Genomic DNA, 57,671 nt, shown 5'->3' with positions numbered 1-57,671 from the left:
AAATAACTTTTATTTTACAAGTTATCGATAAAGGATTGATGGCTCACGCCTTATTTATCAGTGTATTGAGTCGGTGAATGCTCAATGTAATCCATGATTTTCTGTTGCTTCTCGGTGCTGTATTTCAGTGCTTCGGCGGTGATCTGGATGGATTGTGCCATCGAAGAGATATTGTTGGTCGCTTTTACCAAGGTTTGCTGCATGGGTTTCAGGATAAGCAGATAGATAGCGGTCAAAGCGATAATAATGACGGCGATAACGGCCGCTAACGCAATGATGATCTTGGTCTGAACATCATCCAACAGCATTTGACTGGTTTGTTTAAAGGCGAGTCGAGATTGGTCTAAGGCTTGTGGTAGTTGATTGAGTGATGTCTTGGTGGAGCTCGCAAGCTTATTGATACTTTCAACGGTTTGATTGAGGGCTTGTTGCTGGTCGTCGCTTAGGTTGGGGTTGTTGACTATCGCCTGCAAAGATTGCGATATCACCTCAAGAGACTCACTCGCATCTTGGGCGTACTTTTCCATGCCATCGAGGTCTAAGGTCATATCGACATTGATCAGTGGGGCTTGTTCTTGTTCTGCTTCAGAGGCAAACCCTGTCAGTGAGACCAACATAAGTGCAATGATGGCCAATGGTATTTTCCACATGAGTATTCCTTTCTCATTGTTCTGATTATTTAGATGTGTCTTTTAGTATGGTTCACTTCTATTGGTTTTAGTGGCTAAATCCGATTTTTAACACTAAAAACTTAGGCTTAACTCACTCATTTTTGGGCAAAAAAATACCCCACCTATATAAGGAGGGGCATTGATAAGGCTAAATCACGTGTTGTAAGTGCTCTAACCTATAGCGATAAGTAGAGGAACTACTCTGAGTCGTTGTGCTCTTCGTCTGCTAACTCATCAATGATTTGATCAGCAAGCGCAGGCGCAAACCACTCATCCATCTTGGCACGCAGTTGGTCAACGCCGATGCCCTTCATTGAAGAGAAGACATCAACCGCAACATCACCACCGAAAGATTTTGCATCGTTACGGATTTTCAGTAGCTGTGCTTTACGCGCACCACTTTTCAGTTTGTCTGCTTTTGTTAACAAAACCTGTACTGGGATGCGGCTATCGATAGCCCAGTAGATCATTTGTTGGTCAAGGTCTTTCATTGGGTGACGGATATCCATCAATACCACTAAACCTTTCAGGCTTTCACGTCGTTGTAGGTATTCACCTAGCGACTTCTGCCATTTTTTCTTCATCTCAAGTGGTACTTGAGCAAAGCCATATCCAGGTAAATCGACGATATGACAACCGTCCGTTACCTTAAATAGGTTGATTAGCTGAGTTCGACCGGGTGTTTTACTGGTTTTCGCCAAGCTTTTTTGGTTTGTAACGCGATTTAGCGCGCTAGATTTACCAGCATTGGAGCGTCCTGCAAACGCAATTTCGATCCCTTCGTCTTCTGGTAAATGACGAATATCAGGTGCACTGGTAATGAAATGCGTGTTTTGATAATGAATTTTTACGCTCACTGTTAACTCCATCTCGACTTTGTGTAGTCGATTGATTACTTTTTTGTGAATTTGTGTAAAATAACCGTGCTCGGCATAAGGTCGCCTATTGTACCATGAGTGGCAACATAGAGTGGTACTGGAAGCTTGATAATTATAATGGAATGTCATGAAGAAATTAGCGCTAATTTTGAGTCTTTTAGCCAGCTGCTCAGTATGGGCTCAAGGTAGTATTGAAGCTGGTAAAGCCAAATCACAAACATGTGTTGCCTGCCACGGTGCTGACGGCAACAGCCTGATCACTCAGTACCCTAAGCTGGCTGGTCAACATGAGAAGTATCTAGAGAAGCAGTTAAAAGAGCTTAAGCTAGGTATGACAAGTGGTGGTAAGCAAGGTCGTTACGAACCTGTAATGGGTGCAATGGCGATGCCTTTATCTGAAGAAGATATGGCTGACCTAGCGGCATACTACGCCTCTCTACCTATCTCTAGTAACTCTACTCCTGAAAATGTAGTAGATGAAGGTAAGGTTCTTTACACAGCGGGTAACGCAGAACGCGGCGTAACGGCGTGTATTGCTTGTCATGGTCCTCGTGGTAATGGTACCGAACTTTCTGGTTTCCCTAAGATTTCAGGTCAGCACGCAGATTACATCAAGGCTCAACTTGAAAAATTCCGCGATGGTGACCGTAATAACGACATGAATGCGATGATGCGTGATGTAGCTAAAAAGTTAACAGACGCTGATATTGATACCTTATCGAAGTACGTTGGTGGTTTACACTAATTTGTCGGTTTCTTGCTCTTAGCCAGAGTAAAGGAATGTACGTTCGAGCGAGATTGAAGAGACGCCCCGATCAGTAATGGTCGGGGCGTTTTCTTTTGTATTGGTTTTATTAATGCGTTTTGTGTTTATGTCTGATTTATCAATGTGTGATCGATTTGTGTACAAAAGTGTGAAGTCGCACTCTTGTAGTCTTTTTGTAACACGGTAAAGTAACCGCCATCAGCTAGGAGCTGACTTAGATATGGATGATCATCTAGTCTAACGGTATAGACAGAAATGGATCAGGCTAGGACAGCCCAGCAACAAGGTGTTAGAAAAGGATAGCCAAAACTCATCAGGACGATGAACAACAAACAAATTTGGCATGGAAAGCACCAATAACAAATGGAGATTTGTGTACCAAGTTGAGTATGCAAATTTTGGCCGATATAGGCAGATTTAGAGAGCGATAGGTTTTCCTATCGCTTTTTTTATTGATTTGATGAAAAAACACCCAATACCTCTCCACTATAAACTCAGTTTCTGGTATGTTTCGCATCCCTGTTTAAGGATGTGCTATGTATACTTGTCCCTTATGCCATCACCAAGGCGTGAATCACTATTTTGAAGACAAACGCAGAGCCTATCTGCAGTGTCAGCAATGTGAACTGGTATTTGTTAAACCTGAACAAAGGTTAGAAGCAAAAGAAGAAAAAGCACACTATGATCTCCATGAGAACGATCCTAGTGATGCAGGCTATCGCCGCTTTTTATCTCGCATCGCGGATCCACTAACAGACAAAATTTCATCTAACTCACAAGGGTTGGATTTTGGTTGTGGCCCAGGCCCTACGCTATCTATTATGTTAGAAGAAGCCGGACACACCATGGAGTTGTACGATATCTATTACCACCCAGAACCCTCTGTGTTGGAAAAAACGTATGACTTTATGACTGCCACGGAGGTGATAGAGCATCTTTATCACCCAGACAAAGTATGGCAGCAATGGTTGAATTTAGTTAAACCCAAGGGCTGGATTGGTCTTATGACTAAACTAGTAATAGACGTAGACGCGTTTGCTGGTTGGCACTACAAGAATGACCCGACACATGTCGTCTTCTTTAGTCGTCAAACATTCCAGTTTTTGGCAGAGCGGGATAAGCTCGAACTAGAATTTTTTGGAAATGATGTAATTTTACTGAGGAAAGTGCAGTAATGGGTCGTAGTAAGAAATCAAGAAAGCCGGGAGCACTTGGCGCTCCGGAGCCTATGGTTACTCGTAACCGTAGTGAATCTGATGTTGAAGGTCGTGAACGTAAGCGTGTTAAAAAGCGTAAAGGCCTGAAGTCTGGCAGCCGTCATTCAGATGGTAGCGAAGCAAAACAGCGTAAAGCTGCACAAGCTCGTGACCCTCGTTTAGGCAGCAAGAAAAAAATTCCGCTGATCGTTGAACCAGCGAAGAAGCCGACTAAACAAGAGCGCAAGCTATCTAACGAACAAGAGTTAGAGATGCTTGAGAATGATGCTCAACTGAACACACTGCTAGATCGTATCGAAAATGGTGAAAACCTAGGTGCTGGTCTACAGAAGTTTGTTGATGAGAAACTTGATCGTATCGAACACCTAATGGGCCGCTTAGGTCTACTAGAGCCAGAAGACGATGAAGAAGAGATCTTCGAAGAAGCACCGGTTGCATCTAAGAAGAAAGCGAGCTCTGACGAAGACTTGCTATCTCAATTCGAAGATTTCGATTTAGACAGCTTTAAAGGTTAATAGCCAATGAACGTAACCTTATTAGCAATTGCTGGTGGAATTATCATTCTCGGCTTGGGCTCTTACGCAGGTTACCTTCTACTTCAAGTGAAGAAGCAGGCGGAGTTGCAAAAGCAGCATCAAGCACTAGCCATTGAAAAACGTAACGCGACGATTTACGAAAACGTAAATACTTTGTGCTTAGCGGGTATTCAAGGGCAATGTGACTTACCTGAGATCAGTATCCGAGTGTGTATCATTATGGATAATGTTCAGGGTGATGAGCGTGTCGATTTTGATTCTGAGTATCCTGCTCTTTCTGAGCTGTACCATATCGTAAAAGATATGGCGCGCGGAGAGGCAAGACAGGAACTGACGAAGAAAGAACGCATGCAGCAGAATCTCACGCGCCATAAGGCAGAGACTCGCTTGAATGATGCGGTCATTGAAGATCTGAAAAGGTTGCAAGAGAAGGTTAAACCTCTCAACAACCAAATCAACATTCAGATGATCTAGTCGCTAAGACTATTTAAAATAGAGGCTTGTTTAATACAGGGTGTTCTTGAGACACCTTATCTTTATAGATAGTGTTAAATGAGCCGTCTTACCTTTTGCGTCTCGTTAATCCCGACGCTTTGTTAGTGATCAAGCTAGCAGTTCTGAGTTTTTGTCTAAAAAATTGATTTTGTCTTGGAACGACCTTACAGGTCGTGTGGCAAAATAACCCGTCTATATTTTAATGTATGTAAAATGATTTGAGAGACCTTAGGTTCTCGCGGATCTAAATTGGAAATACCGCTATGTCGAGCAAGCCAGTAACAACGAATCAGCAAATCGTTTGGGATCAAGAGATCTTAAACAAGTACAACTATTCGGGACCTCGTTACACCTCATACCCAACTGCGTTGGAGTTTCATGAAGCGTTTACCGTCGCTGATTACGACATGGCGTGTACTCAATATCCTGAGCGTCCACTCTCTCTTTACGTGCATATCCCGTTCTGCCACAAGCTTTGTTACTACTGTGGTTGTAATAAAGTCATTACTCGTCACTCGCATAAAGCGGATGAGTACCTTGATGTGATTGAACATGAAATCCGCCAACGCGCCTCTTTATTGAATGGCCGTGAAGTGACGCAATTGCACTTCGGTGGTGGTACGCCAACGTTCTTGACCAAAACACAAATCACTCGTTTGATGAGTATTTTGCGTGAAGAGTTTAACTTCACCGCTGACGCTGAAATCAGTATTGAAGTTGACCCGCGTGAGATTGAGCTAGACGTACTTGACCACCTGCGTAACGAAGGCTTCAACCGCCTGAGCATTGGCGTGCAAGACTTCAATAAAGAAGTGCAGAAACTGGTTAACCGTGAGCAAGATGAAGAGTTCATCATTGCGATGGTTAAACGAGCGAAAGAGCTAGGCTTCCGTTCAACTAACCTGGATTTGATTTACGGCCTACCAAAGCAGACTCAAGCTTTGTTCGCTGAAACATTGAAACAAGTGCTAGAGATGAAACCAGGTCGTTTATCGGTATTTAACTACGCACACATGCCTCAGCTGTTTGCGGCGCAGCGTAAGATTAAAGACGAAGACCTACCTGAAGCGAAAGAGAAAATGGCGATCTTGCAAGATACCATCGAGACGCTAACGGGGGCGGGTTACCAGTTCATCGGTATGGACCACTTCGCTCAACCTGAAGATGAACTAGCGGTTGCACAGCGTGAAGGTATTCTGCATCGTAACTTCCAAGGTTACACTACCCAAGGTGAAGCTGACCTAATTGGCTTCGGTGTTTCTGCTATCTCTATGGTCGGTGATGCTTACGCTCAAAACCAGAAAGAGCTGAAGAAGTACTACGCTCAGGTGAATGACCTGCGCCATGCACTTTGGAAAGGCGTGGCACTAGACAGTGACGACCTTCTACGTCGTGAAGTGATCAAGCAGCTTATCTGTAACTTTAAGCTTGATAAAACGATGATCGAATCTGAGTTCTCGGTTAACTTTAATCGCTACTTCAAAGAAGATTTAGAGCTTCTACAAACCTTCATCAACGATGATTTGGTTGAAGTCGATGACAAAGAAATCCGTGTTACTCTGCGTGGCCGCTTGCTGATCCGTAACATTTGTATGTGTTTTGATAAATACCTACGTGCAAAGGCTCGCCAGCAGCAGTTCTCTCGCGTTATCTAATCGCTCGACAGAGAATAGAACAATAAAAAATGCCAGCATTATGCTGGCATTTTTGTATCTGACTCATTCGATTTCTGCCTGACTTAGGTGAGACTCTCAGTAGTATTTTGTTTGACCTTGGCACTTTGCTTGGAGTTGATGAGGTCGGTAGGCCATTGGTCAAACGGAACTGGGCGACTGTATAAGAAGCCTTGAGCAAGCGGGCACTGCAGCTGCTTGAGAAGTTCAGCCTGTTGCTGTGTTTCAACGCCCTCTGCCACCAAGCTTACTTTGAAGCCCTTAGTGATGTTAACGATGGCCGCGACGATGGAGCTATCTAGGTTCTCTTTATCAAGTTTGCTGACAAAGCTGCGATCGATCTTTAAGCAATCAAATGGCAGTTTGTGTAAATAAGCCAGTGACGAATAGCCGGTACCAAAGTCATCAATCGCAATTGATATCCCTAGTGCTTTTAGAGTCAGCATGTTATCGATGATGGTCGGGTCGTTGTCGACGATGCGTGATTCGGTGATCTCTAGTGTCAGGTTGCTTGCTGGCAGATTTGTGTCTCGCAACGTGCCTTTTACTTGTTCCACAAAGCCACTTTCGCTTAGCTGAACGACCGACAGGTTGACGTGAATCGAGAAGTCCTTGCTCCATTTTCCTGACTCAATCGCGATGGCTGTATCTCGACACGACTTATGCAGAATTTGTTTTCCGATATCGTCAATGAGCCCGCTCTCTTCCGCGAGAGGAATGAACTCGAGTGGCGAGATCACCCCTTCATCCGTTATCCAGCGAGCTAAAGCTTCTGCTCCTATGGTCGAGCCAGATTCCAGATCAATAATAGGCTGATAAAACGGTTCGAACTGTTGAAGCTCAATCGCTCGGTTCATCCGCGCTAACATCTTGGTGCGATGTCTCGATGCTTTGCCCATTTCAAGGCTATAAATACAGACACTGGTTTTGTCTTGTTTCGCATTGCTCAATGCAATGCTGCTGCTGCGTAGCAGGAGTGTAATGTCGTGAAGATTCGAGACATTCACTATCCCCATCGATACCTTAATCACCACGCTTTCCGATTCCATTGAAAATGGGGAAGCGAAGGTTTGAAGTAAGCGGTTAGTCAGCAGCTGAACATCATCGCTTTGCGTTACGTTTGGCGCGTAGATGGCAAACTCATCACCACCAGTGCGAGCTAGTAGGTATTCGGATGGCAGTGTGCCTCTTAAACGAGCAGCCGCAATGATAAGTAGCTGGTCGCCATTGTAATGACCTAGGCTGTCATTGATGTCTCGGAAGCGATCAATACCAATCAAATACAGTGTGCCTTTTTCGTTGTCGGGGTGTTTCTTGGCAGCGTCAATAAAGCCTTCACGGCTGTATAGCTTGGTTAATGAGTCATAGGTAAGTTGAGACTGTAATGCATGAAACGAAGCCTTTAAGTTGTTGGTCATTTCATTGAATGACTCGACCAACATGCTGGTTTCATATATATGCCCTGTTTTTGGCATGCTCGCGTCCCAATCGCCCTTAGCAAGGCGTTTTGCCGCATCCGCTGTCGAGGTGATGGGTTGGGTTGCGCGATTAAAGGCAATTAATCCTGCAATGACCCCAATGCAGCTCAGTGCTAGCCCAAGCAACCAACTGTTTCTTTGATTTTCTGGCAATTCACCGAGCAGATTGCTTTCAGGGATCGACACCCCAATAAACCACGTGAGCCCGTGCTCATCTTCGTATGGGGTGATTTGGTTGAAGTAGCGTTCGTTGTCTAGGCTAAAACTAAAGCGCTGCTCGCCCAAATTCTCGATTAGGTGGAATTGCTCTACGTAGCTAGCACTCTCACGTATGACTGGATTAGCACTCTCTGTTGCTAGTTTGCGTTGCCCTTTGTTGGTTTGTCCTGTGCCCCATGAAACGACACTGCCTCCGCCTGAGTGCGCGACCAAGCGTTGCTGCTTATCGATGATGTAAACAGAGGCATCCGTTCTATCTTTGAGCTTTCTGAGAAACGCATTGAAGGTATTGATTTTGATGTCGCTGACTACGACGGCTTTGAATTCATTATCATCATAGATAGGCGCTAGAGCAGATAAGGTGATTTCTTGACGTTCGTCAGCATTGGCATAAATTGGTGACCATAACGGTTTTTTCTGTGTCGCAATGGGTGTGTACCAAGGACGGATTCTAGGATCGTAACCTGAAATCACCGATCGAATGTCTTCACTAATTTTGCTGCCACGGTAAATGACCAGCTGATCATTGGTGCGTTCGTCTTGCACCATCAAGGTGTAGCCTTTGTTGGCTTCTTTGCGGAAACCGACGTAGTTACCATCTTCAGAACCAAAGCCGATCGCATCGAGTTGAGGTACAGCAGTGTAATGGTCTGAAAACGTATAAAAAATATAGTCTTGGACCTTACTAAGATTGCCTGCTTGATAAAGATGGTGGTAGCCGATGTTATGGCTGAGTGAGAGGTTGGCGTGAAATGGCTTTTCTAAAAAATTAGACAGGCTTTGATGAACATTGTCAGTCAGTGATGTCAGCTGGCGTGCACTAACATCACTCACCATCTCTTTGTAGCTTAGCTTTTGAGTGAAAACCATTACACCCATAGTGAACAGAAAAATCATCACGAATGGCAGAACCACTGCGGTTCTCAAAGTAATTTGTGTTTTCAAAGACATCTTTAGCTACAACTTTGGTGAATAGCGCACTGTAATTGTACCGACACTATTCAAACCAAGCGACACTTTTTTGGTTAAAAAGTAGCTGCATCGAGAATCATATAAGGTCTAGTACAGTTCTTTGAGTTTACGAGTTAGGGTGTTTCTTCCCCATCCCAAAACCTTAGCTGCATCCTGTTTATGACCATTAGTGTGGTGGAGTGCAGCTTCTAGCAGTATACGTTCAAATTCTGGCAGAGCATAAGTTAGCAGCTCTTTTTCTCCTGAATCAAGCGCACACTTTGCCCAATTAGCGAGCAGTTGTTGCCAGTTATCTCCAGAACCTGAAGTGGTCACGACTTTTTCTTCCAACAATTCCGGTGGTAGATCGGAAGGCAGTATCTCGCTGCCGCTAGCCATCACCGTTAACCAGCGACAAATATTCTCAAGCTGACGTACGTTACCAGGCCAATTGAGCTGGTTGAGCTTCAAAATGGTCTCAGGATGCAGTGTCTTCACTTCAACACCGAGCTCTTCGGCGGCGGATGCTAGGAAGTGATGAGTCAGCTTTTCAATGTCTTGTTTACGTTCGCGAAGTGCCGGGATATGGATTCGGATAACGTTGAGTCGGTGGAAAAGGTCTTCACGGAAGTCGCCTTCATGCACTAAGCGCTCAAGATCTTGGTGGGTTGCGGCAACGATACGAACGTCTACCTTAACTGCAGAGTGACCGCCGACACGATAGAACTGACCATCAGAAAGTACACGCAACAAGCGAGTTTGGATATCGAGTGGCATGTCACCGATCTCATCCAGAAATAGGGTGCCGCCGTTGGCTTGTTCAAAGCGTCCTTGGCGAACGCTGTTAGCACCGGTAAAGGCACCTTTTTCGTGGCCAAACAGTTCAGACTCGATCAGATCTTTGGGGATTGCTGCCATGTTCAAGGCAATGAAGGGCTTCTTAGCTCTTGGGCTGTGACGATGCAGAGCGTGAGCGACCAATTCTTTACCGGTACCCGATTCACCATTGATCAGCACGGATATGGATGAGCGAGACAAACGGCCAATCGCTCGGAAAACCTCCTGCATTGCCGGTGCTTCACCGATGATTTCTGGCGCGTTGGTGTCTTCAGCGACCTCACTGGCTTGTTCGCGTTTCTGCTCTTGGCTGTGCGCGATCGCTCGTTCGACTAGAGTCAGTGTTTCATCAATATCGAACGGCTTTGGAAGATATTCAAAGGCGCCTTTTTGATAAGCATTCACCGCCGCATCAAGGTCTGAGTGCGCGGTCATAATGATCACGGGCAGGTCGGGAGAGCGTTGATGAACCTGATGCAACAGCTCAATCCCGTCAATGCCGGGCATGCGAATGTCAGACACCAATACGTCCGGTGTCTCGCGCTCAAGCGCAAGCAACACGCTCTCAGCATCAGCAAATGTTTCACACTTAATATCCGCAGATGAAAGTGTTTTCTCTACTACCCAGCGGATAGAGCTGTCGTCATCGACGACCCAAACGTATCCCTTACTCATAATTCAATTCCTTTGCAGCCAAATCTATTGTGATAATCATTGTTGTTTTTATGATGTCTTAATCTTTGTGTTACCGAGCTAAGCCTTTCATCTCGCTGTCCAATAGCGAGGTTCTTATGACCTAAATCGGTAGATAAATCGTGAATGTGGTGTTGCCTGGCCAGCTTTCAACATCAATTTTCCCATTGTGTTGATCGATCAGGTTTTGAGAAATCGATAGCCCCAGCCCTGTTCCACCTTCTCGTCCGCTGACCATTGGGTAAAACAGCGTGTCTTTTAAATCATCGGGGATGCCCGGACCGTTATCGCTGATCTCAATACGAGCTGCGAGTTTGTGTCGCTGCCCGTGAATATTTGCTTGATGCACCGTTCTGGTGCGAATGGTGATTTTGCCAGAATCTTGAGTCTTTAGAATCTGCGCTGCATTGCTCACGATATTGAGCATCGCTTGTTCAACCTGTGCCGAATCCATCAAGATGTCCGGTAGGCTCGGGTCGTAATCCCTTTCGATGGCGAGCGTTGAACCCGATTCGAGCTCTACGAGCTGCCTGACTTTCTCAAGTATCTGGTGAAGGTTCTCTTCTGATTTAGTCCCCGGCTTCTGTGGGCCAAGCAGACGGTCGACTAATGCTCTTAAGCGGTCGGCTTGCTCAATAATGATCTGCGTATATTCATTAAGAGACTGATCAGGAAGCATTTTCCCAAGTAACTGCGCCGCACCTCTTAAGCCACCTAGTGGATTTTTGATCTCATGTGCTAACCCGCGTACCAGCAACTTAGCCGCTTGTTGTTGTGCATGTTGGTTGAGCTCTTGGCTAAGGCGTCTTTGCTGGTCTATCTTGCGCATCTCAACCAATAACAGCGTCTCTCGTTGCCAAGAGATTGGGCTAACCGTGACTTCAAGCATCAGTGGGCGGTTATCAACAACGAAGGTAACGTCACTGTCGGTAATGCTCTGGCCACTTTGTAGCGGTTGCGTCAACAGTGCCAAATCAAGTGAAGCGTGTTGGATAAGTTGGCTCAGTGGATGATCAACGATGCGTCGTGCGCTCTGTGAAAAGAGCTGCTCAGCGGCCGGATTGGCGTATCGGACATACAATTGCTCATCGAGCATCAATGTCGAAGTCACCATATTGTCGAGAATGGCGCTGGAAAGATGATGTGTATCTATGCTGTCGCTTTTGGCTGATCGATTCACTATTTCGTCCTTGAACTGGTGTTTTTCTCACTGCACCAAATTGGTGCGTGGCTAAGTTCAAGTATGGCGCATATCAACCAGAAGCTAAAGATAATTCATTAGAGTCGCTGAAAGCTGCTTCGATTAGGTGAAAAGTAGAGGTTATTTGGCCTCTTTTAACACATTGGCCTACTTGAGCGTCGCTCGATGTAAATACACGGTGACTGGACTAGTAGATGCAATAAGCTTGCCGCTTCTATGTGCTTGAATTGCAATGGTGTGAGTACCTCGATCGATACCTTTTAATTCCCAAATAGGTTGGGTCTGTGGGGCGCCATATCGACGGCCATCGAGCATCAATTGTAATTGCTCACCTATACCAAGCTTTCGGTTGAGTTCTATCTGAATCGGGATTAAGCCGCGGTTGTTGCGAATGGTTTGATCATGAACTGGAGTCAGCATGGTGAGAGTTAATTGAGTGGGAACCTCGCGCTCTGTGGTTTCGGTTTCTGCCTGGGTTTTAGCTGGCGTTGCCGTTTTAGTTGTAGAGGAAGCTGCGGCGTCAACCGGAGTCGAGGCCTCAAATTTAGGGGCGGGTGCTGAAGCTTGCACATCTGGCAGGCGAAGAGCCTCGGCATCTTGAGCGCTAGGGTTATCACTAAAGTGGAGCACGCCATCTTCATCTACCCAGGTATACACCGTTTGAGCAGAGCACGAGAGCGCGACTGTTAACCCGATTATGAACAGTATGTTTTTCATATCTTTAGCCTCTTTTCACCGCTAGGTGATTTCACGTTTGGCGTTGGTTTTATTGTATTTAGCGCGACAGCCTCTGAGGGCTTTTGTTAAATGCCAATCACAGTAAGTTAATGCTCAGAAATAGCGCAGGAAAAAGGCTTGAGAACGAGGCAGCCCTGCTCGGCAAAAATAGTTTCGATAAGTAGTTATTCTACAATCAAAAAACCTAACGATGTTATCGAGTGTTTTAACAAGCTAGGCTGAGTAGTTATTTCCTACGATTGGTATCTAGTATGGTACGAGGAAGCGGGGGGAGGGAGAATATAAAAAAGGCCCGCCTGCGAGGCGAGCCTAATATTTAGTCAGCGATTCTTACAAGGTTGCAGTAAGAAATGGCTTATCTCTACAGGAGATTAAACTGAGTAGTACAGTTCAAACTCAAGTGGGTGTGTAGCCATGTTCACGCGTTGTACGTCGTCAGATTTCAGAGTGATGTAAGAATCGATGAAATCGTCAGAGAATACGCCGCCAGCTGTTAGGAACTCACGGTCTTCGCTAAGCGCTGCTAGAGCTTCTTGTAGAGATTCTGCAACTGTTGGGATTTCAGCTGCTTCTTCTGCAGGAAGGTCGTATAGATCTTTATCCATAGCTTCGCCTGGGTGAATCTTGTTCTTGATGCCGTCAAGGCCAGCCATAAGCATTGCTGAGTAGCATAGGTATGGGTTAGCTGCTGGGTCACCAAAACGTAGCTCGATACGACGTGCTTTAGGGCTTGGTACTACTGGGATACGGATAGAAGCAGAACGGTTACGTGCTGAGTAAGCAAGCATTACAGGTGCTTCGAAACCAGGTACAAGACGCTTGTACGAGTTAGTTGATGGGTTAGCAAACGCGTTGATTGCACGAGCGTGCTTGATTACCCCACCGATGTAGTAAAGAGCCATTTCAGATAGGCCGCCGTACTTATCACCAGCAAACAGGTTAACGCCGTCTTTTGCTAGAGATTGGTGAACGTGCATACCAGAACCGTTGTCACCAACTAGTGGCTTAGGCATGAATGTCGCTGTTTTACCAAATGCGTGAGCAACGTTGTGTACAACGTACTTGTAGATTTGAGTTTCATCAGCTTTCGCTGTTAGCGTGTTGAAGCGAGTAGCGATTTCGTTTTGACCCGCAGTTGCTACTTCATGGTGGTGAGCTTCAACAACTAGGCCCATCTCTTCCATTACTAGACACATTGCTGAACGGATGTCTTGAGATGAATCTACTGGAGCTACTGGGAAGTAACCGCCTTTAACGCCAGGACGGTGACCTTTGTTACCGCCTTCGAAGTCAGAACCTGTGTTCCAAGCTGCTTCTACGTCATCGATCTTGAAGAAAGAACCAGACATGTCGTTTGAGAACTTAACGTCGTCAAATAGGAAGAATTCTGGCTCTGGACCAACTAGAACTGTGTCTGCGATACCTGTAGAACGTAGGTACTCTTCAGAACGTTTAGCGATAGAGCGTGGGTCACGGTCGTAGCCTTGCATTGTTGCAGGCTCAAGGATGTCACAACGGATGTTTAGTGTTGCGTCTTCTGTGAATGGGTCCAGTACAGCAGATGCTGCGTCTGGCATCATTACCATGTCAGATTCGTTAATGCCTTTCCAACCAGCTACTGAAGAGCCGTCAAACATTTTGCCTTCTTCGAAGAAGTCTGCATCAACTTGGTGAGAAGGAATAGAGATATGCTGCTCTTTACCTTTTGTATCAGTAAAACGTAAGTCGATAAATTTAACTTCGTTCTCTTGGATCAGGGATAGTACATTTTCTACTGACATCTTGGATAACCTCCAGTGTTATTAATTCGGTATTAGCTCGATTCGGTTGAAACTAGCATTGATTAATGTCTATAAGTGCATTAATCGATGCTGATTTATCTACTGCCAAAAACGTGCCAAAAAAATTATTCCATTAATTTCAATGATTTACTTGTTTTGCGATTTTTCTTAATCTGGTTTTTGCACCAAAATGATCTCTAGTTGCACTTTATTGGTGCAGCTGTTTGTCTGTGCACCAATATGAGACATAAGCGAGCACCATTCAGCAATGAATTGCCTAAGTTGTCAATCCACTTTTGTTATTTTGCGGGAGATTTGGCTCGCCACTCGTAGGTGATACTTTTTTAGAGTCCTACGAATTTGGCTGCTCAACACTGTACTGAATCAAAGTTAAGCGGATATGAATCGCTAATAAAGAAAAAAGCCTTGGTTCAGATCACATATTTCTGGGTTTTTGTCTAGAATCTGGTATATTATTGACCGTTTTTTAAATCAAGCTAGCGGTTATTATCCAAACTTTTGAGATAAGTGACGGCTACTTTTATGAGTGAATCGAGAATCCATGTCTACTCCACAGATTGATAAGTTAAGAAATATCGCGATCATCGCGCACGTTGACCACGGTAAAACGACTTTGGTTGATAAACTGCTACAACAGTCAGGCACTCTTGAGTCTCGTGGTGAAGCTGAAGAGCGTGTCATGGATTCGAATGACATCGAAAAAGAGCGTGGCATTACAATCCTTGCTAAGAACACAGCAATCAACTGGAATGATTACCGCATCAACATCGTAGATACTCCGGGACACGCGGACTTCGGTGGTGAAGTTGAGCGTATCATGTCTATGGTTGACTCTGTTCTGCTTATCGTTGACGCAGTTGATGGCCCAATGCCTCAAACTCGTTTCGTAACGCAAAAAGCCTTCGCACACGGTCTTAAGCCAATCGTTGTAATCAACAAGATTGACCGCCCAGGCGCTCGTCCTGATTGGGTTATGGATCAAGTATTCGACCTTTTCGACAACCTAGGTGCTACTGATGAGCAACTAGACTTCACCGTTGTTTACGCTTCAGCTCTAAACGGTTGGGCAACGATGGAAGAAGGCGAAACTGGTACAGACATGGAACCATTGTTCCAAGCTGTTGTTGATACAGTAGACGCGCCTGCAGTTGACCTTGACGGTCCACTACAAATGCAAATTTCGCAACTTGATTACAGCTCTTACGTAGGTGTTATCGGTGTTGCTCGTGTTACTCGTGGTTCTGTTAAACCAAACCAACAAGTAACTATCGTAAATGCAGAAGGCAAAAAACGTAACGGTAAAGTAGGTACAGTTCTTGGTTACCTAGGTCTTGACCGTCACGAAGTTGAGCAAGCTAACGCTGGCGACATCATTGCAATCACTGGTCTTGGTGAGCTGAAGATTTCAGACACTATCTGTGACCAAAACAATGTTGAAGCAATGACTCCGCTTTCTGTTGACGAACCAACAGTAACAATGACGTTCCAAGTAAACACTTCTCCGTTCGCGGGTAAAGAAGGTAAGTTCGTTACTTCACGTAACATCCTTGAGCGTCTAGAAAAAGAACTAGTACACAACGTTGCACTACGTGTTGAAGAAACTGATAACCCGGATCGCTTCCGTGTTTCAGGTCGTGGTGAACTTCACCTGTCTATCCTGATTGAAAACATGCGTCGTGAAGGCTTCGAACTAGCTGTATCTCGTCCAGAAGTTATCATCAAGAAAGACGAAGATGGCAACCTAACTGAACCGTTTGAAACTGTGACTATCGACGTGCTTGAAGAGCACCAAGGTGGCATCATGGAAAACATCGGTCTACGTAAAGGTGAGCTAACTGATATGTCTCCAGATGGCAAAGGCCGTGTTCGCATGGACTTCATGATGCCTTCTCGTGGTCTTATCGGTTTCCAAACTGAGTTCCTAACTCTAACGTCTGGTTCTGGTCTTCTTTACCACTCATTTGATCACTACGGCCCTCACAAAGGCGGCGTAATCGGTCAACGTAACAACGGTGTTCTAATCTCGAACGCAACTGGTAAAGCTCTGACTTACGCACTATTCAACCTACAAGAACGTGGTCGTCTATTTGCTGAGCACGCGGATGAAGTATACGAAGGTCAAATCATCGGTATTCATAACCGTTCAAACGACCTAACAGTAAACTGTCTGAAAGGTAAGCAGCTAACGAACGTTCGTGCATCAGGTACTGATGAAGCACAGGTTCTTTCGCCACCTATCCGTCACACTCTAGAGCAAGCTCTTGAGTTCATCGACGAAGACGAACTAGTAGAAGTAACGCCAGTAAGCATTCGTATCCGTAAGAAGCTTCTTACTGAAAACGAACGTAAGCGTGCAGCACGTCCAGCTAAGGCTTAATTGCCAGCTGACGAGCTTCTAGCTAAGTAAATAAGAAAGCCCTGAGTAGCCAAGCTGCTCAGGGCTTTTGTTTTTTAGTTAGCTAAGATACGAGTAAACGAGATGCGGGATACGAAGAGTGTGTTCGATATCTACTTAGCGAATCGTCCTTCCAGAATTGAGGAGCGAAATATCTGGAATCTAGCTTTTGATTCCTAGGTGACTTTCAACGAACTGAACTCGCTCAGCGACCGACATAAAGGGCACTTCAACTACCTTATAACCTAGCTCTCGATAGACTTTGACCAGCGAGTGGTGAATCTCTAATGCTTCTTCAAATGGGTAAGGGCGCACTTCATCTTGAACATAGATGGAAGCCTCAGGGCAACAGAACAACACTTGAGGGTGATAGCCTTGGCTCGCTTCTCGGTAGTTCTCAGTAACCTCAAGGTTGGCCTGGGACAAGTAACCGCAGATGTCGGGAATAGCGCGATCGAGAAACGCAATCGGACGTTGATTGGCTTGGTCTTTTTGTTCGCTCATGACGGTTAAACATAGGCGAGCAAAGCCCGGAAGGTTTAACCAAGGTAAGATACCGTTCTCAAGTTGGCTCTGCTGTTCGATTAACTGGCGAGAGGACTCAGCGAAGGTTGGGTAACCCGCATCTCCCAAGGCATTAATTAGTGTGGTCTTTCCGGCGCCAGGGCCGCCAGTAATAATGATTGGGTTCATACGGGCTTATCTTTATTTGTGTCTACGGGCGTTATTTCTGGTTCAGTTGAGCTAGGAACTTATCCGATTCTGCTATTGCAGCATTCATCTGTTTGATCGCGTAGGCGATGTCTTTTTCTAAGCTCATAAATTCACCCTGCAGTGAACCCACAGCACTCGCATTGAGGTTGTGCTTCAAGTAAAGCGTGTTATCGCGAAGGGTATTGAGCACGGGATCCATTTTCTTCTCGGCGCGCTTCATTGCTGACAGCATCTTTTGGTAAGACGATTTAGTTTCACGAAGCTTTTGCTCGCTCGAGCGGCGCAGTGAATCACTGGTGTAGAGATCTAACTCACTCTGCCACTCTTCAAACAGCGCATCCGACACATCTTCAATCGCAGCAATGCGGTCACTGACATTTTGCGCGGCTTTCTCGCTGTCTTGGTATTTATCGTTGATTTGGTTGTACATGTCTTCAAGGTCGCCGCCACTGAAATTAGTCAGGCTACTCAAGGCTTCAAGTGCGTTGGTAAACTCTTCCTAGGCATCCTGCTGCGACTCTTTAGCGTCTTCCACTCTATCGACCATAATGTCACGCTTGTGATAGCCCACTTGCTCCATTGCGGAGTAATAAGCTGATTGGCATCCAGTAAGAGTAAAAATAGAGAGGACTATAACTATTAAATAAGGCATCCTAGTTTCCTATAGTTAAATAATATCAATCGTAGTAAATAACCGCTCAACCTAGCTTGTTAAAATGCTCGATAACGGCGTTAGAATTTTTGATTGTAGAATAACTACTTGTCAAAAAACTCTGCCTTGTTCTCAAGCCTTTTTCCTACGCTATTTTTGAACACTTATTCACTGTGATTGATATATCGGAATAATAATTAGGACTATGAACGAGTTACAAGGGAGTTACAAGTTGAAGATAAAAAAGGTCGCCACACTCAGTATTCAGTTTTCTCGCTATCTTTTGGCGCGAATGACGCACGATAGAGTCAACGTGAATGCGGGCTACTTGGCGTACATTACTTTGCTCTCGATCGTACCGATGTTGACGGTTCTGCTCTCTATCTTGTCATCATTTTCCATCTTTGCTGATGTTGGTATCGTGATTCAAAACTTCGTTATTACCAACTTTGTTCCCGCGTCTGGGGATGCGGTGCACGGTGCCTTGCTCGAGTTTGTTGCCAATACCGGAAAAATGACGGCGGTGGGCAGTGTGTTCTTATTCATTGCAGCTCTGATGCTGATCTCAAATATTGATAAGAACTTAAACTACATCTGGCGTGCCGACGAGAAGCGACGTGCGGTGCTGTCGTTCTCAATGTACTGGATGGTGCTAACACTTGGACCGATCTTGGTTGGGGCGAGTATTGCTGCCACTTCGTATGTGACATCGCTCAGTCTGCTACAAAATGAAGTCGTATCTGGCGCCTTTAACACCGTGATTCGCAAACTTCCTTTGATTCTCTCTTTCTTTGCGTTTTTCGGTCTGTACCTGTTGGTTCCCAACAAAAAGATACACTTTTCTCATGCGGCTGCAGGTTCTCTAGTGGCGGCTCTGTTGTTCGAACTCAGTAAGAAAGGCTTCGCGGCCTACATTACTCAATTCCCTTCTTACCAGTTGATTTATGGCGCATTGGCGGCAATACCAATTCTTTTTGTCTGGGTTTATTTGTGCTGGTTGATTGTGCTGGTGGGTGCTGAGGTGACCGCTGCATTGGGTGAGCAGGAACAGTGGAGTGACTCGAAAGAAATGGTACACTCGTCGGATAAAGACAAAATCACAGAGCAAGGAAACAACAGTGATAGCACTGATCCAGAGAGTAAGTGAAGCTGCCGTCCGTGTTGATGGCGAAGTAGTTGGTGAGATTGAACAAGGCTTATTAGTTTTGTTAGGCGTAGAAAAAGGTGACGACGAAGCCAAAGCCAAACGTTTGATGGAACGAGTGACCACTTATCGTGTCTTTGGAGATGAAGACGATAAAATGAACCTCAACGTGAAGCAGGTAGAAGGTAAGGTATTAGTGGTGTCTCAATTCACTCTGCCGGCCGATACCAAGAAAGGGACTCGAGCAGGGTTCTCTCGTGGTGCTCACCCAGAAGATGCTGAGCGTCTTTATAACTATTTCTCTGACCAGTGTGAATCAGTGTTACCAACGGAACGTGGCCGATTCGCAGCCGACATGAAAGTGTCTTTGGTTAATGATGGCCCAGTGACATTCTGGCTGCAGGTTTAGGCTTAAAGGAATAAGCATGTTTAAACTCATAACACCAACCACCGAAAATCAGCTAAACAAGTATTACCATTTTCGTTGGCAGATGCTCCGTGAACCTTGGCGAATGCCGGTAGGTTCTGAGCGCGATGAATATGACCCAATGAGTCACCATCGCATGATTGTTGATGGTCGTGGTCGCCCGATGGCGATTGGTCGTCTCTATATCACCCCAGATCTGGAAGGTCAGATCCGCTATATGGCGGTGAAGAAATCTCGCCAAAGTAAAGGCATGGGTTCGTTGATTCTAGTCGCACTTGAGTCATTGGCTCGCCAAGAGGGTGCTAAGCGCTTGGTGTGTAATGCACGTGAAGATGCGATCTCATTCTATGAGAAGAATGAATTTGAACGTCGCGGTGAGATTAACGATCAACGTGGCCCTGTGCGTCACCAACAGATGGTTAAGCATCTTGACCCAATGGCAGATGTTCTGCGTAAGCCTGAGTGGTGTAATGAGCTTCAGCAGCGCTGGGAACATCAGATCCCGATCAGTGACAAGATGGGCATCAAGATCAACCAATACACGGGTTACCAATTTGAGTGTAGTGCTCAGCTGAATCCCAACTTGAACCCGCATAATACCATGTTTGCAGGCTCTGCCTTTACCTTAGCGACCTTAACTGGTTGGGGGATGACTTGGTTATTGATGAAAGAACGCGGGCTGACCGGTGATATCGTGCTGGCAGACAGTAATATTCGTTATCGTCACCCGGTTGAGCAAAACCCTGTTGCCTCTACTTCATTGGATGGGATCAGTGGTGACTTGGACCGCCTTGCGTCAGGAAGAAAGGCACGTATCATCATTCACGTGACCATTCATAGCGGCGATGTGGAAGCGGTAGAGTTTACGGGAACCTATATGCTGATCCCTGATTATAAGAAAATACTATCGACGGATAGCAAGGCGAGTGAATAACTTCACGCTCGCTTGATGATAGATAGAATTATTGATTGAAAGCGCTACTCCTGAGGAGTGGCGTTTTTTTGTTGGCAGTCGTTAATCTCCGAATACTCAGCTTGGGTGAGCTTTCCTGAGATTTGATGGCATGGGTCCGATAGGGTAATCGAGAGGGTGTGTTGCTCAGCTTTAAGCAAGTCGAGTTCTCCAGAAGCCTCGCCATTGAGCGTTTGAACCCTTTGTTCGCCTTGCTCTGCTGATGATGCACCAATAATATGCATCGGTTCGAGAGTGAAGCGCCCACGGTCAAAATGCGCATTAAGCTCTGGAATTTCAAACACGTTATCAGTCGATGTTTCAGAAAGCTTGTCATTAAAGGTCATCACACCCTGGCGAACGCTGCCAGTGAGTTGCCCTGTGGTTGAGTAACCGAGCATCAGTGAGTCGCCATATAAACCTGCGGCTTGAAGTTCAAACTCGCCATAGCCGGTTGCATCGAGTGGTAATTCAAGTCGCTGCAGCATAGGCGCAATGGGTAACCCATCGGCAGAAATATCTAAGCTCCATGGCTTGCTGATTTGGTTAAAATCGAGCGTTGCATTGGCTTCAATGTAGCCATTCCTGAGTGGTGCAAACAGACGAGTCAGCGTCCATTTTCCTTGTTCGCTATTCATCTCAACCACAGGCTGTGCGCTGAGAATATTTTGGTAGCTGGCATCATTGGCGCTCGCCATCAGCTTCCCTTGCCATAAGCCCAGTTTTCTATCTTGCAGCAGTTGAACTTGATGCCCCTCGACATGTAATCCAGAGACCTGCCAGTAAGGCGTTTGTGCTAGTTGGATAAGTTGGCTGCGTTCTATATTAAGTCGGTTAATCTCGACGTTCTGGAGCTGTGTGAGCCAAGGCAATAGGCGAGCGGCCGGTAGAGGGCTATCTTGGTTTTCGGTAATCCACTTGATGCCTTGCAGGTCGAGCTGCGCCAATTGAATGCTGCTAGGGGCGACTTCGCCATTGAGCTGAACAGTGCCCTGCAGGAATTGAGTATAGAAATCCTCAATCAGAATCCGGTTTGCTTCTAGGTTGAGCTTGAGGCTTGGCTCGATGAACATGTCATCATCAATGGTCACTCCTTCAGCTTGCAGAGAAAAAATGGCTTTCTGTTGTTTCCAGATTTCAAAAGGCAGTTGGATATTTTCTAGTGAGGCATCAAAGGCAGCGAGGTGCCCATCTTGCCACTCTACGTCGCTGCGTAGAATATCTAAGCTATTGATGTGATTGATCTGAATACCTGCCACATCCCATTCTTTGCTTAGTAGGTTTTGGGTCTGCTTCTGATTGAGTCGTAATCCATCGACGGTCACGTTCACCAACGACCAATCTTGTTGATACTGCTCTGCTTGACCGGAAATCTTGGCGCCACGCCAGTCAAATGAAGCACCATAAAGCGTGCTATCGCTAGGTTTTAAGTCTAGGTCAATCAACAGATTATCGAATGCTTCACCTTGCCAATACAGTTGTGAGGCAGAGAGTTGGGTTTTTCCATAAGGTAGCAGCGAGTTATCGTTGTTCCACGTTGGGGCGGAGATCTGCAGGTCGATGCCTCGCGCATTAAACTCTGGCGTCGAAAAGTCGAGATTGTTGATGGCCAGCTGGTGGAGCTTGATGTTTGGTTGGGTAAATAAAGAAGTCAGTGTTTTTAGATCGTCTGCCTCTAATTGTAGGCCGCTGATCAAAACAGATTCAAAGACCAGTTTGGCCTCTGTCATCGAGCTGGGGCTGAACCAAAGATCGATCTTGTCGATATACAGAGGTGTTTGCTTTTCTGGTTGGCTTTGGGTAATGCCCATTAAGGTGATGTGATAAGGCGCCTGATACTCAACATCTTCAATGAATACAGGTTGTTCAATCGTATGTTTGATAAAAAAGTTGGCAACATCCGCACGGTATTGGGTCTGCAGGCTTAATAGCAGCGCTGCGATAGTTGCAACGGCGATAGCCAACACAATGCCGAACACCATGAATACCTTTTTCATTCCCTGAAAGCCTTAAATTTCAATAGTCTTAAAACAGAGTGGAACAAAAAGGGTCAAGCATCAACAAAAAAGCCCCTCAAAAGAGGGGCTTGCTACAAAAATATCATTTTAAATTGGGCGTTTGCTTTTGGCTAAGCCCGAGCAGATGGTTGGATTAGTCCAGTTGAGGACCAGCTGCAACCAGTGACTTACCTTCAGCGTTGTCTGTGTACTTATCAAAGTTGTTGATGAAGCGCTCGGCTAGATCTTTCGCTTTGCTTTCCCATTGTAGAGGGTCAGTGTACGTATCGCGTGGGTCAAGGATCGCTGGGTCAACATCGTGCAGCGCTAGTGGCACTTCTAGGTTAAACATAGGGATAACCTTAGTTTCAGCGTTGTCGATTGAGCCATCTAGGATAGCGTCGATGATGCCTCGCGTATCTTGGATAGAGATACGTTTACCAGTACCGTTCCAACCTGTGTTCACTAGGTAAGCTTCAGCGCCAGCTGCTTCCATACGCTTCACAAGCACTTCAGCGTACTGAGTTGGGTGGAGAGTTAAGAATGCCGCACCAAATGCAGCAGAGAACGTTGGCGTTGGCTCAGTAATACCACGCTCAGTGCCCGCTAGTTTTGCAGTGAAGCCAGATAGGAAGTGGTACTTCGTTTGCTCTGGAGTCAGTTTAGAAACGGGTGGCAGTACACCGAATGCATCAGCAGTCAGGAAGATAACCTTTTGAGCGTGACCGGCTTTTGATACTGGTTTAACGATGTTATCGATGTGGTGAATCGGGTAAGAAACACGAGTGTTCTCAGTTTTTGAACCGTCATCAAAATCGATAGAACCATCACCACGAACTGTTACGTTTTCTAGTAGTGCATCACGACGGATTGCATTGTAGATTTCAGGTTCTGCTTCTTTAGATAGACGAATCGTCTTCGCGTAACAACCACCTTCGAAGTTGAAGATACCATCGTCATCCCAACCGTGCTCATCATCACCGATTAGCTCACGCTTAGGATCGGTTGAAAGCGTAGTTTTACCTGTACCAGATAGACCGAAGAAGATGGCTACATCGCCTTTCTCGCCGACGTTTGCACTACAGTGCATTGAAGCAATGCCTTGCAGAGGAAGCAGGTAGTTCATCATTGCGAACATGCCTTTCTTCATCTCACCGCCGTACCAAGTACCACCGATGATTTGAACGCGCTCTGTTAGGTTGAAAGCAACGAAGTTTTCAGAGTTTAGACCCTGCTTTTCCCAGTTAGGGTTAGTTGTTTTAGCACCGTTCATTACCACGAAATCAGGTTCGAACGTTGCTAGCTCTTCGTCAGTTGGACGAATGAACATGTTCTTAACGAAGTGCGCTTGCCACGCTACTTCAGTGATAATACGCACGCTTAAGCGCGTATCAGGGTTAGCACCACAATAACCGTCGATGACAAACAGGCGCTTGCCAGATAGCTGAGTTGTCACAAGCTCTTTCAGCTCATTCCATACTTCAGTTGTAATCGGTTTGTTGTCATTTTTGCCTTGATCTGACCACCACATGGTATCGCGGGTCGTGTCATCTTTAACAATGTACTTATCTTTTGGTGAGCGGCCAGTAAAGATACCAGTGTCTACCGCAACAGAGCCTAGTTCCGTTACTACGCCTTTTTCGTAGCCTTCCAAACCAGGCAGTGTTTCTTCAACGAATAACTGCTCGTAGCTAGGATTACGAAGAACTTCAGTAACGCCAGTCAGTCCGTGCTTAGTTAGATCAATTTGTGCAGCCTTAGTATGTTCCATAACGGTCATAGGTGCTCCTTGTAGGATATTTTGTAGGGATTTTGTAATAATTTTTTATTGTTATCTGCTCACCATGCTAGCAACGAGGCTCGGGGGAAACAGGGATACAGCTCAAAAAATATCCATATTAACCTTGGGGTTTTAAGCGCCTCGTCACATATTGGCCCAACTAGTCTATCCTGTACGCAAACCTTTGCGCTAGGGGCGAGAACATTATTAATTGATTAAAATTAAGCGGTGATTTTATTACGAGATGTTACGGAGTTTGCGCTATTTTGATCACAAAAAAGGCCAGCTGAGTGCTGACCTTTTTGGGGTAAATTACGTGTTTTTGGTACGCCGTAAATTAATGAACCGTATTGCTGCCTTTATCTGCCGCTTCTGCGTAAAGAGCATCTACATCATTTTTGTCGAACGAGTAGTTTGTGCCACAGTAATCGCAGTGTAGTCCCACACTACCTTCCGTGCTTAGAATGTCGTAAATCTCTTCTTGAGCAACAGTAATGATAGCCGCAGCGCTTCGATCGCGTGAACAGCCACAGAAGAACTCAACCGGTTGAGGTGTAAATACCTGAACCTTCTCTTGGTTGTATAGACGGTAAAGCAGTTCGTTAGCTTCTAAAGAGAACAACTCTTCGTTTTTAACGGTGTCGGTTAGTTGCTCTAGATGCTCGAAATCATCTGGCGTACCTGTGCCGTCAGGCATAACTTGTAAAAGCATACCTGCAGCGTGAGCTTTGCCTTCATGTTCTCCAGTGCGCAGCCATAGACGAGTCTTAAGCTGTTCTGAGTTAGCAAAGTAACCTTCAAGAACGTCAGCAAGCGTGTCACCTTCAAGACCAACGATACCTTGGTAACGCTCACCTTTCTTAGGATCGATAGTGATCACTAGGTGACCTTTACCCATTAGGGCGTGTAGACCTGCGTCGTCTGCGATATCGCCTTCAAAGCGAGCAACACCACGGATCTTCTGATCGTGATCGCCATTGATAACTGCTAGAGATACTGGGCCGTCACCTTGCAGCTGCATCGTGATAGAACCTTCAAACTTTAGGGTCGCCGTTAGTAGCGTCGTTGAAACCAGTAGCTCACCCAACAGCTTTTGTACTGGAGCTGGGTATTCCTTGCTAGAAATAATCTGTTGGTACGCTTCGTCCATCTGTACCAATTCACCACGTACTGATAGGTCTTCAAATAGGTAGCGATTTAAAACATTACTTGTAGACATTGGGTCTGCCATTTGGCTATTCCTTCTAGCTTATTGAGTCTTGAACTTGATGATGTCACGACGTTGCTTTTTATCTGGGCGACGTTCTGGTGCTGGGCTATGAGCATTTAGCTTGCGCTGTTGTGCAAACTCTTCTCTTTTTGCCAAGCTTTCGGTGGTTTCTTCATAGAGGGTTTGAGCGATCGGGGCTCCACCACGATGGGCTGAGATTTTCTCGATCGTTACCGTCTTTTCTTCATTACCTTGGCGCAGTGTAATCACAGCCCCAAGTTCGACAATTTTACTTGGCTTGCTGCGCTGACCATTATAGTGGACTTTGCCACCATCGACCATGTTGCGAGCAATAGACCGGGTTTTGTAAAAACGAGCTGCCCACAACCATTTATCGAGTCTGACAGCTTCATTAGCAGTTTTCATATAGGGCTGTGCCTTATTAAGTGAGAAATGAATGCGGTTTAACTGTAACGAACAGTGCGCAACATGTTTTTGATGATGCTTATCACATTAAGTAGAAGCTTAAAGTGGAGGCGGTTGGCATTTTTTTCAAGTCATAATACAAAATAGCCATGTTATGCCGATTTATCGATTTGCTATGATATAGTTCAGGATCTTATTGCTTAAATAAGCTTGGTATCGAACGAATGAATAAAAAAGCTGAAAGTTTAATGATTTGCAGCGTTTGTCGTCATGAAAAGGGACTAGGAAAGTGAACTTTTTAGAGCTCAAAAATCGCGTAGGGAATTCTCCTATGTTGAGCCGCTTATTAGAGAATGGATTTGTACTTCAGCAGAAACTAAGCTTAGCGACCTGTTGTGTATTGATTGCAGCTTCCGCATGGATCTTAGGGCAGCTTGCATGGTTTATCGAACCTACTGAGCAAACTATCGCGCCTTGGACAGCAACGGCTTCATCGTCTTCAGCACCTCAATCGACCCTTGATATCTCTTCTTTGCAGCAGAGCAACATGTTTGGTGCTTACAACCCAAGCACGCCCGCTGTGGTTGAACAGCAAGTTATCCAAGATGCGCCTAAGACGCGATTAAACCTCGTTTTAGTGGGTGCAGTCGCGAGCTCGAATCCAAAACTGAGCTTAGCGGTGATCGCCAATCGCGGCACGCAAGCGACCTACGGAATTAATGAAGAGATTGAAGGCACTCGAGCCAAGTTAAAAGCGGTATTAATCGACCGCGTTATCATTGATAACTCAGGACGAGACGAAACCTTGATGCTTGAAGGTATTGAGTACAAGCGTTTGGCTGTATCAGCGCCTGCGCCACCTCGTAGCTCTTCTTCGGTTCGTGGTAATAATCCGGCTTCAGCAGAAGAGAAGCTTGATGAAATTAAAGCGAAGATAATGAAAGATCCGCAACAAATCTTCCAATATGTTCGACTGTCTCAGGTGAAGCGTGACGATAAAGTGATCGGTTATCGTGTGAGCCCTGGCAAAGATTCAGAACTTTTTAACTCTGTTGGGCTCCAAAACGGAGATATTGCCACTCAGTTAAATGGACAAGACCTGACAGACCCTGCTGCTATGGGCAACATATTCCGTTCCATCTCAGAACTAACAGAGCTAAATCTGGTGGTCGAGAGAGATGGTCAACAACATGAAGTGTTTATTGAATTTTAAAACTTTGCGTCTAACGAAGGACGAAAGTGTAGGAGAAGTACGTGAAGCATTGGTTTAAGAAAAGTGCATGGTTATTGGCAGGAAGCTTGATCTGCACACCCGCAGCCATCGCGAGTGATTTTAGTGCCAGCTTTAAAGGCACTGACATTCAAGAGTTTATTAATATTGTTGGTCGTAACCTAGAGAAGACCATCATCGTTGATCCATCGGTGCGCGGAAAAATCGATGTACGCAGCTACGACGTATTGAATGAAGAGCAATATTACAGCTTCTTCTTAAACGTACTAGAGGTGTATGGCTACGCAGTCGTTGAAATGGACTCGGGTGTTCTTAAGATCATCAAAGCCAAAGACTCTAAAACTTCGGCGATCCCCGTTGTTGGTGACCGTGATTCAATCACTGGTGATAGCGTAGTGACGCGTGTAGTGACGGTTCGTAATGTATCGGTTCGTGAACTTTCTCCTCTGCTTCGTCAACTAAACGACAATGCAGGCGCGGGTAACGTTGTGCACTACGACCCAGCCAACATCATCCTTATTACAGGCCGAGCGGCGGTAGTAAACCGTTTAGCTGAAATCATCAAGCGTGTTGACCAAGCGGGTGATAAAGAGATTGAAGTCGTTGAGCTAAAGAATGCTTCTGCGGCAGAAATGGTACGTATCGTTGATGCACTAAGCAAAACCACAGATGCCCAAAACACACCAGCCTTCCTACAACCTAAATTAGTTGCCGATGAACGTACCAATGCGATCCTTATCTCAGGTGACCCTAAGGTACGTAGCCGTTTAAGAAGGTTGATTGAACAGCTTGATGTGGAAATGGCAACCAAGGGCAACAACCAAGTAATTTACCTTAAATACGCCAAAGCAGAAGATTTAGTCGATGTGCTGAAAGGCGTGTCGGACAACCTGCAATCAGAAAAGCAATCTTCAACCAAAGGCAGCTCATCGCAACGTAACCAAGTGATGATCTCCGCTCACAGTGATACCAACTCGTTGGTGATTACCGCACAACCGGACATCATGAATGCGCTTCAAGATGTGATCGCACAGTTGGATATTCGTCGTGCTCAAGTATTGATTGAAGCCCTAATTGTCGAGATGGCAGAGGGTGATGGCATTAACCTTGGTGTGCAATGGGGTAACCTTGATACTGGTGCTGTGATTCAGTATGGCAACACAGGTGCGTCAATCGGTGGCGTAATGGTTGGTTTAGAAGAAGCGAAAGACACTGAAACGACCACCGCAGTCTATGATGATAATGGCGCCTTTTTGCGTAATGAAACGACCACAGAATCCGGTGACTACTCAACGTTAGCTTCTGCTCTTTCTGGCGTTAATGGCGCGGCAATGAGCGTAGTGATGGGTGACTGGACTGCCTTGATCAGTGCAGTAGCGACCGATTCAAATTCAAATATCCTATCTTCTCCAAGTATCACCGTGATGGATAACGGCGAAGCGTCGTTCATTGTGGGCGAAGAGGTGCCTGTTTTAACTGGCTCGACCGCAGGCTCAAGTAACGATAACCCATTCCAAACGGTTGAACGTAAAGAAGTGGGTATCAAGCTAAAAGTCGTGCCACAAATCAATGAAGGTGACTCAGTTCAGCTGCAAATAGAACAAGAAGTATCGAACGTATTAGGCGCAAACGGGGCAGTAGATGTTCGTTTTGCTAAGCGTCAGCTAAATACGTCAGTGATTGTTCAAGACGGTCAAATGCTGGTGCTGGGTGGCTTGATTGACGAGCGAGCGCTGGAAAGTGAATCTAAGGTGCCGTTCTTGGGCGATATCCCTGTTCTAGGACACCTGTTCAAATCAACCAGTACTCAGGTTGAGAAAAAGAACCTAATGGTCTTCATCAAACCAACCATTATTCGTGATGGTATGACAGCCGATGGTATCACGCAGCGTAAATACAACTTCATCCGTGCTGAGCAGTTGTACAAGGCCGAGCAAGGACTGAAATTAATGGCAGACGATAACATCCCGGTATTGCCTAAATTTGGCGAAAGCATGAATTACCCGGCTGAACTTCAAGCCTTCATTGATCAGATGGAAACAGAATAATGGCTGAATTGGTAGGGGCGGCACGTACTTATCAGCGCTTGCCGTTTAGCTTTGCGAATCGCTATAAGATGGTGTTGGAGTATCAACATCCAGAGCGCGCACCGATACTTTATTATGTTGAGCCACTGAAATCGGCGGCGATCATTGAAGTGAGCCGTGTAGTGAAAGATGGTTTTACACCACAAGCGATCACTGCCGATGAATTTGATAAAAAACTGACCGATGCGTACCAACGTGACTCTTCAGAAGCTCGTCAATTAATGGAAGACATTGGTGCTGACAGTGATGACTTCTTCTCGTTGGCGGAAGAACTGCCACAAGATGAAGACTTGCTTGAGTCAGAAGACGATGCGCCAATCATCAAGTTAATCAACGCGATGCTGGGTGAGGCGATCAAAGAAGGTGCTTCGGATATCCATATCGAGACCTTTGAGAAGTCGCTATCGATCCGCTTCCGTATTGATGGTGTGCTGCGTGATGTTCTTGCACCAAGCCGTAAATTGGCGCCGCTGCTCGTGTCACGTGTAAAGGTTATGGCGAAGTTGGATATTGCAGAAAAACGCGTGCCACAAGACGGTCGTATTTCTCTGCGTATTGGTGGTCGAGCGGTCGACGTTCGTGTATCAACCATGCCTTCATCACACGGTGAGCGTGTGGTAATGCGTCTGTTGGACAAAAACGCCACTCGTCTAGACTTGCACAGTTTAGGTATGACAGCAGAAAACCATGAAAACTTCCGTAAGCTGATTCAGCGCCCACATGGCATTATCTTGGTGACTGGTCCGACAGGCTCAGGTAAATCAACGACCTTGTACGCTGGCCTGCAAGAGCTTAACAGCAACGAACGAAACATTTTAACCGTTGAAGACCCGATCGAATTCGATATCGATGGCATTGGTCAAACACAAGTGAACCCTAAGGTTGATATGACCTTTGCGCGTGGTTTACGTGCCATTCTTCGTCAAGATCCTGATGTGGTCATGATTGGTGAGATCCGTGATTTGGAAACCGCAGAGATCGCTGTCCAAGCCTCTTTGACAGGTCACTTAGTTATGTCGACCCTTCACACCAATACGGCAATCGGTGCAATTACGCGTCTGCGTGATATGGGCATCGAACCCTTCTTGATCTCTTCTTCGCTGCTGGGTGTTTTGGCTCAGCGCCTGGTTCGTACTTTATGTAACGAATGTAAAGAACCTTATGAAGCCGATAAAGAGCAGAAGAAACTGTTTGGGTTGAAGAAGAAAGAAAGCCTGACGCTTTACCATGCCAAAGGTTGTGAAGAGTGTGGCCATAAGGGTTATCGAGGTCGTACTGGTATTCATGAGCTGCTGATGATTGATGACTCAGTACAAGAGCTGATTCACAGTGAGGCTGGCGAACAGGCGATTGAGAAAGCAATTCGTGGCACAACACCAAGTATTCGAGATGATGGCTTGAGCAAAGTTCTGAAAGGGGTAACGTCCTTAGAAGAAGTGATGCGTGTGACCAAGGAAGTCTAGTATGGCGGCATTTGAATACAAAGCGCTGGATGCCAAGGGTAAGAGCAAAAAGGGCTCGATTGAAGCGGATAACGCTCGTCAGGCTCGCCAGCGCTTAAAAGAACAAGGCTTGATGCCGGTTGAGATGACCGAAGCTAAAGCTAAAACGACGAAAGGTGCACAGCCTTCGACCAGCTTTAAGCGTGGTATCAGCACGCCAGACCTTGCTTTGATTACTCGCCAAATTTCCACCTTGGTGCAATCAGGCATGCCGCTAGAAGAGTGCTTGAAAGCCGTGGCGGAGCAATCTGAAAAGCCACGTATTCGAACCATGCTACTGGCGGTTCGTTCGAAGGTAACGGAAGGTTATTCGCTAGCCGATAGCTTGGCTGATTACCCACATATCTTTGATGAACTGTTTAGAGCCATGGTCGCGGCTGGTGAGAAATCGGGTCACTTAGATGCGGTATTGGAGCGACTGGCTGATTACGCAGAAAACCGTCAGAAGATGCGCTCTAAGTTGCTGCAAGCGATGATCTACCCTGTGGTGCTGGTGGTGTTTGCGGTGACGATTGTTTCGTTCCTGCTGGCAACCGTGGTACCTAAGATCGTTGAACCGATTATCCAAATGGGCCAAGAACTTCCTCAATCGACACAATTTTTATTGGCATCGAGTGAATTTATCCAGAATTGGGGCATCCAATTACTGTTGTTGATCATCGGTGTGATTGTGTTGATTAAGACCGCTCTGAAAAAGCCGGGTGTTCGCATGAGTTGGGATCGCAAGCTATTAAGCATTCCACTGATCGGCAAGATCGCGAAAGGAATTAATACCTCTCGTTTTGCACGAACACTCTCTATCTGTACCTCGAGTGCGATTCCTATCCTTGAGGGGATGAAGGTTGCGGTTGATGTAATGTCGAATCACCATGTGAAGCAACAAGTACTGCAGGCGTCAGACAGTGTTAGAGAAGGGGCAAGCCTGCGTAAAGCGCTCGATCAAACCAAACTCTTCCCTCCAATGATGCTGCATATGATCGCCAGTGGTGAGCAGAGTGGTCAGTTAGAGCAAATGCTAACAAGAGCGGCAGATAACCAGGATCAAAGCTTTGAATCGACCGTGAATATCGCGTTAGGTATCTTTACGCCAGCACTTATCGCTTTGATGGCAGGCTTAGTGCTGTTCATTGTGATGGCGACTCTGATGCCGATGCTTGAAATGAATAATTTGATGAGTGGTTAATCAACTGCTCATAAGACGTTAGTTTTTGGATTAACGAGAAGAAGGACATTATTACCTTCAACTCGCTGTCTGTAATTTGGAGAAAATAATGAAAAACAGAATGAAGAAACAATCAGGCTTTACCCTATTAGAAGTGATGGTTGTTGTGGTTATCCTTGGCGTATTGGCGAGCTTTGTTGTACCTAACCTATTGGGTAACAAAGAGAAGGCTGACCAACAAAAAGCCATCACTGATATTGTGGCGCTAGAGAACGCGCTAGATATGTACAAACTGGATAACAGCGTTTACCCAACAACGGATCAAGGTCTTGATGCATTGGTTTCTAAGCCAAGCAGCCCAGAGCCTCGTAACTACCGCGACGGTGGCTACATCAAGCGTCTGCCAAACGACCCATGGGGTAACGAGTACCAATACCTAAGCCCTGGTGATAACGGCACTATTGATATTTTCACTCTTGGTGCTGATGGCCAAGAAGGTGGTGAAGGTATTGCGGCGGATATCGGCAACTGGAACATGCAGGATTTCCAATAAGCTTCAGCTTATTGTTTGATTCGTTATTGTCGTTTGAAACGTTATTGATGGTAGGACGTAAACAGATGGAGTCTACAAGGTGAAAACTCAGCAAACACAGCCAGGTTTCACCTTGATTGAAATTCTCTTGGTGTTGGTATTACTGTCAGTAACGGCGGTCGCGGTGATCGCGACCATTCCTACCAATAGCAAAGATGTTGCAAAAAAATACGCTCAAAGCTTTTATCAGCGAGTTCAATTACTCAATGAAGAGGCGATTTTGAGCGGCTTAGATTTTGGCGTTCGTATTGATGAAAAGAAATCGACCTATGTACTGATGGCGCTTAAGTCTGAAGGCTGGCAAGAAGTCGATTTTGAAAAAATCCCCTCTTTAACTGAACTACCGGAAGAACTCGCCTTGTCACTGACCTTAGGTGGTGGCGCATGGGAGGACGATGATCGGTTGTTCAATCCAGGAAGCTTGTTTGATGAAGATATGTTTGCTGATCTTGAAGAGGAAAAGAAGCCGAAACCACCACAGATCTACATCTTGTCGAGTGCTGAAATGACGCCATTTGTATTGTCGTTTTATCCAAATACCGGAGACACCATACAAGATGGTTGGCGTATTCGAGTATTGGACAATGGTGTGATTCGACTGCTAGAACCGGGAGAAGAAGATGAAGAGGAATAACCGTTCTCCTTATCGTTTTCGTGGTATGCCCCTTGGTTCTCGAGGAATGACGCTGCTTGAGGTATTGGTTGCGCTCGCTATCTTTGCGACTGCGGCGATCAGTGTGATTCGTGCTGTTACTCAGCACATCAATACCCTCAGTTATCTCGAAGAAAAAACCTTCGCGGCTATGGTCGTTGATAATCAAATGGCTTTGGTGATGCTGCATCCTGAGAAGCTAAAAAAAGCGCAGGGCACACAAGAGTTGGCCGAGAGAGAGTGGTTTTGGAAGGTCACGCCAATCGATACTAGCGATGATTTATTAAAGGCGTTTGATGTGAGTGTGGCAACCAGTAAACAAGCTTCTCCAGTGGTCACGGTGCGCAGCTATGTGGTCAAGTAAAAGCGTGGCGTTAGCTAAGAGCAAGTCGCTAAGTAAGAGCATGTCCACCAATAAGCGTGTGCCTCGTAAACAAGGACTATCTTCGAAAGGGAGAGGCTTTACCTTAATTGAGGTTTTGGTCTCGATCGCTATCTTTGCCACGTTAAGCATGGCGGCTTATCAGGTAGTAAATCAGGTTCAGCGCAGCAACGAGCTTTCAATCGAGCGCAGTGCTCGTTTAAATCAACTGCAACGTAGCTTAGTCATTTTAGATAATGATTTTCGCCAGATGGCGGTGCGACAATTTCGTACCAACGGTGAAGAAGCATCATCTAAGCTGATCTTAATTAAAGAGTATTTACTGGATTCCGACAGCGTTGGCATCATGTTTACTCGCCTTGGCTGGCATAACCCACAGCAGCAGTTTCCTCGCGGAGAAGTCACCAAAGTGGGTTACCGCATTAAAGAAGAAACGCTTGAGCGTGTGTGGTGGCGCTACCCCGATACTCCTGCAGGACAAGAAGGTGTGATTACGCCTTTGCTTGATGATGTTGAAAGCTTGGAATTCGAGTTTTATGACGGAAGCCGCTGGGGGAAAGAGTGGCAAGCCGACAAATCGCTACCGAAAGCGGTAAGGTTAAAGCTAACCTTGAAAGATTATGGTGAGATAGAGCGTATTTATCTCACCCCTGGTGGCACGCTAGATCAGGCCGATGATTCTTCAAACAGTGACTCTTCAAGTAGTAATGAGGGGAATAATGACTCATCGAACTAATAAGTTTGCACTGACAAGGTCTGCCATGGGGCGCAAGCAGCGAGGTGTTGCGCTGATCATTATCCTGATGCTACTGGCGATAATGGCAACCATCGCAGGCAGTATGTCGGAACGCCTGTTTACTCAATTTAAGCGCGTGGGCAATCAACTGAATTACCAACAGGCTTACTGGTACAGCATTGGTGTCGAAGCGCTGGTGCAAGACGGCATTAGGCAAAGCTACAAAGACAGTGATACCGTCAACTTGAGTCAACCATGGGCGTTAGAAGAACAGGTATACCCGTTGGATTATGGTCAAGTTAAAGGCCGTATTGTTGATGCTCAGGCATGTTTTAATCTCAATGCGTTGGCTGGTGTGGCGACGACTTCAAGTAACCAAACACCTTATTTAATTACGGTTTGGCAAACCTTGTTGGAAAACCAAGATGTTGAGCCTTATCAGGCCGAGGTTATTGCACATTCAAGCTGGGAATTTGTTGATAGTGATACCCGAACCACCTCTTCAGCTGGTGTAGAAGACAGTACTTATGAGGCGATGAAGCCATCTTATTTGGCTGCGAATGGCTTAATGGCCGATGAGTCCGAGCTACGCGCGGTTTATCAAGTCACGGGTGAGGTGATGAATAAGGTTCGCCCCTTTGTTTGTGCTTTGCCGAGCGACGATTTCCGTTTGAATGTGAATACTCTTACGGAAAAGCAGGCGCCGTTATTGGAAGCGATGTTTGCCCCCGGCTTAAGTGAATCGGATGCCAAACAGCTGATAGACAAACGCCCATTCGATGGTTGGGATACGGTGGATGCGTTTATGGCTGAACCTGCCATTGTGGGTGTGAGTGCCGAAGTTAGTAAAAAGGCGAAAGCATATTTAACTGTAGATAGCGCCTATTTTGAGCTTGATGCAGAGGTATTAGTTGAGCAGTCACGTGTACGTATACGGACGCTTTTCTATAGTAGTAATCGAGAAACAGTGACGGTAGTACGCCGTCGTTTTGGAGGAATCAGTGAGCGAGTTTCTGACCGTTCGACTGAGTAGCGAACCACAAAGCCCTGTGCAGTGGTTAGTTTGGTCGACAAGCCAACAAGAAGTGATAGCAAGTGGCGAACTGTCTAGCTGGGAGCAGCTTGATGAGTTAACGCCTTACGCTGAAAAGCGCAGCTGTATCGCTTTATTGCCGGGAAGTGAATGCTTAATTAAGCGTGTTGAGATCCCGAAAGGTGCTGCTCGCCAGTTCGATTCTATGCTGCCGTTTTTATTAGAAGACGAAGTCGCACAAGATATCGAAGACTTACACCTGACTATTTTAGAGAAAGACGCAACGCACGCGACAGTGTGTGGTGTGGAACGTGATTGGCTTAAGCAGGCGCTGGATACTTTCCGCGAAGCGAACATTATCTTTCGTAAAGTATTGCCTGATACCTTAGCGTTGCCTTTAGAAGATCAGGGCATCAGTGCGCTGCAGATCGACCAACATTGGTTATTGCGTCAAAGCAACTATCAAGCAGTGTCGATCAATGAGGCGTGGCTAGCGATGTTCTTACAAAGCGATTGGGTTGCCTTAGATGACGAAGAGCAATCACCAACGATTTTTAGCTACACCGCACTGCCAAGTGATGACGTTCAACTGCAAAGTGGCATTGAGTGGCAAGCTAAACCTGCTGAACTGGTGATGTCTTTACTGAGCCAACAAGCCATTACAAGTGGCGTAAACTTACTGACTGGCACCTTTAAAACCAAATCTTCATTCAGTAAGTACTGGCGTGTATGGCAAAAAGTAGCGATCGCAGCTTGTTTGCTGGTGGCGGTGATCGTCACTCAGCAAGTCTTAAAGGTTCAGCAGTACGAAGCACAAGCCGAAGCGTACCGAACGGAGAGTGAACGTATTTTTAGAAGCGTACTTCCGGGCAAGCAACGTATTCCGACGGTCAGCTACCTTAAGCGCCAGATGAACGACGAAGCTAAGAAGTATGGTGGCTCGGGTGATGGTGATTCCTTACTTGGATGGCTAGCGTTACTGCCAGAAACTTTAGGACAAGTGAAAGCCATCGAAGTGAATAGTATTCGCTACGACGGCAACCGCTCAGAGGTGAGATTGGAAGCGAAAAGTACTGACTTCCAATATTTCGAGACTGCGCGAGTGAAACTTGAAGAGAAGTTTACCGTTGAGCAAGGGCCATTGAATCGTAATGGTGATGCCGTATTTGGTAGCTTTACCCTTAAACCCCGTCAATAAACTGCGTAAGGAGATCAGTGATGAGAAATATGATTGAGCCACTCCAAGCGTGGTGGACTTCAATAAGTCAAAGAGAGCAACGATTAGTGATTGGTTGCTCAATTCTATTGGTGGTCGGTGTCGTTTATTGGGGGCTAATCCAGCCACTCAGTCAGCGAGCTGAACTTGCGCAGACCCGCATTCAAAGCGAGAAGCAACTACTGGCTTGGGTAACCAATAAAGCCAATGAAGTGGTTGAACTACGAGGCAGTGGCGGCATTAGTGCCAGTCAACCTCTGAATCAATCTGTGCCTGCTTCTATGCGTCGCTTTAATATCGAGCTGATACGTGTGCAACCACGTGGCGAGATGCTGCAAGTCTGGGTGAAACCTGTGCCTTTTAATCAGTTCTTAGATTGGCTGACATACTTGAAAGAGAAGCAGGGTGTCGAAGTTGAGTTTATGGACATTGATCGCTCCGATAACCCAGGGGTTATTGAGGTCAACCGACTACAGTTTAAACGAGGTTAATGTGAAACGCGGTTTATCTTTGAAGTTAGGTTTACTTTTTGGCGGCATCTTTATTGTCTTTTTCTCGGTTAGTCTGTTGCTGCATCTACCGGCCTCTTTTGTACTCAAACATGCACCGGCTGTGCGTGGCTTGAATATTGAAGGTGTTGAAGGAACGGTTTGGCAGGGCAGCGCCAATAATATCGCCTGGCAGCGTGTTAATTACGGTTCAGTGCAGTGGGACTTCCAGTTTTCTAAGCTATTTCAAGCCAAAGCAGAACTGGCGGTTCGTTTTGGTCGTAACAGCGACATGAACTTGTCAGGTAAAGGGCGTGTCGGGTACAGCATGAGTGGCGCGTATGCAGAGAACTTAGTGGCCTCAATGCCTGCTATGAACGTGATGAAATACGCCCCAGCCATTCCAGTCCCGGTTTCAATTGGTGGAAAGGTTGAGCTGACGATCAAGCATGCGGTTCATGCTCAACCTTGGTGTCAGTCTGGTGAAGGTACTGTGGCTTGGTCTGGTGCTGCAGTCGATTCACCTGTTGGTTCGTTAGACCTTGGTCCTGTGATTGCGGACATAACCTGTGAAGACAGTACAATTGCAGCCAAAGGCGTTCAGAAGAGCACTCAAGTAGACAGTGAGTTCTCAGCGAGTCTAACATCTAACCAGCGCTACACATCTGCAGCGTGGTTTAAACCGGGTGTTGAATTCCCGCCAACGATGCAAAATCAGCTTAAATGGTTGGGTAATCCTGATAGCCAAGGTAAGTACCAGTTTACTTATCAAGGTCGTTTTTAGCTAAACGGCTAAGGGTCACTAAATTACGAGATATAAAAAACGGGCACCTCACTGAGGTGCCCGTTTTGTTTGTTCTGAGAATCTAGAGGATATCTGACAGTTAAAGGGAGCAAACTCGCCTAGTCTTTGCCTTGCAAAATTTCTACCCACGGTAAATCTGCATCACCGAGTACAATGAAGTTCGGGTTTTCTAGCGTTTCTCTTTCATTGTACGAAAGCGGTTCTAGTTGAGTACTTAAGATACGTCCGCCAGCTTCTTCAACAATGCACTGCGTTGCGGCGGTATCCCACTCTCCGGTTGGTCCAAGGCGCAGATAACAATCCACAGCGCCTTCTGCGACTAAACAGGCCTTAAGCGCTGCTGAGCCTAGAGGAACCAAATCATAATTCCATGCTGAGCTCATACGGCTAGTGATGCGATTGATGTCCTGGCGACGGCTGATCGCCATGGCGATTGACTGGTTTGGCAGCTCGTGACGATGCGTTTTGATTTTCACGCTGTCATTAAGGTCTGGGATCTTCCAAGCGCCTTTGCCACTGTAAGCGTAATAGCTCACACCTGAAACGGGTGCGTATACCACGCCCATCACTGGCTTGTTATGCTCGATTAGGGCGATAATTGTCGCGAAATCACCACTTCGTGCGATGAACTCCTGGGTGCCGTCCAGTGGGTCAACTAACCAGTAGCGATCCCATTGAGAGCGTTGCTCTAGGCTGATGTCTGCGTCTTCTTCGGATAATACGGGAATATCAGGCGTCAATTCACTGAGTTTTTTTAATATCAGCTTATGTGCTGCAAGATCGGCACTGGTTACTGGAGTGTCATCACTCTTAATGAACTCTTCGTAATCCTTTTTCTCGTAGATCTCTAAGATGAGTTGACCAGCAGAGCGAGCAATCTCAATGACAGAGGGTAGGAGGTGAGACAAATCTTTTGTTATTGGCATAAATGTTCTCTTACTCTTAGAGCGAGCCTGAATGTTCTAGTTATTGTTTAATACACGAAGGCTTAAAAGCAGGGCTGTAATACTCCGAGCCTCACAGAAATCGAGATGTGTTAACAGTTCTTCGGCTTGAGCAAGTGGCCAGCGCACAATATCGAGAGGCTCTGGCTCATCACCTTCTAGCTTTTCTGGGTAGAGGTCTTCTGCAATAAACAGCGTCATTTTGCTAGAGAAGTAAGAGGGTGCAAGGATCACTTCCTTCAGCGGAGTAAGCTTGTTGGCACCGAAGCCTATCTCTTCTTTGAGTTCGCGAACGGCGGCTTCGTTTGGCTGCTCACCTGGATCAATCAGCCCTTTTGGAAAGCCAAGTTCGTAGCGTTCAGTTCCCGCTGCATATTCACGTACTAATAGAATATCGCCTTGCTCAGTAATAGGAACCATCATCACTGCGTTGCGGCCGCTGGGCTTCATGCGTTCGTAAGTGCGCTCTTCGCCGTTTGAAAAGCGTAAGTCGAGAGACTCGATAGAGAATAGTCTTGATTGAGCGACAGTTTGTTTAGCCAAAATCTCTGGCTTGGTCCTTTTCGTCATTGCGCTCGCTCCTTAGCTCATTGGAATTCTTTCTTATAAAGTCATTCTAATATAGGGGAAATGACCTTGAGTTCCTAGATCCGAGTTTTCATATCCGAAAATTATTGAAGCAGGAATCGATTACGATCACTTGAATACCTTACTCAAGATGGTAACGAGGTGAAAATATGGTTGTATAGCAAAAGAGTATAGAGAGAACGCGATAGTCCTAACTTGCTTATCCACATAACAAAAAAGGTTGATGCTTGCGCATCAACCTTTCAAATAACAACTAACACTAAATCAGTGATTAGTAGTAAGAGTGCTCACCACGATCGTGCTCAGTTGCATCACGAACAGCAGTCAGTTCACCTTCAAACTGTTGAAGAAGTTCTTTCTCGATGCCTTCTTTTAGCGTTACATCAACCATAGAACAACCGTTACAACCACCACCGAATGCTACAATAGCTGCGCCGTCTTCAGTGATTTCTACCAAGCTAACGTGACCGCCGTGACCAGCAAGTTGTGGGTTAACTTGTGTTTGAATTGCGTATTCAACACGTTCTAGAAGTGGTGCATCGTCTGCGACTTTACGCATCTTAGCGTTTGGTGCTTTAAGCGTTAGCTGAGAGCCCATTTTGTCAGTAACGAAGTCAATTTCAGCTTCATCTAGGAACGGTAGGCTTAGCTCATCTACGTATGCAGAGAAAGCTTCGAATTTAAGCTCTGTGTCAGACGCTTCGATAGCATCTGTTGGGCAGTAAGAAACACCACACTCTGCGTTTTGTGTACCCGGGTTTACCACGAACACACGAATGTTTGTACCTTCAGGCTGCTGTGACAGCAGATTGGCAAAGTGAGTTTGAGCTGTTTCTGTAATAGTAATATTTGACACGACGAATACCTGAGTAGATTTGTAGGTTATTAGCGCCATTCTACTCCTGTCAGATTTGTAATTCAGCCCTTTTTTGTTGGATTGCTGTACAAGTAGTGATTCACAGCTTTTATCCAGAGGGCTCAGGAGTGCGGCAGATGCAGTAAATATCAATCCTTTTAACGTCCACTTCAAGTAGTAATTGGCATAATTGATACACAGTACTGCCGGTGGTTACAACATCATCAATTATCGCGACGTGAGAGGGGATAGTTCCTTGAACGTCTTGTTTTCGCAGCGCAAAAGCGCTCTTTAGATTGTGTAATCGTGCGGATTTAGTCAGCCCCTGCTGGGAAGCCGTTGAGCGAATTCGACGAAAGAGCACATCACTTTCAACGCCAAGCTCTTGAGCCGTGTAGTCGGCTAGCAGCTTACTTTGATTAAAGCCGCGATGAGTATATCGACGCCAATGCAGCGGCACGCTGGTGATCAGCGGAGCAGGATATTCGATACGTGATGCCAATAGCTTAGATAGATCACGTGCAAACCAAAACTTATCAGCGTACTTCATTTGCTGAATGTAACCTGCTGTAGGGAAGGTGTAATCGCCGACACAGTAGAGGCGATGCCAAGGTGGAGGTTGAGATAAGCACTGTCCGCACTGCTCTACTGTGAGCAGTGTTTTTAAACCACATCGTTGGCAGCGTGGTACTGGCTGAAAGAGTTTGAGACAAGAATTGCACCATCGAGGATGTGTATCACTGGGCAGTTTATCAAGTTTGCACAGGTGGCATTGAGGTGTGACCAGACGTGGTGTGTGTTTTTGTAGCCAATCGGATAACATAGCTCGTGATGCTTTTGGGTTATGGTGTTCCTTTTGCTCACCATACTGAAAAGCGCGGATTATCGCTGATGGAAAAAGTAGGGAATATTGAGAATGAGTGACGCGTTATATTGGCATGTTTCTGGGCAAGGGCCTGATTTAGTACTGGTTCACGGCTGGGGAATGAACGGTGCGGTATGGCAACAAACCGTTAATGCATTACAAGCTGATTTTCGAGTGCATGTTGTCGATTTACCAGGGTATGGACACAGCGCGCACTGCCACGCTCAAGATCTTGAAGAGATTGCTCAGCAGCTTTTGGCCGAAGCACCAAAGCAAGCGATTTGGGTGGGTTGGTCACTTGGAGGCTTGGTCGCAACGCACATGGCTCTCCATCACTCAGATTACGTGAGCAAGCTGGTGACTGTCGCCAGTTCTCCCAAATTCGCCGCTGCAAAAGAGCCCGTGTTATGGCGAGGCATTCAGCCCAACGTATTAAGCGCATTCACCGAGCAACTGGTTGAAGATTTCCAAACCACCATCGAACGCTTTATGGCATTGCAAGCCATGGGCAGCCCTTCAGCAAGGCAAGATGTAAAACAACTCAAGCAAGCGGTGCTGTCTCGCCCGTTGCCGAACCCTGACTCATTATTGGCAGGATTAAAGATGCTGTCGGATGTCGATCTGCGTGAACAACTGCCTGAGATTTCAGTACCAATGCTACGCTTGTATGGTCGATTAGATGGATTGGTGCCAATCAAGGTTGCGAAAGACTTAGGCACAGCCTTGCCTCATACCGAGCAATACATATTTACCCAGTCTTCGCATGCACCGTTTATGACCGAAGCGGATGCCTTTTGCAGTGAGCTTGTCAGCTTCGCACAAAAATAATTGCTAAATATATATCCGGCTTGGTCGATATATAAGCTAATACCAATCACAGTAAGTAAGTGTTCAAAAATAGCGTAGGTAAAAGGCTTGAGAACAAGGCAGCTTTTTTTTGACAAGTAGTTTCGATAAGTAGTTATTCTACAATCAAAAAATCTAACGCCGTTATCGAGCATTTTAACAAGCTAGGATGATCAGTTATTTACTACGATTGGTATAACACCAACGTGTTGCATGATACTCAGACCTAACTCTCTCCAGAGCTGATTGCGGTAAGTTGGGCTATGCCTGTTGTGCGTTCTCGGTATAACAGTGCTATGGCAATAGTGATGGGCGATTCTTGAGGAGAGTTCGCGATGATTGTGTCACCTGCAACTGCAGTGAGTGTGCCACTAATCGCCCCGTCCGTTAATGTGCAAACAGAGCAAGTTGCGCGTGATAATAGAGTCCGAGAGCCTGTTGCTCCCGCAGTAGCATTGGCGAGAACCAATGCAGAGCGTAAGGTAAAATCAGACGATAAACGAAGGCAGCAGTCGGCTTGGGATCCTTCAGACCATCCAGGTTATGAAATGGAGAACGAGTCAGAGGCCAATTCGGTTAGCCAAGAAGAGCCACAAGACCCTTTTGATCGGCTGTTCAGCTTATTGGCACTGAAAACATACAGTGCTGATCAAGGCAAAGGTTATACCATGCGTTTCCGCCTGCCAAAGCATGTTTTAGATGCGGCGATTCAGGAAGGACAGATGGAGAAACGACGTAAGGTCATAAAGTATCATTATGGTCATGCTGTTGCGCCTCATGCTCCGTCAGAGATGTTGGTCGTATTATAATTATACTCTTCATACTTGAAGCTGCAGCGTTGTTAACTGCGTAAGTTCACCCTAATCACATAGAACCCCTATGCTCATAGGGCTGAACTTACTTGTTGCCTAGCTGCAACTCCAATTATTTTGAGTATAAACACGAAGAATACAACCAAGCTTCGATGTCTTTTTTGAACACATAATAAAAAAACCTGCATACCCTAAGGGATGCAGGTTTTCTGTTTTAAGCACATCAGCTTTTTAGATGAGCTAATGGATTACTTTTTCGCTTTAGCAAAAGCGGCAGCGAATGCTCCACCCATTGCAGCGTTTTGTTGCGGCTCTTCACGACGGCGTTGGCCACCTTGCGAGTTTTGATTCGAGCGGTTTTGTGTACGAGGTGCACTTGAACGTTGAGCACGGTTGTCTTGTCCAGGCTCGTCCTTCATACGCATGCTTAGTGCAATACGTTTACGCTGAACATCCACTTCCATCACCTTCACTTTCACGATGTCGCCCGCTTTAACCACTTCACGTGGGTCAGAGACAAAGCGATCGGTGAGCGCTGAAATATGCACTAAGCCATCTTGGTGAACACCAATATCAACGAAGGCACCAAAGTTAGCCACGTTCGATACCACACCTTCTAAAATCATGCCCGGTTCTAGATCTGAAACACTGTTTACGCCATCGGCGAAGGTTGCAGTCTTGAACTCAGGGCGAGGGTCGCGTCCCGGCTTATCCAGCTCCTTGATGATGTCGCTGACCGTTGGAACACCAAAGTTTTCATTGGTGTAATCAACCGCGTGCAAACCACGTAAGAAGTCGGTGTTACCCACCAGAGATTTGATGTCTTTGTGGTTTTTCTCAGCGATGCTTTTCACTACTGGGTAAGCTTCTGGGTGAACCGATGATGCATCCAGTGGGTTTTTGCCATCCATAATACGTAGGAAGCCGGCACACTGTTCAAAGGCTTTTGGCCCCAAGCGTGCGACTTTTTTCAGTGTAGTACGTGCTTCAAAACGACCATTTTCATCACGGAAGTCCACGATGTTCTGAGCGATGGTGCTAGACAGGCCAGCAACACGAGTCAGTAGCGCAGCCGAAGCGGTATTCACATCAACACCAACCGCGTTTACACAGTCTTCGACAATCGCATCTAGGCGCTTAGCGAGCATAGTTTGGCTCACATCGTGTTGGTATTGGCCCACACCGATCGATTTAGGGTCAATCTTCACTAGCTCTGCCAGTGGATCTTGCAGACGACGAGCAATAGACACCGCACCACGAATTGATACATCCATGTTCGGGAACTCTTTTGCAGCTAGTTCAGACGCGGAATACACCGATGCGCCCGCTTCGCTAACAATGATCTTTTGCGCTTTTAGGTTGCCGCGTTTAATTACGTCAGCCACAAAGCTGTCGGTTTCGCGTGAAGCCGTACCGTTACCAATCGCAATCAAATCAACATTGAATTGACGAACCATCTGCTCAACCACGTGTGCCGATTTGTCGTATTGCTTTTGAGGTGGGTGAGGGTAAATCGTTTCTGTTGCCAGAACCTTACCGGTTGAATCCACGACAGCGATTTTCGAACCGGTACGTAAACCCGGGTCCAAGCCTAAGGTTGCTCGAGGGCCAGCTGGCGCTGCCATGAGTAGGTCTTTTAGGTTGGTTGCGAATACTTCAATCGCTTCGATCTCAGCACGCTCTTTCATTGCGCCCATCAATTCTGTTTCCATGTGCATAGAAACCTTGATGCGCCATGCCCAGCTAATCACTTGCTTACGCCATGCATCCGCAGGTGCGCTGCTTAAGGTAATACCGTAGTGATCAGAGATGATGTTTTCGCAGTAAGAACCACGTACACCTTCTTCTTGCTCTGGGTCTGCGTTCATTGCCAGTGTTAGGAAGCCTTCATTGCGGCCACGTAACATGGCAAGTGCACGGTGAGACGGTACTTTGCTCAGAGCTTCGTTATGCTCGAAGTAGTCTTTGAACTTCTCACCTTCGTTCTCTTTGCCAGCCACAACACGAGCACCAAGCTCTGCATTACGATTTAGGTGTTGGCGAATCTTTTCAAGCAGGTTTGCGTCTTCCGCAATGCGCTCCATGATGATCGCGCGTGCGCCATCGAGTGCAGCTTTGGTATCGGCAATGCCTTTATCGTTGCTGATGAAGTTCGCCGCTTCCGTTTCTGGATCGTGCTGTGGTTCATTCCACAGTGTGTCGGCAAGTGGTTCTAAGCCCGCTTCAATCGCGATCTGACCTTTGGTACGGCGCTTTGGTTTGTATGGTAGGTATAAATCTTCTAGGCGAGTCTTGCTGTCTGCTTGAGTGATATCACGCTCGAGTTCTGGCGTGAGTTTTCCTTGGTCTTGAATCGACTTAAGAATTGTTTGGCGACGATCGTCTAGCTCGCGAAGGTATGAAAGGCGGCTATCAAGGTTACGTAGTTGGGTATCGTCTAAGCCACCCGTAACTTCTTTACGGTAGCGGGCAATAAAGGGAACGGTGTTACCGTCGTCAATTAGGTTTACTGCGGCAGTGACTTGCTCAGAACGGACATTCAGTTCTTCAGCGATCAGTCGACAGATAGCTTGGCTCATCCGATGAATCTCTTATTTAATATCATGACAAATACATGGGGGTGAGCGTACGCTTTTTCTAGCTTTGGCTGTGTAATTATCCTGTCAGAAGTCGAATTTCCGTTTCTGATACCCGCTTTGTGCGAGATCTCTTACAAGTGATGTGAGACTAAGTCGCTTTAGACCGATGAAATCGTCTTGATGTTACACTAAGTTGCTGATTTTATTTGATTGTGTGTTTGTGGGCGTATTTCTCACCTGAAATGTTTTTTAAGACTATCTAGGAAACACGGCCATTTGCCGTAATATTTAACTTGTCGACAGGGAGTTGGCAGGAACAGGAAAAAGCCTAATGGACTAGGTATCTTCAGGATGAAGATTTGATTACTTAGGATGAGTGGTCAGCAAGGAAGTGATAATCTCTGGATGAGATTCGCCAGTCAGGATGACAGGCTAGAATGGACACCGCTAGGATGGCGATGAACAAAAAGGAAATTGGTTAAAGGATTTAGCCACTATCAAGGAAAGATGCAGGGAGCACCTTATCTCGAAGAGATAAACAGTAGCCGGATTGCTGCGATAGAGACTTAACCCCGCTAGGCGAAAGCCTTGCGGGGTTTTCTTTTATCTGGAGTTTGGGTTTGCTGAACACTCAGTTTATCGCTAAGTGTTTATTAAGTTTGGTTATTCGTTGTCTGCGTAGCGAATCGAGTTAATGAACCACTCTTTGTCGCCTTCCGGTGTTTTTACCGTAAACTCGTCATCTACTTCTTTCTTGAGCAGAGCTCTAGCCATTGGTGAGTCGATAGAGATATAGCCTTTAGCATCGCCGTAGATCTCTTCTGGGCCGACAATTCGAAACTTCTTAATTTCCCCATCATCATTCTCAATTTCGACCCAAGCACCGAAAAATACCTTACCTTCTTGTTGTGGCGAGTAATCAACGATCGTGACATCAGGTAGGAACTTTCTTAAAAAACGCACTCGGCGATCGATCTGACGAAGTAGACGCTTATTGAAGGTGTAATCTGCGTTTTCTGAGCGATCTCCAAGGCTTGCCGCCCAAGTGACTATCTTAGTAATTTCAGGGCGTTTCTCGTGCCATAAGTGGTCATGTTCTGCTTTGAGCTTGTTATAACCTTCTCGAGTAATAAGTTTGGTTTTCATAAATCTGACTTAATGAAATGATGATCTAAGATAGAATATATAGAAAGGCAACATACGTTAACAATTATTTAGGCGACTTTTTCTCCAATAATGTTACATTTTTAATGTCTTATACCAATATACAATTTACCAAGAATGCTTAACCTTAGGTTTAAGCTTTAATAGGTGGAACCATTACATGCAAGAAAACTACAAAATTTTAGTGGTCGATGACGATGCTCGTTTACGTGCACTGTTAGAACGCTATCTGTCAGAGCAGGGCTTTCAAGTGCGTAGCGTGGCAAACAGTGAGCAGATGGACCGCCTGTTAACCCGTGAAAATTTTCACTTGATGGTATTGGATTTAATGTTGCCGGGCGAAGATGGTCTATCGATCTGTCGTCGTTTACGAAACGCAAACAACTCGCTACCAATCCTGATGCTTACAGCAAAGGGTGATGAAGTGGATCGCATTGTGGGCTTGGAAGTGGGTGCTGATGATTACCTGCCAAAACCATTTAACCCACGTGAACTGCTTGCTCGTATTAAAGCGGTACTGCGTCGCCAAGTCATTGAAGCGCCGGGCGCACCAAGTACAGAAGAGTCTGTGGTTGAATTTGGTGAATTCCGTTTGAACCTAGGTACTCGCGAAATGTTCCGCGGTGAAGAGCCAATGCCGCTTACTTCGGGTGAATTTGCGGTTCTTAAGTCCTTGGTAACGAATGCTCGTGAGCCAATGTCTCGCGATAAGCTGATGAACATGGCTCGTGGCCGTGAGTATTCAGCAATGGAACGTTCTATCGATGTTCAGATTTCACGTCTGCGTCGTCTAGTTGAAGAAGATCCAAGCAAACCTCGCTACATCCAAACGGTGTGGGGCTTGGGTTATGTATTCGTTCCAGATGGCAAAGCTGTGTAATTCAGCTTAATAAGCTCTACAGTAGCTTTATCGATTCTGTGAATCTTACGGGTCATCTCATTAATATGCGATGGCCCGTTTTCTATTCAGCACAATGGTTTAGAGTTATAGTCATATAACACTTTCTTTATCTTTCTACATCTCGGGTACCCCATGCGTATACGTAGCTCCTTTACTCAGTCGATAGTGCTTTTCTTAACGCTATTGGTCGCTAGCCAAATTTTTTCTTATTACGCGGTGTTTAACTATGCGTTGATGCCAAGTTTGCAGCAGTTTAATAAGATTTTGGCTCACGAGCTAAACCTGGTATTGGACCAAGGCAGTGATATCGAGATCGATGCGCCATTGCGTCAGCGTGTGCTTGAACAGCTCGGGGTAACCGTTCACGCCAAGGGCAGCGAAGCGGCGGGTGAGTATTACCACGCCGTTGCGATTGACTTGATGAGCGAGGAGATGACCAAAGAGCTGGGTTCTGAAACCGAAGTGCGGCTGATCTTGGGGAAAGAGAGTTATGTACTGTGGATGGACATTGCGCAGTTACCCAACTCTTTAATTCGTATTCCGTTATCAGAGCTGCAAGAAGAGGATTTTGCACCACTGTTTCGTAACAGTCTGATCATGGCGCTGTTGATTGTCGCAGGTGGTTGGCTGTTTATCCGATTGCAAAACCGTCCGTTGATTGCGCTGGAGAAAGCCGCGCAAGGTGTCGGGCGAGGTGATATTCCACCACCCCTGCCAGTACAAGGTGCGCAAGAGATTCGTTCAGTAACCCGAGCCTTTAATCAGATGTCGAAAGGTATCCAAGAACTCGAAGAAGACCGCGCTTTGTTGATGGCAGGTATCAGTCATGATTTACGTACTCCGTTAACGCGTATTCGTTTAGCGACTGAGATGATGTCACCAGAAGACAGTTACTTAGCGGAAGGCATCATCAGTGATACTGAAGAGTGTAACGAGATCATCAGCCAGTTTATGGACTACTTAAAACCCGTTGATCGAGATTCATTCCAAGCGGTGTTTGTTGACGATATTGCTCGCGAGGTTTCTAGCTCTGAAGGTGGATACGAAGTGCAGATTGAAACTGATATTCCGGAATCAATGAAGCCCGCGCTTGGTAACCCAATTGCGATGAAGCGTGCGGTGAGTAACTTGGTAGTAAATGCGCTGCGTTATGGTAATGGTTGGGTCAAAGTGTCTACCGGCATGACGGCGGATAATAAACTTGCTTGGGTAACGGTAGAAGATAATGGTCCAGGTATCCCGCAGGATCAGATCGGGAAGTTGTTTGAACCGTTCACGCGTGGTGACACGGCTCGTGGTAGCGAAGGAACGGGCTTGGGCTTAGCAATTGTGAAACGTATTGTCAGCCAACATCAAGGTGCGGTAGTCGTGAATAATCGTAGTGAAGGTGGCTTAAAAGCGCAGATCAGTTTCCCTGTTAAGCCCTAGAACTGAAAGTTTACTAGCACTAAAAAGGCTTCCTTGAGGAAGCCTTTTTTACGTTTGAATACGGTCTCAGTGTTAACTATGCCTTAGTGTTAACTACGCCTTAGAGTAAACATCGCGTTCACCCAACCAACGGTTGATGATCGCCTTAGCATTGTCTGGGTAGCTATCGTGAATATGACGCGCAATACGCTGCACTTCAGGTATCAAACGTTGGTCACGAATTAGATCGGCGATCTTGAAATCAGCCAAGCCAGTTTGTTTGGTACCGAGCAATTCACCGGGGCCACGGATTTCTAAGTCGCGCTGTGCAATCACAAAGCCATCGTTACTTTCACGTAGCACACCTAGGCGTTTCTGAGCGGTTTTAGACAGCGGAGAGTGATACAACAATACACAATGACTTGCGACCGAACCTCGGCCGACACGGCCACGCAGTTGGTGCAGTTGCGCTAGGCCAAGACGTTCTGGGTTCTCGATGATCATTAAGCTCGAATTCGGAACATCCACGCCCACTTCAATCACGGTTGTCGCAACCAATAGATGCAGCTTGTTCTCTTTGAACTCTCTCATCACCGCCTGTTTCTCGGCGGGTTTCATTCGGCCGTGCACCAAGCCAATTTTTACATCTGGTAGTTTGCGTTGCAGCTCTTCTGCAGTGTCGGCCGCGGCTTGCGCTTCTAATACTTCGGATTCATCAATTAGCGTACATACCCAGTAGGCTTGTTTGCCTTCATTGAGACACGCATTACGCACCCGTTCGACAATATCATCGCGCTTGGTATCAGGAATTGCCACGGTTTGAATTGGGGTTCGTCCCGGTGGCAGTTCATCAATAATCGAAGTTTCGAGGTCGGCATAGGCCGTCATTGCTAACGTTCGTGGGATTGGGGTAGCGGTCATGACCAACTGATGTGGGTAGTAGCCTTGCTTTGCGCCTTTCTCACGTAGCTCTAATCGCTGGTGGACACCAAATCGGTGTTGCTCATCAATGATCACTAAACCAAGGTTTTTGAACTCGACATGCTCTTGGAACAGGGCATGAGTACCGACCACCATTTGCGCTTCGCCACTGGCAATACGTGTTAGTTCAGTTTCACGAGCTTTGCCTTTGAGCTTACCTGCTAGCCATCCAACTTGAATACCCATTGCCTCAAACCAGTTGGCAAAGTTAATCGCGTGTTGTTCTGCGAGTAGTTCAGTGGGTGCCATAAGTGCTACTTGTTGACCGTGTTCCAATGCGCGAACCGCCGCCAGTGCAGCGACTAAGGTTTTACCAGAGCCCACATCACCTTGCACTAAACGCATCATAGGATGCGGCTTTTCCAAGTCAGCTTCGATCTCTTTGGTCACTCGTGCTTGGGCATTGGTTGGTGAAAACGGCAGCTGAGCCAGTAGCTTATCTTTAAGGGTGTTTACTGGAGGAAAAGGCATTGCCTTGTCTTGCTGCCCTTTGCTACGAACAGACAACATAGACAGGTTTTGAGCCAGTAACTCTTCCATAATTAGGCGCAGTTGCGCAGGGTGCTTGCCTTCATCAAACAGCTCTAGGTCAATGCCCGGGGGCGGCCTGTGAATGGTATGCAGTGCTTGTGCGAGGGTAATTTGGTGGTCGTATAAACCTGATGGGAGAAGCTCGTTAACTGCGGCCTTGTCGATTAGCTCTAAGGCTTGATCGGTAAGATTACGCAGCGTGACTTGTCTTAGCCCTTCGGTGGTTGGGTACACCGGAGTCAGATTGGCTTCAACGTCTGGCTGTTGCCTCGGCGCAAAGAATTTGTAGTCAGGGTGGACGATCTCAAGCCCCATATTACCGCGCTTGATCTCACCATAAGCATGCACTTGTTTGCCTTCGGCAAAGTTATTCTTCATGCCTGCAGTGAAGTTGAAAAAACGCAGTGTAATAGTGCCATTACCATCACTGATCTTTACCGCCAACATCTTACGTTTACCGAAAATGGTATCGACATGCATGACCTTGCCTTGTACTGCAGCCCAAAGGCCAGCGTGCAGTTTTACGATTGGGTAGATGCGTGTTCGATCTTCGTATCGTAAAGGTAGGTGAAACAGTAGGTCTTGTACGTTGTTAAGCCCAACCTTTTCCAGTTTCTCTGCGACTTTAGCGCCGACTCCAGATAAAGAGTTGAGAGGGATAGCAGATAAAAGCTGTGACATAACAAGGCTCATAAACGTAAGAGAGATAATCTATTCAAGCATTTTACTGGATTTTTGTACAGGATAAAGCTTAGAAGCAGATACGGGATGCGAGTAAACGAGATTCGAAGGGATTAAGAGCAGGTTCGGGATTCGGGTAATCGAGATGCGAAGGGATGAAGAGCAGATGCGGGATACGGGTAATCGAGATACGAAAAGATTAAAAAAAATGTGGAGCCAAGATGGTGAGTCACGAAGTCTTTTGCTCTTCGCATCTCGCCATCTCGAATCCCTCATCTTTACTTTGATCAGTTCTTACGACGTCTTACTTTCAGCGCGTGTGGCATCACACGTAGCTTTTTCATAATACTTGCAAGGTGAACACGATCTTTGGTGGTCAGCAAGATAGTCACTGTGTACAGGCGTCCATCACGTTCTTCGGTTGAAATACCGTGAATGTTAGAGCCTGTTTTTGAGATAACGTTAGTTAACTCAGCCAGTGCACCTTGGTGGTTCTGCAGATCAACCTGAAGTTCAGCGGTGAACTCTTGGTCGTAATCGTCAGACCATTCAACCGCCATGTATTTGTCTGGTTCTTTCTGGTAACCACGAACGTTTGGACACGTTTCACGGTGAACCACAAGGCCACGACCTGGCGATACATGGGCAATGATGTGATCATCTGGAATCGGGTGACAACAGTTAGCGAACGTCAGTAGTAGACCTTCAGCACCACGGATCGGAAGTTTCTTCCTCGGTGTGTCACTGTTGTTTTCTACTTCAGTCAGTTCGTCAGCATCACCAAGCAGACGACGAGCAATTACGATACTCATCAGCTCACCAAGACCAATCGACGCCAGTAAGTCTTCAGCGCTTTCTAGACGTAAGTCAGACAATACATGGTCAATATTCTCTTGGCCGATATCGGCAATAGAGTGTTCGCCAAGTGCATGATTCAGTAAACGACGGCCTAGCGTGATCGACTCTTCACGACGCATGGTTTTTAGAACCTGACGGATCTTTGTACGTGCGCGTGAGGTCACTACGTAGTTGAGCCATGCTGCATTCGGACGTGCGCCCGGAGCACTGATGATCTCAATAGTTTGACCGTTCTTCAGCGATTTGCTGAGTGGGTAAGGGTTCATGTCTACACGAGCACCTACACACATGTTGCCGACATCGGTATGTACCGCGTAAGCAAAATCGACCGCTGTTGCGCCCGCAGGAAGTTCGACAATGCGACCTTTCGGCGTGAACACAAAGATCTCATCAGGGAACAGATCAGACTTAACGTTTTCAATGAATTCGAATGAGTTACCTGCGCTTTGTTGCAGCTCAAGTAAGCTCTGCATCCAACGTTGTGCTTTAACCTGTGCGGTCGTGCCATTACTGCTGCGTGAGCCGTTGCCTTTGTAAGACCAGTGCGCTGCGACACCTTTGTCTGCCATTTGATCCATATCTTCAGTACGGATCTGAACCTCAACTGGCACCCCGTGAGGGCCGATCATTGACGTGTGCAGAGATTGGTAGCCGTTGGCTTTTGGTACCGCAATGTAATCTTTCATGCGGCCAGGGCGAGGCTTGTACAGGCTGTGAGCCTGACCAAGTACGCGATAACAAGTATCTGGGGTATCAACCACGACGCGGAAAGCGTAGATGTCCATAATGGTGTGGAAGCGCTGCTCTTTAGTTTTCATCTTGTTGTAGATGGAGAACAGGTTTTTTTCACGACCAAGTACGCGAGCAGGCAAACCGACCTCTTCAAGGCGGCCTTCAATTTCGCTATGGATACGTTGGATCATTTCCTTACGGTTACCACGCGCAGCTTTCACTACGTTTTTAAGTACGCGATAACGGTTAGGATAGAGGGCTTCAAAGCCCAGCTCTTCTAGTTCGGTCTTGATGTTATGAATACCAAGACGGTGAGCTAGTGGAGAATAAATCTCTAGGGTTTCACGAGCAATACGACGCTTTTTGTCAGGACGAAGTGCCCCAAGCGTGCGCATGTTGTGAGTACGGTCAGCTAATTTGATCAAGATAACGCGGATGTCTTGCACCATGGCGAGAACCATCTTGCGGAAGTTCTCTGCTTGCGCTTCTTTGCGATCACGAAATTTAAGCTTATCCAGCTTAGATACACCATCAACCAATTCAGCAACGGTATTGCCAAATTTTTCCTCTAGATCTTCTTTAGTGACATCACAGTCTTCGATGACATCATGAAGCAGAGCAGCTTGCAGGGTTTCGATATCCAGACGCATTTCTGCCAGGATTCTTGAAACAGCTACAGGGTGGATAATGTATGGTTCACCGCTTGAGCGGGTTTGCCCTTCATGGGCGTCTCTCGCTACCACATAAGATTGACGCAGAGCCTCAATTTGAGGCTCTGTTAGGTATTCTTGGGCAACGTCTTTGAGGCTATCGAATAGATACAAATTAAAGGCCCGGAAGGTTAATTAGTTCGAATGACGTTCTTAACGAGTGTGAGCGATGCTGCTTACTGCTGCAAGTTCAGCCGCTTCTTGCTCTTGTTGCTCTTGACGTTCACGAGCATCTAGTACGTCTTTAGTGATAAGACCTTCTTCAATTTCGCGAAGAGCGATAACCGTTGGCTTATCGTTTTCTTCAGGCACTAGTGAATCTTTACCGCCAGTTTGCATTTGACGTGCGCGGCGAGCCGCAATAAGAACTAGGTCGAAACGGTTGCCAACTTTTTCAACAGCGTCTTGAACAGTTACGCGTGCCATGAGGACTCCAAATAGTAATTAACTAATAAATTTTTGATGACGAGAAAGTATACAAGTTTAACTAGATACTTTCTAGATCACCGTATACTTATCTCAATAGAAAATCTAGGGGATCTAGATTATTCCGCTAATAAAGCAGTAAGCATGCCGTTGTATTTCGCTGCTTGCTTATCTTCTTTTAAGCGTTCCGCACGAATGATAGCTCTGAAGTCCATTAGGGCTGCATCAAAGTCGTCATTCACGATCACATAATCATATTCTGCATAGTGAGAAATCTCTGATTTTGCTTCGCTCATGCGTTTCGCAATAACTTCGTCGCTGTCTTGACCGCGAACATTCAAACGACGCTCTAGTTCACCATTTGATGGTGGAAGAATGAATACACTCTTCGCTTGAGGCATTTGTTCACGGATCTGACGAGCACCTTGCCAGTCGATATCTAGGAATACATCGATACCGCGGTTTAGGTTTTCTTCAATCCAAACGCGTGAAGTACCGTAGTAGTTGCCGAACACTTCAGCGTATTCTAGGAATTCACCTTTAGTAATAAGGTCTTCAAAATGATGCTTCTCTACGAAGTGGTAGTGAACACCATTTTCTTCACCAGGGCGCATACCGCGAGTGGTGTGTGAAACAGATACCTTCATTGCGTAGGTTGGATTGGTTTCTAGCATTGCTGAGATCAAGCTCGACTTACCTGCGCCACTAGGTGCAGATACGATGTAAAGAGTACCTTTGCCCATCTGTATATTTCCACTGTTGGTTGGATTGAGTGAAGGCAATAAACCTACACTTTAAAAGATAGCACTGACTCTAATTTTTGTTCCGATGGCGCATCTACTAATTGTGCCGTTGGTTACGTCTATAAAGAGATAACGAGTAAAACTAATAGAAGCAACTGGTGAAAATTAGGTCAGAAAAATGGAGGCGAAGAGTAGCATATTTAGATGATTGAGAACAACTGGCTTGATCGTTATTTATCAGCAAATGATCTTCTCAAAGATCTTTGTATAAATGTAATGACTCGTCATCGGTACTTTTTTATGTGATCTGGACAAAATTTGTTGAAGTTTTAATCTCAATCCTTACAATCCGCGCAAACGATTAAATGCTGTATATATCTAGTGATATGGACTAGATGTTTCTACTACCGAGCCTACCTTGGTGACTACAGTTTTTAGTGTAGAGACCTCTCTATTCTCACAGCATTTGAATCACCAAATTCTTAATTTATTGCAAAGGTTTTGTTGTGAGTACCGATTCCACCCTGAAAGCCCAGAACACCTCTGGCTCGCTTGATTCGATGTTTAAAATCACTGAAAGAAAAACCACGATTGGCACTGAGCTGTATGCGGGTTTCATTACTTTCTTGGCGATGAGTTACATTCTGGCGGTTAACCCAGCAATTTTGGGTGATATTCCAGGCATGGACAAAGGTGCCGTGTTTACTGCAACGGCTCTGTCTGCGGCAATCGCAACCCTAATTATGGGCATTTGGGGCAACTATCCTGTAATGCTAGCGCCGGGCATGAGTATGAACGGCTTTTTCAAAGGTCTGCTGTTAAGTGGATCTGTTGCCGTGCTTTGGAATGAAGCGCTGTTCGGTATCTTCCTATCTGGTATTTTGTACCTTGCGTTCTCATTGACCAATATTCGTAAATCGATGATTGAATCGATTCCTGAAGATTTGAAGTTGGCGATTACCGTGTCTCTCGGACTGTTCATTGCTTTCTTAGGTCTTAAGAATGCGGGCATCATCGTTTCTAACCCATTCGTATTGGTAGGCTTAGGCGACATTTCTGATCCAAAAGTGATCATCGCTTACGTGAGTATCTTCATCGCACTGGGTTGTATGGTTCGTGACATCAAGCTAGCAACGTTCATCTCATTCGTTTCTGCTATCGTATTGACGATTCTTGCTGACGTCTTCATGGGCACTTCAAACGCACCAATCCCAGAGCAGTTCATTGCTATGCCACCAAGCATGGCAGGCAGCTTCGGCGCTATCTTTGATTTCTCTGCTTTCACGCCAGAGAAAATGTTCGACCTACTGTTCATCGTACTTATATTCTTGATTGTCGATTTCTTTGATGGCTTGAGCACCATTGTCGGCGTTGGCCGTGATGCGGGCATCATCGATAAAGACGGTAAGGTGCCAAACGCGAAATCGGCTCTAGTAGCAGATGCGGGCGGTACTGTGATTGGCTCTATTCTTGGTACCACATCAATTACCGCATTCTCTGAGTCAGGTATTGCGTCTTCTCAAGGTGCGAAAACGGGCTTAGCGGCAGTGATGGTAGCAGGTTTGTTCCTAATCTCGCTATTCCTATACCCAATCTTCTCTATCTTCTCGGCTGCAATGGTTGCACCGGCGATGGTAGTAGTCGGCATCTACATGGTAGGTCGTCTTGGTCAGATCAACTGGGAAAAGAAAGAGTCACGCATTGCAGCCTTCTTTACCATCATGTTCACAGTGCTAAGCTTCTCTCCAGCGAACGGTATGGCGATGGGCTTCATCAGCTACGCATTCACAATGGTTGTGGCAGGTAAGCGCAAAGAAGTACACCCGCTTATCTACGGACTGTGTGTGGTGTTCTTAACTTACCTGATTCTGCTTTAAGGCTAATTAGTCACTAAGAAGTCGCTAAGTAAAAGACAAACAGATGGCTCTGCAGTGAATGCGGGGCCATTTTTGTATTTGTTGCTTTTTACCGTTGCTTCTTAATGTTGGTTACCGATGAGTTGATGGCGTTAGCCTAAAGTCGGTGCTTTGACAGTACGCGACTTATATTGATGCATGCTATTGTAGAGACTGGATTAATTATTTTTTGAAGAGTGACTATGCCTTCTCACTTACCTAAATCTTTTAGTAAGCCGTTTTTAAAAGTATTCCACATTATGGAAGCGGTATTGCTGGTGGCGATCACGCTCGCGACCTTGTTTGCGATGGTCGAAGAGTTCATGCATGTCTTCGCTGAACGCCGAGTGCAATTGACCGACATTCTGCTGATGTTTATCTATTTAGAAGTGTTGGCGATGGTTCAGCAGTTTGTGATGAACGGTAAGATCCCAGTGCGATACCCAATCTATATCGCGATGATGGCGATTGCTCGTTACATCACTTTGGGCATGAAAGAACTCGATGCGGTATTGATCGTTTGGTTATCTTTAGCGGCATTTATCTTAGCAGCAGCAACTCTGTTGATTCGAGTCGGTCACCATTACTGGCCATATGTCGATCTCAGAACTAAGCAGCCGGACGAGTAAATTTTTTGAGATCAAAGTCTTACAAATCAAGCCCGGCGACCTAGCTGGGCTTGAATTCAAGCCAACCGAACAAAAAAACATCAATTATTTTCAAATAAAGCTTTACAACCCGACCCAGATCACCAAGAATGGCCTCGCTCTGTTTTCAGAGTTATTAAATGAAACATCAGTTGTAAAGTAAAACCCTTAGTATTGCTTCATTGTTATTCTCAGTGTTTCCCTTGGCTTCATAGATACATTAAATAATTCAAGCTTTCAGCGCATCGCACTTTTGGCGATTAATTTTTTATTTTTATATAAGGGACACATCATGTCTAACAAAACAAACGGCGTAGTAAAATGGTTTAACGAAGAGAAAGGTTTCGGTTTCCTAACTCAAGACAACGGCGGCGCTGACGTATTCGTACACTTCCGTGCAATCGCTTCTGAAGGTTTCAAGACTCTTAAAGAAGGCCAACAAGTGTCTTTCGAAGTAGAGCAAGGCCAAAAAGGTCTTCAAGCTGCAAACGTTGTAGCTCTATAAGATTTTAAGTCGGCGCAGGTTGCAACAGCAACTTGCGTCACTTTCTCTCTCAAATTTGTTTCCCCCCTCAGTTTTACCGCAACACTCTTCTCCATTAGCAATACCCTCTCTAAGTATTCAAAAATCCTGTTTTACGTCCGTTATCTCGTTCTAACTATCGTTGTATCTGTTCTTTGCTCTAACTCAACCTTCTACGTAACAACCAGTCACTTGCTCATCCTGATTACTATTACTGTATCCATAAAAAAAAGGTTCATCGCGG

At 46.0% G+C, this 57,671-nt stretch carries 50 protein-coding genes, 1 pseudogene and 1 riboswitch; of the genes and pseudogenes, 28 read left to right on the top strand and 23 right to left on the bottom strand.

All coding sequences use genetic code 11. From position 1 onward, the window contains the following. Positions 1 to 50 precede the first annotated feature (50 nt). On the bottom strand, positions 51 to 650 hold the full coding sequence (locus tag AB4274_RS17405) for a GTP-binding protein (RefSeq protein WP_137002245.1): 600 nt from the start codon (positions 648 to 650) through the stop codon (positions 51 to 53). A gap of 218 nt (positions 651 to 868) precedes the next feature. Then, positions 869 to 1,528, bottom strand: a complete 660-nt coding sequence (yihA, locus tag AB4274_RS17400; protein WP_017060162.1) for a ribosome biogenesis GTP-binding protein YihA/YsxC — start codon at positions 1,526 to 1,528, stop codon at positions 869 to 871. Positions 1,529 to 1,676: 148 nt separating this feature from the next. Here yihA and AB4274_RS17395 point away from each other — a divergent pair, with 148 nt between their 5' ends. From AB4274_RS17395 to hemN, 5 genes are all read left to right on the top strand, one after another. Beyond that, positions 1,677 to 2,294, top strand: coding sequence for a cytochrome c (locus AB4274_RS17395; RefSeq protein WP_012602993.1), 618 nt, complete (start codon positions 1,677 to 1,679; stop codon positions 2,292 to 2,294). A 557-nt stretch (positions 2,295 to 2,851) separates the two neighbouring features. After that, positions 2,852 to 3,490: a class I SAM-dependent methyltransferase gene (locus AB4274_RS17390; protein WP_019826511.1), complete on the top strand. Its 639-nt coding sequence runs from the start codon at positions 2,852 to 2,854 to the stop codon at positions 3,488 to 3,490. Next, positions 3,490 to 4,047 carry a Der GTPase-activating protein YihI gene (yihI, locus tag AB4274_RS17385; protein WP_017060163.1) on the top strand — a complete coding sequence of 186 codons (558 nt, stop codon included), beginning with the start codon at positions 3,490 to 3,492 and terminating at the stop codon, positions 4,045 to 4,047. The genes AB4274_RS17390 and yihI overlap by 1 nt, the downstream gene beginning before the upstream one ends. Positions 4,048 to 4,053: 6 nt before the next feature. Then, positions 4,054 to 4,542, top strand: a complete 489-nt coding sequence (locus tag AB4274_RS17380) for a DUF2489 domain-containing protein (protein WP_372112734.1) — start codon at positions 4,054 to 4,056, stop codon at positions 4,540 to 4,542. A gap of 284 nt (positions 4,543 to 4,826) precedes the next feature. Further along, complete coding sequence (gene hemN / locus AB4274_RS17375; protein ID WP_372112732.1) at positions 4,827 to 6,218, top strand: oxygen-independent coproporphyrinogen III oxidase; 1,392 nt, start codon at positions 4,827 to 4,829, stop codon at positions 6,216 to 6,218. 83 nt (positions 6,219 to 6,301) lie between these two features. Here hemN and AB4274_RS17370 read toward each other — a convergent pair whose 3' ends face one another. The 5 genes from AB4274_RS17370 to glnA form a co-directional block, all read right to left on the bottom strand. Next, positions 6,302 to 8,884: a GGDEF and EAL domain-containing protein gene (locus AB4274_RS17370; protein WP_017059225.1), complete on the bottom strand. Its 2,583-nt coding sequence runs from the start codon at positions 8,882 to 8,884 to the stop codon at positions 6,302 to 6,304. Positions 8,885 to 8,992: 108 nt separating this feature from the next. After that, positions 8,993 to 10,396, bottom strand: coding sequence for a nitrogen regulation protein NR(I) (gene glnG, locus AB4274_RS17365; RefSeq protein WP_017063059.1), 1,404 nt, complete (start codon positions 10,394 to 10,396; stop codon positions 8,993 to 8,995). A 121-nt stretch (positions 10,397 to 10,517) separates the two neighbouring features. Then, positions 10,518 to 11,594 (bottom strand): nitrogen regulation protein NR(II), encoded by a 1,077-nt coding sequence (gene glnL / locus AB4274_RS17360; protein ID WP_019826501.1) that lies wholly within the window; start codon positions 11,592 to 11,594, stop codon positions 10,518 to 10,520. A 168-nt stretch (positions 11,595 to 11,762) separates the two neighbouring features. After that, positions 11,763 to 12,332 (bottom strand): DUF4124 domain-containing protein, encoded by a 570-nt coding sequence (locus tag AB4274_RS17355; protein WP_372112730.1) that lies wholly within the window; start codon positions 12,330 to 12,332, stop codon positions 11,763 to 11,765. Positions 12,333 to 12,724: 392 nt separating this feature from the next. Next, positions 12,725 to 14,134 carry a glutamate--ammonia ligase gene (gene glnA, locus AB4274_RS17350; RefSeq protein ID WP_017059221.1) on the bottom strand — a complete coding sequence of 470 codons (1,410 nt, stop codon included), beginning with the start codon at positions 14,132 to 14,134 and terminating at the stop codon, positions 12,725 to 12,727. A 562-nt stretch (positions 14,135 to 14,696) separates the two neighbouring features. Between glnA and typA the strand changes: the two genes are divergently transcribed. Then, complete coding sequence (gene typA / locus AB4274_RS17345) at positions 14,697 to 16,532, top strand: translational GTPase TypA (protein ID WP_372055335.1); 1,836 nt, start codon at positions 14,697 to 14,699, stop codon at positions 16,530 to 16,532. A gap of 180 nt (positions 16,533 to 16,712) precedes the next feature. On the opposite strand, the gene AB4274_RS17340 is transcribed toward typA, so the two are convergent. Together AB4274_RS17340 and AB4274_RS17335 are read right to left on the bottom strand one after the other, a co-directional pair. Beyond that, positions 16,713 to 17,243: an AAA family ATPase gene (locus tag AB4274_RS17340; protein ID WP_372112729.1), complete on the bottom strand. Its 531-nt coding sequence runs from the start codon at positions 17,241 to 17,243 to the stop codon at positions 16,713 to 16,715. Between the two features lie 31 nt (positions 17,244 to 17,274). Then, a pseudogene (locus AB4274_RS17335) lies at positions 17,275 to 17,916 on the bottom strand (DUF2959 domain-containing protein). Between the two features lie 205 nt (positions 17,917 to 18,121). On the opposite strand from AB4274_RS17335, the gene AB4274_RS17330 reads away from it, so the two are divergent. Genes AB4274_RS17330 through AB4274_RS17320 form a run of 3 tightly spaced genes read left to right on the top strand, consistent with a single transcriptional unit; the run spans position 18,122 to position 20,421 of the window. Further along, the gene (locus AB4274_RS17330; RefSeq protein WP_372112727.1) at positions 18,122 to 19,063 is read left to right on the top strand and encodes a virulence factor BrkB family protein; all 942 of its coding nucleotides are present in this window, start codon (positions 18,122 to 18,124) and stop codon (positions 19,061 to 19,063) included. After that, positions 19,035 to 19,469, top strand: coding sequence for a D-aminoacyl-tRNA deacylase (dtd, locus tag AB4274_RS17325; RefSeq protein WP_004735590.1), 435 nt, complete (start codon positions 19,035 to 19,037; stop codon positions 19,467 to 19,469). Before AB4274_RS17330 ends, dtd begins: the two co-directional genes overlap by 29 nt. 16 nt (positions 19,470 to 19,485) lie before the next feature. Then, a complete protein-coding gene (locus AB4274_RS17320; protein WP_102332597.1) occupies positions 19,486 to 20,421 on the top strand; it encodes a bifunctional GNAT family N-acetyltransferase/hotdog fold thioesterase in 936 nt (311 codons plus the stop codon). 44 nt (positions 20,422 to 20,465) lie between these two features. Here AB4274_RS17320 and AB4274_RS17315 read toward each other — a convergent pair whose 3' ends face one another. The 4 genes from AB4274_RS17315 to hslR all read right to left on the bottom strand — a co-directional run bounded on the left by AB4274_RS17315 (position 20,466) and on the right by hslR (position 25,852). Next, positions 20,466 to 22,436: an AsmA family protein gene (locus AB4274_RS17315; RefSeq protein WP_372112725.1), complete on the bottom strand. Its 1,971-nt coding sequence runs from the start codon at positions 22,434 to 22,436 to the stop codon at positions 20,466 to 20,468. A gap of 154 nt (positions 22,437 to 22,590) precedes the next feature. Beyond that, a complete protein-coding gene (gene pckA, locus AB4274_RS17310; protein ID WP_017062492.1) occupies positions 22,591 to 24,216 on the bottom strand; it encodes a phosphoenolpyruvate carboxykinase (ATP) in 1,626 nt (541 codons plus the stop codon). Between the two features lie 337 nt (positions 24,217 to 24,553). Continuing rightward, complete coding sequence (hslO, locus tag AB4274_RS17305) at positions 24,554 to 25,447, bottom strand: Hsp33 family molecular chaperone HslO (protein ID WP_372112723.1); 894 nt, start codon at positions 25,445 to 25,447, stop codon at positions 24,554 to 24,556. A gap of 18 nt (positions 25,448 to 25,465) precedes the next feature. Then, the gene (gene hslR, locus AB4274_RS17300) at positions 25,466 to 25,852 is read right to left on the bottom strand and encodes a ribosome-associated heat shock protein Hsp15 (protein ID WP_017062490.1); all 387 of its coding nucleotides are present in this window, start codon (positions 25,850 to 25,852) and stop codon (positions 25,466 to 25,468) included. A 331-nt stretch (positions 25,853 to 26,183) separates the two neighbouring features. Here hslR and gspC point away from each other — a divergent pair, with 331 nt between their 5' ends. The 12 genes from gspC (at position 26,184) to AB4274_RS17240 (ending at position 37,717) form a co-directional block, all read left to right on the top strand. Further along, positions 26,184 to 27,065, top strand: a complete 882-nt coding sequence (gene gspC, locus AB4274_RS17295; protein WP_372112722.1) for a type II secretion system protein GspC — start codon at positions 26,184 to 26,186, stop codon at positions 27,063 to 27,065. A 41-nt stretch (positions 27,066 to 27,106) separates the two neighbouring features. Next, positions 27,107 to 29,131 carry a type II secretion system secretin GspD gene (gspD, locus tag AB4274_RS17290; RefSeq protein WP_065585033.1) on the top strand — a complete coding sequence of 675 codons (2,025 nt, stop codon included), beginning with the start codon at positions 27,107 to 27,109 and terminating at the stop codon, positions 29,129 to 29,131. After that, complete coding sequence (gene gspE, locus AB4274_RS17285; RefSeq protein WP_372112720.1) at positions 29,131 to 30,633, top strand: type II secretion system ATPase GspE; 1,503 nt, start codon at positions 29,131 to 29,133, stop codon at positions 30,631 to 30,633. Before gspD ends, gspE begins: the two co-directional genes overlap by 1 nt. 1 nt (position 30,634) lies before the next feature. Beyond that, a complete protein-coding gene (gspF, locus tag AB4274_RS17280) occupies positions 30,635 to 31,855 on the top strand; it encodes a type II secretion system inner membrane protein GspF (RefSeq protein ID WP_102320993.1) in 1,221 nt (406 codons plus the stop codon). 88 nt (positions 31,856 to 31,943) lie between these two features. Beyond that, positions 31,944 to 32,387, top strand: coding sequence for a type II secretion system major pseudopilin GspG (gspG, locus tag AB4274_RS17275; RefSeq protein WP_017062485.1), 444 nt, complete (start codon positions 31,944 to 31,946; stop codon positions 32,385 to 32,387). Between the two features lie 79 nt (positions 32,388 to 32,466). Next, positions 32,467 to 33,060: a type II secretion system minor pseudopilin GspH gene (gene gspH / locus AB4274_RS17270; protein WP_372112718.1), complete on the top strand. Its 594-nt coding sequence runs from the start codon at positions 32,467 to 32,469 to the stop codon at positions 33,058 to 33,060. Further along, positions 33,047 to 33,442: a type II secretion system minor pseudopilin GspI gene (gene gspI, locus AB4274_RS17265; RefSeq protein ID WP_017062483.1), complete on the top strand. Its 396-nt coding sequence runs from the start codon at positions 33,047 to 33,049 to the stop codon at positions 33,440 to 33,442. Before gspH ends, gspI begins: the two co-directional genes overlap by 14 nt. Continuing rightward, complete coding sequence (gene gspJ, locus AB4274_RS17260; protein WP_372112716.1) at positions 33,429 to 34,196, top strand: type II secretion system minor pseudopilin GspJ; 768 nt, start codon at positions 33,429 to 33,431, stop codon at positions 34,194 to 34,196. Before gspI ends, gspJ begins: the two co-directional genes overlap by 14 nt. Then, on the top strand, positions 34,180 to 35,229 hold the full coding sequence (gspK, locus tag AB4274_RS17255) for a type II secretion system minor pseudopilin GspK (protein ID WP_372110062.1): 1,050 nt from the start codon (positions 34,180 to 34,182) through the stop codon (positions 35,227 to 35,229). The genes gspJ and gspK overlap by 17 nt, the downstream gene beginning before the upstream one ends. Continuing rightward, a complete protein-coding gene (gene gspL, locus AB4274_RS17250) occupies positions 35,198 to 36,427 on the top strand; it encodes a type II secretion system protein GspL (protein WP_372112714.1) in 1,230 nt (409 codons plus the stop codon). Before gspK ends, gspL begins: the two co-directional genes overlap by 32 nt. 20 nt (positions 36,428 to 36,447) lie before the next feature. Next, positions 36,448 to 36,936, top strand: a complete 489-nt coding sequence (locus AB4274_RS17245; protein WP_017062479.1) for a type II secretion system protein M — start codon at positions 36,448 to 36,450, stop codon at positions 36,934 to 36,936. A 1-nt stretch (position 36,937) separates the two neighbouring features. Beyond that, a complete protein-coding gene (locus AB4274_RS17240; RefSeq protein WP_017063075.1) occupies positions 36,938 to 37,717 on the top strand; it encodes a type II secretion system protein N in 780 nt (259 codons plus the stop codon). 119 nt (positions 37,718 to 37,836) lie between these two features. On the opposite strand, the gene cysQ is transcribed toward AB4274_RS17240, so the two are convergent. The 4 genes from cysQ to AB4274_RS17220 form a co-directional block, all read right to left on the bottom strand. Further along, complete coding sequence (cysQ, locus tag AB4274_RS17235) at positions 37,837 to 38,664, bottom strand: 3'(2'),5'-bisphosphate nucleotidase CysQ (RefSeq protein WP_017062477.1); 828 nt, start codon at positions 38,662 to 38,664, stop codon at positions 37,837 to 37,839. A 36-nt stretch (positions 38,665 to 38,700) separates the two neighbouring features. Continuing rightward, entirely contained in the window at positions 38,701 to 39,252 is a 552-nt protein-coding gene (gene nudE / locus AB4274_RS17230; RefSeq protein ID WP_017062476.1) for an ADP compounds hydrolase NudE, read from the bottom strand. 289 nt (positions 39,253 to 39,541) lie between these two features. After that, complete coding sequence (gene nfuA, locus AB4274_RS17225; RefSeq protein ID WP_004741449.1) at positions 39,542 to 40,126, bottom strand: Fe-S biogenesis protein NfuA; 585 nt, start codon at positions 40,124 to 40,126, stop codon at positions 39,542 to 39,544. 109 nt (positions 40,127 to 40,235) lie between these two features. Further along, positions 40,236 to 40,949, bottom strand: coding sequence for a ComF family protein (locus AB4274_RS17220; RefSeq protein ID WP_170962812.1), 714 nt, complete (start codon positions 40,947 to 40,949; stop codon positions 40,236 to 40,238). A 93-nt stretch (positions 40,950 to 41,042) separates the two neighbouring features. Here AB4274_RS17220 and bioH point away from each other — a divergent pair, with 93 nt between their 5' ends. Together bioH and AB4274_RS17210 are read left to right on the top strand one after the other, a co-directional pair. Then, positions 41,043 to 41,819: a pimeloyl-ACP methyl ester esterase BioH gene (gene bioH, locus AB4274_RS17215; RefSeq protein ID WP_017063077.1), complete on the top strand. Its 777-nt coding sequence runs from the start codon at positions 41,043 to 41,045 to the stop codon at positions 41,817 to 41,819. Between the two features lie 353 nt (positions 41,820 to 42,172). Beyond that, positions 42,173 to 42,646, top strand: a complete 474-nt coding sequence (locus AB4274_RS17210) for a hypothetical protein (RefSeq protein ID WP_017063078.1) — start codon at positions 42,173 to 42,175, stop codon at positions 42,644 to 42,646. Positions 42,647 to 42,897: 251 nt separating this feature from the next. Here the strand turns inward: AB4274_RS17210 and AB4274_RS17205 are convergent, their stop codons facing one another. Continuing rightward, positions 42,898 to 45,228 (bottom strand): Tex family protein, encoded by a 2,331-nt coding sequence (locus AB4274_RS17205; protein ID WP_372112712.1) that lies wholly within the window; start codon positions 45,226 to 45,228, stop codon positions 42,898 to 42,900. Positions 45,229 to 45,891: 663 nt separating this feature from the next. Next, entirely contained in the window at positions 45,892 to 46,374 is a 483-nt protein-coding gene (gene greB / locus AB4274_RS17200; protein ID WP_017062470.1) for a transcription elongation factor GreB, read from the bottom strand. Positions 46,375 to 46,552: 178 nt separating this feature from the next. On the opposite strand from greB, the gene ompR reads away from it, so the two are divergent. Further along, entirely contained in the window at positions 46,553 to 47,272 is a 720-nt protein-coding gene (gene ompR / locus AB4274_RS17195) for a two-component system response regulator OmpR (RefSeq protein WP_008218409.1), read from the top strand. Positions 47,273 to 47,425: 153 nt separating this feature from the next. Beyond that, entirely contained in the window at positions 47,426 to 48,721 is a 1,296-nt protein-coding gene (gene envZ, locus AB4274_RS17190) for a two-component system sensor histidine kinase EnvZ (RefSeq protein WP_372112710.1), read from the top strand. Positions 48,722 to 48,814: 93 nt separating this feature from the next. Here envZ and recG read toward each other — a convergent pair whose 3' ends face one another. The 4 genes from recG to gmk form a co-directional block, all read right to left on the bottom strand. Beyond that, positions 48,815 to 50,893, bottom strand: coding sequence for an ATP-dependent DNA helicase RecG (recG, locus tag AB4274_RS17185; RefSeq protein WP_017062468.1), 2,079 nt, complete (start codon positions 50,891 to 50,893; stop codon positions 48,815 to 48,817). Positions 50,894 to 51,180: 287 nt separating this feature from the next. Next, a complete protein-coding gene (gene spoT / locus AB4274_RS17180) occupies positions 51,181 to 53,307 on the bottom strand; it encodes a bifunctional GTP diphosphokinase/guanosine-3',5'-bis pyrophosphate 3'-pyrophosphohydrolase (protein ID WP_372097570.1) in 2,127 nt (708 codons plus the stop codon). A gap of 39 nt (positions 53,308 to 53,346) precedes the next feature. Continuing rightward, positions 53,347 to 53,619, bottom strand: a complete 273-nt coding sequence (rpoZ, locus tag AB4274_RS17175; protein ID WP_009848003.1) for a DNA-directed RNA polymerase subunit omega — start codon at positions 53,617 to 53,619, stop codon at positions 53,347 to 53,349. A 119-nt stretch (positions 53,620 to 53,738) separates the two neighbouring features. Further along, positions 53,739 to 54,362 carry a guanylate kinase gene (gene gmk / locus AB4274_RS17170; protein ID WP_371724910.1) on the bottom strand — a complete coding sequence of 208 codons (624 nt, stop codon included), beginning with the start codon at positions 54,360 to 54,362 and terminating at the stop codon, positions 53,739 to 53,741. A 348-nt stretch (positions 54,363 to 54,710) separates the two neighbouring features. Next, positions 54,711 to 54,810, top strand: a riboswitch (purine riboswitch). Between the two features lie 58 nt (positions 54,811 to 54,868). On the opposite strand from gmk, the gene AB4274_RS17165 reads away from it, so the two are divergent. From AB4274_RS17165 to AB4274_RS17155, 3 genes are all read left to right on the top strand, one after another. Further along, a complete protein-coding gene (locus AB4274_RS17165; RefSeq protein ID WP_017062465.1) occupies positions 54,869 to 56,239 on the top strand; it encodes an NCS2 family permease in 1,371 nt (456 codons plus the stop codon). 221 nt (positions 56,240 to 56,460) lie between these two features. Continuing rightward, the gene (locus tag AB4274_RS17160) at positions 56,461 to 56,886 is read left to right on the top strand and encodes a phosphate-starvation-inducible protein PsiE (protein ID WP_017062464.1); all 426 of its coding nucleotides are present in this window, start codon (positions 56,461 to 56,463) and stop codon (positions 56,884 to 56,886) included. A 310-nt stretch (positions 56,887 to 57,196) separates the two neighbouring features. Then, on the top strand, positions 57,197 to 57,409 hold the full coding sequence (locus tag AB4274_RS17155; protein WP_004735656.1) for a cold-shock protein: 213 nt from the start codon (positions 57,197 to 57,199) through the stop codon (positions 57,407 to 57,409). Positions 57,410 to 57,671: the final 262 nt, after the last annotated feature.

It is taken from the genome of Vibrio sp. 10N.261.55.A10, assembly GCF_041470825.1.
Taxonomy (GTDB): Bacteria; Pseudomonadota; Gammaproteobacteria; order Enterobacterales; family Vibrionaceae; genus Vibrio; species Vibrio crassostreae_C.
This window is presented reverse-complemented; position numbering and strand designations above follow the sequence as displayed.

What these genes read in the sequence shown, in the direction of transcription:
- AB4274_RS17405 (WP_137002245.1), bottom strand. Translation starts at nt 650, where the DNA reads ATGTGGAAAATACCATTGGCCATCATTGCACTTATGTTGGTCTCACTG.
- AB4274_RS17395 (WP_012602993.1), top strand. Translation starts at nt 1,677, where the DNA reads ATGAAGAAATTAGCGCTAATTTTGAGTCTTTTAGCCAGCTGCTCAGTA.
- AB4274_RS17390 (WP_019826511.1), top strand. Translation starts at nt 2,852, where the DNA reads ATGTATACTTGTCCCTTATGCCATCACCAAGGCGTGAATCACTATTTT.
- yihI (WP_017060163.1), top strand. Translation starts at nt 3,490, where the DNA reads ATGGGTCGTAGTAAGAAATCAAGAAAGCCGGGAGCACTTGGCGCTCCG.
- AB4274_RS17380 (WP_372112734.1), top strand. Translation starts at nt 4,054, where the DNA reads ATGAACGTAACCTTATTAGCAATTGCTGGTGGAATTATCATTCTCGGC.
- hemN (WP_372112732.1), top strand. Translation starts at nt 4,827, where the DNA reads ATGTCGAGCAAGCCAGTAACAACGAATCAGCAAATCGTTTGGGATCAA.
- AB4274_RS17370 (WP_017059225.1), bottom strand. Translation starts at nt 8,884, where the DNA reads ATGTCTTTGAAAACACAAATTACTTTGAGAACCGCAGTGGTTCTGCCA.
- glnG (WP_017063059.1), bottom strand. Translation starts at nt 10,396, where the DNA reads ATGAGTAAGGGATACGTTTGGGTCGTCGATGACGACAGCTCTATCCGC.
- AB4274_RS17355 (WP_372112730.1), bottom strand. Translation starts at nt 12,332, where the DNA reads ATGAAAAACATACTGTTCATAATCGGGTTAACAGTCGCGCTCTCGTGC.
- glnA (WP_017059221.1), bottom strand. Translation starts at nt 14,134, where the DNA reads ATGTCAGTAGAAAATGTACTATCCCTGATCCAAGAGAACGAAGTTAAA.
- typA (WP_372055335.1), top strand. Translation starts at nt 14,697, where the DNA reads ATGTCTACTCCACAGATTGATAAGTTAAGAAATATCGCGATCATCGCG.
- AB4274_RS17340 (WP_372112729.1), bottom strand. Translation starts at nt 17,243, where the DNA reads ATGAACCCAATCATTATTACTGGCGGCCCTGGCGCCGGAAAGACCACA.
- AB4274_RS17330 (WP_372112727.1), top strand. Translation starts at nt 18,122, where the DNA reads ATGAACGAGTTACAAGGGAGTTACAAGTTGAAGATAAAAAAGGTCGCC.
- AB4274_RS17320 (WP_102332597.1), top strand. Translation starts at nt 19,486, where the DNA reads ATGTTTAAACTCATAACACCAACCACCGAAAATCAGCTAAACAAGTAT.
- AB4274_RS17315 (WP_372112725.1), bottom strand. Translation starts at nt 22,436, where the DNA reads ATGAAAAAGGTATTCATGGTGTTCGGCATTGTGTTGGCTATCGCCGTT.
- pckA (WP_017062492.1), bottom strand. Translation starts at nt 24,216, where the DNA reads ATGACCGTTATGGAACATACTAAGGCTGCACAAATTGATCTAACTAAG.
- hslO (WP_372112723.1), bottom strand. Translation starts at nt 25,447, where the DNA reads ATGGCAGACCCAATGTCTACAAGTAATGTTTTAAATCGCTACCTATTT.
- hslR (WP_017062490.1), bottom strand. Translation starts at nt 25,852, where the DNA reads ATGAAAACTGCTAATGAAGCTGTCAGACTCGATAAATGGTTGTGGGCA.
- gspC (WP_372112722.1), top strand. Translation starts at nt 26,184, where the DNA reads ATGTTGAGCCGCTTATTAGAGAATGGATTTGTACTTCAGCAGAAACTA.
- gspE (WP_372112720.1), top strand. Translation starts at nt 29,131, where the DNA reads ATGGCTGAATTGGTAGGGGCGGCACGTACTTATCAGCGCTTGCCGTTT.
- gspF (WP_102320993.1), top strand. Translation starts at nt 30,635, where the DNA reads ATGGCGGCATTTGAATACAAAGCGCTGGATGCCAAGGGTAAGAGCAAA.
- gspG (WP_017062485.1), top strand. Translation starts at nt 31,944, where the DNA reads ATGAAAAACAGAATGAAGAAACAATCAGGCTTTACCCTATTAGAAGTG.
- gspI (WP_017062483.1), top strand. Translation starts at nt 33,047, where the DNA reads ATGAAGAGGAATAACCGTTCTCCTTATCGTTTTCGTGGTATGCCCCTT.
- gspJ (WP_372112716.1), top strand. Translation starts at nt 33,429, where the DNA reads ATGTGGTCAAGTAAAAGCGTGGCGTTAGCTAAGAGCAAGTCGCTAAGT.
- gspK (WP_372110062.1), top strand. Translation starts at nt 34,180, where the DNA reads ATGACTCATCGAACTAATAAGTTTGCACTGACAAGGTCTGCCATGGGG.
- AB4274_RS17245 (WP_017062479.1), top strand. Translation starts at nt 36,448, where the DNA reads ATGAGAAATATGATTGAGCCACTCCAAGCGTGGTGGACTTCAATAAGT.
- cysQ (WP_017062477.1), bottom strand. Translation starts at nt 38,664, where the DNA reads ATGCCAATAACAAAAGATTTGTCTCACCTCCTACCCTCTGTCATTGAG.
- nudE (WP_017062476.1), bottom strand. Translation starts at nt 39,252, where the DNA reads ATGACGAAAAGGACCAAGCCAGAGATTTTGGCTAAACAAACTGTCGCT.
- AB4274_RS17220 (WP_170962812.1), bottom strand. Translation starts at nt 40,949, where the DNA reads ATGTTATCCGATTGGCTACAAAAACACACACCACGTCTGGTCACACCT.
- bioH (WP_017063077.1), top strand. Translation starts at nt 41,043, where the DNA reads ATGAGTGACGCGTTATATTGGCATGTTTCTGGGCAAGGGCCTGATTTA.
- AB4274_RS17210 (WP_017063078.1), top strand. Translation starts at nt 42,173, where the DNA reads ATGATTGTGTCACCTGCAACTGCAGTGAGTGTGCCACTAATCGCCCCG.
- AB4274_RS17205 (WP_372112712.1), bottom strand. Translation starts at nt 45,228, where the DNA reads ATGAGCCAAGCTATCTGTCGACTGATCGCTGAAGAACTGAATGTCCGT.
- greB (WP_017062470.1), bottom strand. Translation starts at nt 46,374, where the DNA reads ATGAAAACCAAACTTATTACTCGAGAAGGTTATAACAAGCTCAAAGCA.
- ompR (WP_008218409.1), top strand. Translation starts at nt 46,553, where the DNA reads ATGCAAGAAAACTACAAAATTTTAGTGGTCGATGACGATGCTCGTTTA.
- envZ (WP_372112710.1), top strand. Translation starts at nt 47,426, where the DNA reads ATGCGTATACGTAGCTCCTTTACTCAGTCGATAGTGCTTTTCTTAACG.
- recG (WP_017062468.1), bottom strand. Translation starts at nt 50,893, where the DNA reads ATGTCACAGCTTTTATCTGCTATCCCTCTCAACTCTTTATCTGGAGTC.
- rpoZ (WP_009848003.1), bottom strand. Translation starts at nt 53,619, where the DNA reads ATGGCACGCGTAACTGTTCAAGACGCTGTTGAAAAAGTTGGCAACCGT.
- gmk (WP_371724910.1), bottom strand. Translation starts at nt 54,362, where the DNA reads ATGGGCAAAGGTACTCTTTACATCGTATCTGCACCTAGTGGCGCAGGT.
- AB4274_RS17160 (WP_017062464.1), top strand. Translation starts at nt 56,461, where the DNA reads ATGCCTTCTCACTTACCTAAATCTTTTAGTAAGCCGTTTTTAAAAGTA.
- AB4274_RS17155 (WP_004735656.1), top strand. Translation starts at nt 57,197, where the DNA reads ATGTCTAACAAAACAAACGGCGTAGTAAAATGGTTTAACGAAGAGAAA.